This window comes from uncultured Kriegella sp. (assembly GCF_963975415.1).
GTDB lineage: Bacteria > Bacteroidota > Bacteroidia > Flavobacteriales > Flavobacteriaceae > Kriegella.
In genome coordinates this window covers 57672-115342 of record NZ_CAXBGN010000002.1, presented here as the reverse complement: position 1 = coordinate 115342, position 57671 = coordinate 57672, and the positions used below count along the sequence as shown (strand labels likewise).

The 57671-nt window shown below is 40.9% G+C and carries 43 protein-coding genes (2 of these 43 cut by a window edge); 16 read left to right on the top strand and 27 right to left on the bottom strand.

Annotation, left to right across the window (positions count from 1 at the left end; genetic code table 11):
• Positions 1 to 797 carry the 5' portion of a site-specific integrase gene (locus tag AACZ88_RS04300; RefSeq protein ID WP_339706724.1) on the bottom strand. It extends 418 nt beyond the left edge of the window, so 797 of the gene's 1215 nt are visible here — the first part of the coding sequence; it begins with the start codon at positions 795 to 797; the stop codon falls past the left edge of the window.
• 501 nt (positions 798 to 1298) lie between these two features.
• On the opposite strand from AACZ88_RS04300, the gene AACZ88_RS04295 reads away from it, so the two are divergent.
• Genes AACZ88_RS04295 through AACZ88_RS04285 form a run of 3 tightly spaced genes read left to right on the top strand, consistent with a single transcriptional unit; the run spans position 1299 to position 3703 of the window.
• On the top strand, positions 1299 to 2249 hold the full coding sequence (locus tag AACZ88_RS04295) for an SDR family oxidoreductase (RefSeq protein WP_339706721.1): 951 nt from the start codon (positions 1299 to 1301) through the stop codon (positions 2247 to 2249).
• A gap of 28 nt (positions 2250 to 2277) precedes the next feature.
• Positions 2278 to 2790, top strand: coding sequence for a hypothetical protein (locus tag AACZ88_RS04290; protein ID WP_339706718.1), 513 nt, complete (start codon positions 2278 to 2280; stop codon positions 2788 to 2790).
• A gap of 1 nt (position 2791) precedes the next feature.
• Positions 2792 to 3703, top strand: a complete 912-nt coding sequence (locus AACZ88_RS04285; RefSeq protein ID WP_339706716.1) for a helix-turn-helix transcriptional regulator — start codon at positions 2792 to 2794, stop codon at positions 3701 to 3703.
• Between the two features lie 198 nt (positions 3704 to 3901).
• On the opposite strand, the gene AACZ88_RS04280 is transcribed toward AACZ88_RS04285, so the two are convergent.
• From AACZ88_RS04280 to pelA, 3 genes are all read right to left on the bottom strand, one after another.
• Positions 3902 to 5200 (bottom strand): nucleoside hydrolase-like domain-containing protein, encoded by a 1299-nt coding sequence (locus AACZ88_RS04280; RefSeq protein WP_339706713.1) that lies wholly within the window; start codon positions 5198 to 5200, stop codon positions 3902 to 3904.
• A 60-nt stretch (positions 5201 to 5260) separates the two neighbouring features.
• Positions 5261 to 6685, bottom strand: a complete 1425-nt coding sequence (locus AACZ88_RS04275) for a nucleoside hydrolase-like domain-containing protein (protein ID WP_339706711.1) — start codon at positions 6683 to 6685, stop codon at positions 5261 to 5263.
• Positions 6686 to 6799: 114 nt separating this feature from the next.
• The gene (pelA, locus tag AACZ88_RS04270; RefSeq protein WP_339706709.1) at positions 6800 to 7915 is read right to left on the bottom strand and encodes a pectate lyase; all 1116 of its coding nucleotides are present in this window, start codon (positions 7913 to 7915) and stop codon (positions 6800 to 6802) included.
• Positions 7916 to 8075: 160 nt separating this feature from the next.
• Between pelA and AACZ88_RS04265 the strand changes: the two genes are divergently transcribed.
• The 3 genes from AACZ88_RS04265 to AACZ88_RS04255 all read left to right on the top strand — a co-directional run bounded on the left by AACZ88_RS04265 (position 8076) and on the right by AACZ88_RS04255 (position 11498).
• Entirely contained in the window at positions 8076 to 8927 is an 852-nt protein-coding gene (locus AACZ88_RS04265; protein ID WP_339706706.1) for a helix-turn-helix domain-containing protein, read from the top strand.
• Positions 8928 to 9472: 545 nt separating this feature from the next.
• Entirely contained in the window at positions 9473 to 10612 is a 1140-nt protein-coding gene (locus AACZ88_RS04260; protein WP_339706703.1) for a hypothetical protein, read from the top strand.
• Positions 10613 to 10916: 304 nt separating this feature from the next.
• Complete coding sequence (locus AACZ88_RS04255; RefSeq protein WP_339706700.1) at positions 10917 to 11498, top strand: peroxiredoxin family protein; 582 nt, start codon at positions 10917 to 10919, stop codon at positions 11496 to 11498.
• Between the two features lie 105 nt (positions 11499 to 11603).
• On the opposite strand, the gene AACZ88_RS04250 is transcribed toward AACZ88_RS04255, so the two are convergent.
• The 13 genes from AACZ88_RS04250 to AACZ88_RS04190 form a co-directional block, all read right to left on the bottom strand.
• A complete protein-coding gene (locus tag AACZ88_RS04250; RefSeq protein WP_339706697.1) occupies positions 11604 to 12689 on the bottom strand; it encodes an amidohydrolase family protein in 1086 nt (361 codons plus the stop codon).
• Between the two features lie 175 nt (positions 12690 to 12864).
• Entirely contained in the window at positions 12865 to 14133 is a 1269-nt protein-coding gene (locus tag AACZ88_RS04245; RefSeq protein WP_339706694.1) for a nucleoside permease, read from the bottom strand.
• Positions 14134 to 14190: 57 nt separating this feature from the next.
• Complete coding sequence (locus tag AACZ88_RS04240) at positions 14191 to 14805, bottom strand: DUF1080 domain-containing protein (RefSeq protein ID WP_339706691.1); 615 nt, start codon at positions 14803 to 14805, stop codon at positions 14191 to 14193.
• Between the two features lie 18 nt (positions 14806 to 14823).
• On the bottom strand, positions 14824 to 15597 hold the full coding sequence (locus tag AACZ88_RS04235) for a DUF1080 domain-containing protein (RefSeq protein WP_339706688.1): 774 nt from the start codon (positions 15595 to 15597) through the stop codon (positions 14824 to 14826).
• A 33-nt stretch (positions 15598 to 15630) separates the two neighbouring features.
• Positions 15631 to 16599 (bottom strand): sugar phosphate isomerase/epimerase family protein, encoded by a 969-nt coding sequence (locus tag AACZ88_RS04230; RefSeq protein ID WP_339706686.1) that lies wholly within the window; start codon positions 16597 to 16599, stop codon positions 15631 to 15633.
• Positions 16600 to 16636: 37 nt separating this feature from the next.
• Complete coding sequence (locus tag AACZ88_RS04225; RefSeq protein WP_339706683.1) at positions 16637 to 17947, bottom strand: Gfo/Idh/MocA family oxidoreductase; 1311 nt, start codon at positions 17945 to 17947, stop codon at positions 16637 to 16639.
• Positions 17948 to 17952: 5 nt separating this feature from the next.
• Complete coding sequence (locus AACZ88_RS04220) at positions 17953 to 19524, bottom strand: RagB/SusD family nutrient uptake outer membrane protein (RefSeq protein ID WP_339706680.1); 1572 nt, start codon at positions 19522 to 19524, stop codon at positions 17953 to 17955.
• 9 nt (positions 19525 to 19533) lie between these two features.
• Positions 19534 to 22944, bottom strand: a complete 3411-nt coding sequence (locus tag AACZ88_RS04215; protein ID WP_339706677.1) for a TonB-dependent receptor — start codon at positions 22942 to 22944, stop codon at positions 19534 to 19536.
• A gap of 162 nt (positions 22945 to 23106) precedes the next feature.
• On the bottom strand, positions 23107 to 24270 hold the full coding sequence (locus AACZ88_RS04210; RefSeq protein WP_339706674.1) for a FecR family protein: 1164 nt from the start codon (positions 24268 to 24270) through the stop codon (positions 23107 to 23109).
• 115 nt (positions 24271 to 24385) lie between these two features.
• Entirely contained in the window at positions 24386 to 24910 is a 525-nt protein-coding gene (locus AACZ88_RS04205) for a sigma-70 family RNA polymerase sigma factor (protein WP_339706671.1), read from the bottom strand.
• Positions 24911 to 25651: 741 nt separating this feature from the next.
• Entirely contained in the window at positions 25652 to 28255 is a 2604-nt protein-coding gene (locus AACZ88_RS04200) for a sodium/solute symporter (protein ID WP_339706668.1), read from the bottom strand.
• Between the two features lie 51 nt (positions 28256 to 28306).
• Positions 28307 to 29440, bottom strand: coding sequence for a sialidase family protein (locus AACZ88_RS04195; RefSeq protein ID WP_339706665.1), 1134 nt, complete (start codon positions 29438 to 29440; stop codon positions 28307 to 28309).
• A gap of 13 nt (positions 29441 to 29453) precedes the next feature.
• Positions 29454 to 30611, bottom strand: a complete 1158-nt coding sequence (locus AACZ88_RS04190) for an AGE family epimerase/isomerase (protein ID WP_339706662.1) — start codon at positions 30609 to 30611, stop codon at positions 29454 to 29456.
• Between the two features lie 181 nt (positions 30612 to 30792).
• Between AACZ88_RS04190 and AACZ88_RS04185 the strand changes: the two genes are divergently transcribed.
• Positions 30793 to 31521, top strand: a complete 729-nt coding sequence (locus tag AACZ88_RS04185) for an FCD domain-containing protein (protein WP_339706659.1) — start codon at positions 30793 to 30795, stop codon at positions 31519 to 31521.
• Positions 31522 to 31571: 50 nt separating this feature from the next.
• On the opposite strand, the gene AACZ88_RS04180 is transcribed toward AACZ88_RS04185, so the two are convergent.
• The 5 genes from AACZ88_RS04180 to AACZ88_RS04160 all read right to left on the bottom strand — a co-directional run bounded on the left by AACZ88_RS04180 (position 31572) and on the right by AACZ88_RS04160 (position 39452).
• Positions 31572 to 33083: a RagB/SusD family nutrient uptake outer membrane protein gene (locus tag AACZ88_RS04180; RefSeq protein ID WP_339706656.1), complete on the bottom strand. Its 1512-nt coding sequence runs from the start codon at positions 33081 to 33083 to the stop codon at positions 31572 to 31574.
• Between the two features lie 10 nt (positions 33084 to 33093).
• Positions 33094 to 36417, bottom strand: a complete 3324-nt coding sequence (locus AACZ88_RS04175) for a TonB-dependent receptor (protein ID WP_339706653.1) — start codon at positions 36415 to 36417, stop codon at positions 33094 to 33096.
• A gap of 131 nt (positions 36418 to 36548) precedes the next feature.
• A complete protein-coding gene (locus AACZ88_RS04170) occupies positions 36549 to 37466 on the bottom strand; it encodes a dihydrodipicolinate synthase family protein (protein ID WP_339706650.1) in 918 nt (305 codons plus the stop codon).
• A 143-nt stretch (positions 37467 to 37609) separates the two neighbouring features.
• Positions 37610 to 38329 (bottom strand): class I SAM-dependent methyltransferase, encoded by a 720-nt coding sequence (locus tag AACZ88_RS04165; RefSeq protein WP_339706647.1) that lies wholly within the window; start codon positions 38327 to 38329, stop codon positions 37610 to 37612.
• Between the two features lie 40 nt (positions 38330 to 38369).
• Positions 38370 to 39452 carry a phosphotriesterase gene (locus tag AACZ88_RS04160; RefSeq protein WP_339706644.1) on the bottom strand — a complete coding sequence of 361 codons (1083 nt, stop codon included), beginning with the start codon at positions 39450 to 39452 and terminating at the stop codon, positions 38370 to 38372.
• A 221-nt stretch (positions 39453 to 39673) separates the two neighbouring features.
• On the opposite strand from AACZ88_RS04160, the gene AACZ88_RS04155 reads away from it, so the two are divergent.
• Positions 39674 to 40867 carry an MFS transporter gene (locus AACZ88_RS04155; RefSeq protein ID WP_339706641.1) on the top strand — a complete coding sequence of 398 codons (1194 nt, stop codon included), beginning with the start codon at positions 39674 to 39676 and terminating at the stop codon, positions 40865 to 40867.
• Here the strand turns inward: AACZ88_RS04155 and AACZ88_RS04150 are convergent, their stop codons facing one another.
• From AACZ88_RS04150 to AACZ88_RS04130, 5 genes are all read right to left on the bottom strand, one after another.
• A complete protein-coding gene (locus AACZ88_RS04150; protein WP_339706638.1) occupies positions 40868 to 42121 on the bottom strand; it encodes a mechanosensitive ion channel domain-containing protein in 1254 nt (417 codons plus the stop codon).
• A 250-nt stretch (positions 42122 to 42371) separates the two neighbouring features.
• Positions 42372 to 43382 (bottom strand): aldo/keto reductase, encoded by a 1011-nt coding sequence (locus tag AACZ88_RS04145; RefSeq protein WP_339706635.1) that lies wholly within the window; start codon positions 43380 to 43382, stop codon positions 42372 to 42374.
• 4 nt (positions 43383 to 43386) lie between these two features.
• On the bottom strand, positions 43387 to 44706 hold the full coding sequence (locus tag AACZ88_RS04140; RefSeq protein ID WP_339706632.1) for a PQQ-dependent sugar dehydrogenase: 1320 nt from the start codon (positions 44704 to 44706) through the stop codon (positions 43387 to 43389).
• A gap of 25 nt (positions 44707 to 44731) precedes the next feature.
• The gene (locus tag AACZ88_RS04135) at positions 44732 to 45490 is read right to left on the bottom strand and encodes an NIPSNAP family protein (RefSeq protein ID WP_339706629.1); all 759 of its coding nucleotides are present in this window, start codon (positions 45488 to 45490) and stop codon (positions 44732 to 44734) included.
• 129 nt (positions 45491 to 45619) lie between these two features.
• Entirely contained in the window at positions 45620 to 46492 is an 873-nt protein-coding gene (locus AACZ88_RS04130) for an AraC family transcriptional regulator (RefSeq protein WP_339706626.1), read from the bottom strand.
• Positions 46493 to 46684: 192 nt separating this feature from the next.
• On the opposite strand from AACZ88_RS04130, the gene AACZ88_RS04125 reads away from it, so the two are divergent.
• The 8 genes from AACZ88_RS04125 to AACZ88_RS04090 all read left to right on the top strand — a co-directional run.
• Positions 46685 to 49906 (top strand): DUF1553 domain-containing protein, encoded by a 3222-nt coding sequence (locus tag AACZ88_RS04125; RefSeq protein ID WP_339706623.1) that lies wholly within the window; start codon positions 46685 to 46687, stop codon positions 49904 to 49906.
• A gap of 21 nt (positions 49907 to 49927) precedes the next feature.
• The gene (locus AACZ88_RS04120) at positions 49928 to 51439 is read left to right on the top strand and encodes a DUF1501 domain-containing protein (RefSeq protein WP_339706621.1); all 1512 of its coding nucleotides are present in this window, start codon (positions 49928 to 49930) and stop codon (positions 51437 to 51439) included.
• A 114-nt stretch (positions 51440 to 51553) separates the two neighbouring features.
• A complete protein-coding gene (locus AACZ88_RS04115) occupies positions 51554 to 53233 on the top strand; it encodes a sulfatase (RefSeq protein ID WP_339706619.1) in 1680 nt (559 codons plus the stop codon).
• 230 nt (positions 53234 to 53463) lie between these two features.
• Entirely contained in the window at positions 53464 to 54192 is a 729-nt protein-coding gene (locus AACZ88_RS04110; RefSeq protein WP_339706617.1) for a FadR/GntR family transcriptional regulator, read from the top strand.
• Entirely contained in the window at positions 54189 to 55196 is a 1008-nt protein-coding gene (locus AACZ88_RS04105; protein WP_339706615.1) for a sugar kinase, read from the top strand. The genes AACZ88_RS04110 and AACZ88_RS04105 overlap by 4 nt, the downstream gene beginning before the upstream one ends.
• Complete coding sequence (locus AACZ88_RS04100) at positions 55193 to 55819, top strand: bifunctional 4-hydroxy-2-oxoglutarate aldolase/2-dehydro-3-deoxy-phosphogluconate aldolase (protein WP_339706612.1); 627 nt, start codon at positions 55193 to 55195, stop codon at positions 55817 to 55819. Before AACZ88_RS04105 ends, AACZ88_RS04100 begins: the two co-directional genes overlap by 4 nt.
• A 4-nt stretch (positions 55820 to 55823) precedes the next feature.
• Positions 55824 to 56981, top strand: a complete 1158-nt coding sequence (dgoD, locus tag AACZ88_RS04095; protein ID WP_339706609.1) for a galactonate dehydratase — start codon at positions 55824 to 55826, stop codon at positions 56979 to 56981.
• A gap of 310 nt (positions 56982 to 57291) precedes the next feature.
• On the top strand, positions 57292 to 57671 hold the beginning of the coding sequence (locus AACZ88_RS04090) for a toll/interleukin-1 receptor domain-containing protein (protein WP_339706606.1). It continues 607 nt past the right edge of the window; only the first 380 of its 987 coding nucleotides appear in the window; the start codon lies at positions 57292 to 57294; the stop codon falls past the right edge of the window.

Sequence of the window (57671 nt, the reverse complement as noted above, 5' to 3'; positions counted from 1 at the left end):
TTTCCTACTTTCAAAAAAGCCATATCAATAAACGAGATACCGTTCATCAAATACGAACATAGAAAATAGTTGCGTGTATGGAATAATGGGCTGTCGGGTTCCAACTCCAAGTCAAGAATCCGTTTGATTTTATCCTTGCTTATTGCCCGTTTAGCCGTAGGTTGCGATTTTATCTTGTACTTTCTGAATGGATAACTATCTGCCGATACAATTTCCTGATGAATGGCTTTGTTGTAAATGGCCCTGATCGTACGCATATAGGTGGACAACCCATTTATGCTGTTTCCTTTTTTTAAATGAGCGGTCTCAAACTTTTTGAGATAGGCATAATTCACTTCCTCGAACCGTAGGCTCTTTTTCCTATGAAAATTCCTTAACGCGCCAAGAACACTTTTATAGGCTCTCGCATTGCCATATCGTTGGGCCTCTTCCATTTCATCAATGAGCTGTTTCGTATATTCGAAAAAGGAAATCTTTTTGGTCGTTTTGGTGAGGATGCGTTTCAAGTCGGTTATGCCTAGACTTTCCAACTGTTTATTTTCCTCTAACAAATTAATGTCGTCCCGTAGTTCGGTTTTCTTTTTGGTCAGCATATTGTTCAAACGAGGAACAGAGGATACACCCCTGTACGTTCTTTTGACTTCACGCTTCTTTTCATTCCAGTATTCTGGCGGAACGGCAAATCCTGTGGAAATAGCAATGGTCTTTCGATGATGGCTCAATCTGAAAATAATCGGGCACATACCATCTTTTCGTTTTCGTCTTGTATCGATTGAGAGGGTTATATTGGTCTTCATAAATTGAAGATACAAAAAATTTGCACTCAATTTGCACTCAAAATCGGGTATTATATGGTTTTATATGAATCCATATAATTTTTAAAATATTGATAATCAGTACTTTTAAATATATTTAAAAACATATAAAACCATAAATCCGTTGCCTTCTAAGCAGACGGTCGAAGGTTCGAATCCTTCCGCGATCACCTGAAAACCAAGACTTCAAAGATTAATTTCTTTGAAGTCTTTTTTGTTTAAGCTCAGAATATGGCTTTTGAAAACAGGACTTACACCTAAAAGTTTACATTGAATCGGTATCATTGAACAAATGCATTCTCTGTATGTAAGCACACCGCCAAATCGAACGGGTAATTCTCTAAAATATCTATGAAGACCAACCGGCAGCTGGATGAGTTTCTGAAAACCAAAAAGTATACAAGATTCGAAAATCCGTATAAGGAGTTAAGCTCTCCTCACACCTACCTTTGTCTTATTATTTGAAACAAAAAATAAGCAATAATGAATACAACTCAATTTGGTAAACAAGGATGGACCCCCGATCGAATCGGGTCGCTGAAAGGTAAAACCTACGTAATAACTGGTACCACGAGCGGTACTGGATTTGAAGCAGCAAGAATATTGCTGTCAAAAGGAGCAAAAGTGGTGATGCTTAATCGGAATACTAAAAAATCGGAAGACACCATCACCGCCCTGAAACAAGAGCTCGATAATGATATAGACGTGTCGAATATACAGATGGACTTGGCAGCGCAAGATTCTGTAAGAAAGGCAGCTGAAGAAGTTCTCAAAACAGTACCGCAAATCGATGCCTTGCTGTTGAACGCCGCAATTGCCCAAGTGCCCAAACAAACGTTCACCGTTGATGGTTTTGAAAGCCAAATGGGTGTGAACCATTATGGTAACTTTTTACTACAAGGACTGCTCTACCCAAGAATTGAAGAATCTAACGGACGTATAGTAACAGTAGGTAGTATGGGTTATAACTTAGGTATTAAAACCGTACAGTTTGACGATATGAATTGGGATAAGAACTACAGTCCCAATAGTGTATATAGCCAAAGCAAACTAGCACAGATAATGACCGTCTATGAACTACAGGATAGATTGAAAAAGGCCGGCAAGACCAATGTCAAAGCGTATGCCTGTCATCCCGGAGCTTCCAGAACGTCGCTGATCAAAACCAGCGGGGGCTTGATGACACGCTTCGTTTGGCAACTGATGAAATGGTCTCCATTCGTACAATCCGCTGAAAAAGGGGCATATCCTGAATTGATGTGTGCTACAGAACCTGACTTGGATCAAAGTGGTTTTTATGGTCCTACAGGCCGAAATTATTGGACCGGTCCGGTTGGCGAATGCAAATTAGAACCTCATGCGAAAGATAAGCCCGTGATGGAGCGATTGTGGGAAGTGTCGGAAAAAACCACTAATTTGAAGTGGAATATATAATTTGGAAATCCTTATAAAATATAATGACATGGATATATTAAAAGAAGCCACCGATTGGGCAAGAGCCGAACTTTTTTCAACTCCATTTTTCATTCTTTTCGGAGTTGTATTTATGTTCGCAAGCCTGGGGTTTTGGCAATTGGGAAAAACCGATATGGCCAAAGCCTATATCATTCCCACTTTAGTAGCAGGGGCATTACTGACAATCATCGGGCTCGGATTGTTTTTTACCAACAAATCAAGAATTCCACAATTTGAAACGGCTTACAATACGGATGCATCGGCTTTTGTGGCATCAGAAATTGAACGGGCCGAAAGCACCTTAAAGGAATATAAGACCATTGTTTTTACTGTTATTCCGTTAATCATCATAGCCTGTGCCCTCGTCATTTTATTTGTCAATACACCCATATGGCGAGCAAGCATGATTACTACCGTCGCCATGTTGGTGGTTATTTTGTTGATTGACGGCACGGCCCACGCCAGAATCGATACCTACCACAAACAATTATTATCCGTAGTAAACGAATCGAAAAATTAAAATGCAGCACTTTAAAACATTATCGGCTTACTTAGATTACCTAGAACTTCCGAGCCCTGAGCACCCCATGCTCAGTGTGTTTTCGGCTATTGGGCAAGGTTTTCTGCCATGCCCGAAAGAGAGTTCGCCCCCCATTACGAACGATTGCTATTCCATTAGCTTTAAGAAGTTTGTAAAAGGTGACTTAAATTACGGCCGTACGAAATATGATTTTACCAATGGCGCATTGTTTTTCATCGCGCCGAGACAAGTATTGCAATGGGATGAGAACGTAGTTTTTGAGCAAAAAGGTTTTTCGATAAACTTTCATGAAGATTTTCTAAAAGGGACGGAGTTGGCCCAGCAAATCAAGAAATATGGATTCTTTTCCTATACCGTTAACGAAGCCTTGCATCTTTCCCCAAGGGAAGAAAAGCAGATAGAATCGATTGTAGAGAATATTGAGATTGAATACCAGAACAATCAAGATGCCTTCAGCAAAGACATCATTATTTCGCAACTTAGCACGCTCTTAAAATATGCCAATCGATTTTATGAAAGACAGTTTTTGCACCGAAAGGAGCTTTCCAATGATTTATTGGAGCAATTTATTAAGTATCTTGAAGACTATTTTGAATCGGGACAATTACAGGAAAATGGTATTCCTAGCATAGAGCAAATTGCGAATCAACTGTCGGTTTCCCAACGGTACCTAAGCGATACGCTTAAAAAGGAAACAGGCAAAACTTCAACCGAACATTTGCAGTTGTACTTGATCGATGAAGCCAAGAATATCTTGTTGAACCCGAATAAAACCATTTCAGAAGTGGCCTATGAATTAGGTTTTGAATATCCGCCTTATTTTTCAAGACTATTTAAAAATAAGGAAGGTATAAGCCCCACTGCTTACAGGGAAAATTACAAATTGAATTAAGCTTTGGAAGCCTTTAAAATTTGACAATTAACTTAGAACAATTAAAGGTAAAGCTTAAAAAGAAAGATAATTATAATCATATCTACTAAGAATAATTCTTAGCCAACCATTGGCTTACCGCAATTAGTTGTAGATATTTTATATCGCCTTTATTTAGACTATTAAAGGTTTACACCTCATTGGAAGTATATAAAACTATCATGGCCCTTGTAACCAGGACCAACGTTTGGCCCAATCCAACAAAACAGCACTGCGCCATTTTAAGACGGTTCGGGCACCTTGCCATTCGTTGTCAAATAGTTCAGGATTGGTGGAGTCTGTGTACCAATTGGATCCTAACTGGTAATCACTCGCTGATTGCTCACGTGGCCAAATATTATTAACAACAAGTTGACCACTTTGTTTTGGGAAGCCCGGAACTTTTGAAGTAATTGAGTACTTTAAATTTTCAGCCTTTTTTGGAGCGTATCGTATTGCATATTTACCTTCACCAAGATAAAACCCTGGCCATTTTTGTTCGCCGACCCCTGCATGTACCGTCATTGTAAAACAGGTGGAATCTTTAGGGATACTAATTTTCGGGCCATCGAAACGGTACTCTATAATCGAATATATCGAAACGGTATCTTCAACTGTTGTTCTTCGGTTAAAAATATATCTTGGACTATGGCTGAATTTTTCAAAACTGCCTCCCCAACTATCTTTTAATGGATTATTCGGGTCCCCATTCATGGTGTAGAGTAGCGAAGGGGTATCTCCCATTTTTATATCTCCATTGTAATAGTTCTTAAAATCATTGCCCAAATATCCTAACTTCTTTATGTAGTGGTCGTAATACCTATTGCCTTTCAAACTGTCGGGTACATTACTGTTAGAGAAAAAACCTCTGTAGGAAGCATTCGCCTCTATGAACCAAAGATTGGGAAAATTTTTGGCAATGTAAGCATAACTGTTGGCGCTCCATTTTTTATTTGGTCCTCCGATCCAGTATACTTTTATTTTCTTTTGAATTTCGGGAGCATCATGTAATGCTTGGGCTAAATCTTCAAGACCTCCCCAAACAAGAACCCAAAGCGGCTGTTCGCTCTCTTTTTTTGCGCACGTAATAATCCATTCGGAACCTTCCGTTGCAGAGCCGTAACCGATATACGGAGCAGCGCCTTTTCTTCCCTGTTTGGTGATCGCTCGTAAGGAATCTGGAAAAGGGAATTGCGCACTATGCTCTTTCAACTTTGAATAATCTTTTTCATATAAAGCAATCATGTCTAGAATATTTTGTTTGGTACCAAAACCATAAGAAGGTGAAGAAACCAAGCCTTCGGTTTCAAATTGATCGCTATACATTAAAAAATGAATCATGGACTGATTATCATCGGGGTCTGTACCACCAATGTCGGTACTGATTAGAATACGAGGTTTTGCTTTGGTTTGTTGCGCATTGTTGGTTGCACAACCCATAATAATCAGGGAACACAGTATAGAAATCAGCTTATTCATTGTAGTTTATTTTCTTCCCAAAAAGTTGGAGAGAGGTCTCACAACTGGCCCAATCGGGTATCAAGGGACTACGGTTACGATTACGCGTTTATATCTCGATAACGAGGGTATGCCTTTGTCCGAAAGTTTCAATATGAAATGGATTGTTTCCTTTTTTTGAACTTCTGGGGCCTTAAGATTTACAATATGTAAATTTGCCGCACCGGGATCTATATCCATTTTATACGAACTTTCCTCAGGATAATGAAACCACAAGTAACTGAGACTGTCACCGTCAGGGTCTGTAGACTTAGATGCGTCTAAACTGAATCTCTCGCCCGACTTCACCATTAGCTGTTCAGAATGTGCCAAAACGGGAACAGGTGGATGGTTAGCTTTTTCATACGGCATGACGCTCCAATCCATTCGGGCGGCAAAATCATTTTGAAAATCATCCCTCCAGCGCCATAAAGTGACCTTGTTGCCTTTAAATGAAACAGTATCCCTTCTTATTGTACGACCATATTCCTTGGGTATGTATGGGGTGTAATTATCAGTGACATTGGTCCATATGGCCCTTGTTTCAGGGGCTATTGTTACAATAGAGCTTCCTTTTTTTGTTTTTGAGAAATCGGGCTTGTAAAGAGCATATCGACCGCCCCAGCTGCCCCATTCCGGGTGTTCAGGCTCATTAAGTCCATTAGGTATCAATGACAAGAAAGCGGGGGTGTCGCCTTCTACTCCATAGGCGACATCAGGATATTCGGCGCCCAGAGGGCCGTGGTTTTGTTGAATGTGTTGGGCTATCCAACCATTACTGATCGATGTATTATCTATTCCTTTTATAAAACTATTGATCCCTGCCCATGTAGCATTGGCATAGTAGTCTCCGGGGGTAACAATATAAAATAAGTCTGGAAAGTTATTCCGTATCCAAATACCGCTATCATCTTGATCCGAAATGGTATAAACTCGCAGCTTCGAGATGAGTCGTTTAGCCTCTTTTGCACTTCTTGTTTTTTTAATTTTATGCAGTGATTGGGCCAACGTATTTGCACCTCCCCAAACCGATATCCACAAGGGTCGCTCGTCTTTTTCCTCGAGAACTTTTATAATCCAGTCCGAACCCTCCGAATCTTTTCCATTGCCTACACCGAGCATTCCATAAACGGGAAGTCCGGTTTTAATGAGGGTTATCAATGCTTCCGGTTTTGGAAATCCGGTTTCATGTTTTAAAAGGTTGGGCTGCACTTCACCATATGCCCGTAAAACCCGTTCTATAGATTCGGGCGCAATTTTGTGCTGTTGCCAGCAAGAGGTGGTGGCAACGATACCTTTAATGTCAATTTGATTTGAATATAAGAGCAGCCTAACCAATGATTGTGTATCATCAGGGTCGGCTTCAATATCGGTTAAAATGACTACTCTATTTTTATTATTTACTTGAGCGAAGGTCGAGATTTGACATATCAGGCAAAATGAAATGAACCAAAGGGCTATCCTCATATAAAATATTTTGATTTTGTTCTAATTAGTATAGATGCCCAGATGAACCATGGTTTTTACTGGGATAAGATTTTGTTTTGCAATCATAAAGTTGTCTAATGTAGAATCTAGCGGTCAGTTCATCGATTTTTGATTCTTGGCCAGCCATTTCGGATATCTTTTTAACACCTTTTCAGGGGCATTTGTGTACCAACTGTATCCGTTTCGACGATCATCGCTTATTTCTGCTAGGGATTTTCTTTTAATACCATCACGACTGCAAAAGTATATTGTACTTGTTTCCAAATCATAAAAACGCCCCCATAATGTTGGTGCATTTTTATCTTCAACTACAATTCTGTTCTTTCGTCCATCTTTTTTCGTTTCCGTTTCTATTTTTATACCCTCTATGCGATTGTTTTCAAACCATTGCACCGCGCCATTTACAGATGCAACAATTTCTTTGGAAGGATTATCTATATCCATCAATAATTGTACGATGCCCACAGATTCAGACCCACTGAACGAAGGAAGTTCATAACTACGGGCTTTTGCGGGAGCGAGTGTTATTGAATCATGTTGGGCGCACCAGACAGCGGGTTTACCCTGGTATACGATTTGGGTATCAAGAAAACATTGAATACCCTTGTCAAATGCCCTTTTGGCCTTTGTAATTATATTAGGCCCCAGTTGAAGTGCTGCATATTCTTCGGTATCAGAACCAATCTCTTTTAAAAATTTCATGATATTGACCATGGCATAGTCGTTATAGGTGATATGGCCAGAATATGCTACACTTCCTTTCCGTACAGGAAAAAACTGTGGCCACCCACCGTTTGCATATTGAGTGACAAAAATGTAGTCCAAACCTTTTCTAAAAGCCTGTCTGTAGCGATCATCCTTGATTTTTGCATATACCTTGGCAAGAAATTTCAGCTCGGTAATGGTAGCGCCATTATCGAAAGTTGCACCTATTTTATTCTTGTTGTTTCGATAATCTGCTTTTTCCGATTCGGAAAAATGATGGTGGAAGTTTTTGTTTTTCTCCCAGCCGCCGATAGCCTTTTGACTGAGCAATACATTTTCGGCAACCAATTTTGCTTCGTTTGAACCATACCAATCCGAAGGCATTTTGTTCGCAACTTCCGACCATCTTTTATCAAGGTAATCGGTTGCTTTATCTTGAGCGGAACCCAAGGTTGTCAAAAAAGTCGTGGTAACTAAGGTCAAAGTAAGCGTAAAAAGCTTCATAATTTCAATTTTAAATTTTGCGCGGGCAAAAAACCTCCATACAACTGCTATAGCCAACCTGTAATTCAACGATATAATGACAATACTTCAAAAAGTAAAGATATGCTCGTAAAAACATCTATACTTCCTATATTTGGATAAATGCCTATCATTTTCCTATATGCTGAAACATTTCGATGAAAAAAGAGAAGATTTAACTCCGTACGGTCTTACGTGTGAAGTATGGCGTCCCAATGTTATGAGAAGACCAGACAGGCATAATGAGATAGAAATTAATTATTTGCCCGGTGGATCCATTACCTATCTTATCCATGATAGAAAGATACATGTCGCCAAAGGTGGGTTAGTAATTTTTTGGGCATTGCTTCCGCATCAAATTGTTGAGTATAATGGCGATTCACCTTATTTTGTAATTACCATACCATTTACATTGATATCGCAATGGAATATGCCCAAACCATTTTTGGATATACTTTTCAAAGGTCAGGTACAACTTTTTGAAACTGTTCAAAATACTCAGAAAACAAAAGACATGTTTCAACAATGGGCGTTAGATTTGGATAGCAAAAAAGACTATCTAAATGAGGTCTGTACCCTTGAAATACAAGCTTATTTAAAACGCCTGATGCAGCAACAGCCAAGGATCAATGCGTCAAAGCTCAAAATGGAAATGTCAACCATGAACCTCGTCGAGAAAATGGCTATTTTCATTGCACAAAATTTTACAAATCCAATTAAGGTGACCGATGTAGCATTTGCTGTAGGGATACACCCTGATTATGCCAATTCCATTTTTAAACAAACCTTTGACGAATCTTTATCGAGATACCTAATTCAGCAGCGGGTATTGTATGCGCAAAGAAAACTTTCCATAACAATAGACCCGATTACCTCTATTGCGTACGAAGCCGGTTTCAACTCCATTAGCCGATTTAATGCCAGTTTTCGGAAATTTGCAGGTATGACACCTAGGGCGTATCGAAAAATGTTCCAGACGAGCCCCATAAAGTAAACGTTCGTTGTAACTTCATTTTCTATCAGGATTTATTTATTCAGCTATATTTTATTCAAAAGAACAGTTTAGGAAGCCAGTTTCTTCAATGTTCGAGGTATACGGTAACATTAAACAAAAGTTTGGGGTTTAGTAAATAAGGTTTTCTTCAATAGGAAACAGTCCATGGGAAGGCCTTTTCGTATCACTTAGAAAATCGGGTCGTGTTAAAGTGACGATATATTCGAGGTGTTGAAGCATAAAAAAGATGTTTTTTAGGTCTTGATGTTTCGGTAGTTTGGGAAAGCTATGTTGTTAAAGTGCTTTAAAAACGGAGTCTAATTTTTTAATCCAATGAAAATACGTAGTAAGTTCATTCTGAAGGGGTAATGCGAAACGCCCCTGCGGTTTGTCTTTGTTATTTATGTTGGGTTCCCGTGAAACAATAACTTGCAATTATCGGCATGTTCTATGTACCTGATAGTACGGAAAAAAACAGGAAAGTCGGAGCTGTTTGAACATTAAGCTAGAAATGATTACTTTTCAAAAAAAATATAGGATCGACCATGATAAAAAAAACACCGCTTGCCGTATTGTCAATTATAACTTTTCTGGGGTTTTCATATAACGCAATGGCCCAAGAGGCGCATGATGACCATACACATCATTCGCATGAGCATGCCGGCATAGTTCATAATCACGAGCATGGCCCAATGCCATCTGATCACGTGGGTGGTCTGGCAAAACTGGTAACTGGCCAAGGAGAGTTTATTTTTTCCTTTGACCAAGAATTAACTGATGCCTTCCCCAAAGATGCCCATGAATTTGAACCAAAAATGCATGGTGGTTTTAACGAAGACCCAGAAACAGGAATCGTTTACACCGGAATTCCCGGGTATGGGCTTTGCTCGATCAGTCCTGATCTTAAAAAATGGAACATCATTGGTACTGATGAGCGCTTAAAGGATAATATTCACGGAATTGTTTTCTTTGTTCATAAGGGCGTAAAACACCTTGCCGTAGCACAAGAGGGGAAAAGGGTGCTCGTATTGACCTTAGATGGAACAATTGTAAGCGAAATCTTGAAGCCTACCGGAAACGAGTTCAAATTTGCCCCTGCCAATGAATTCTTTTCATCTGAGGATAGCAATTTTGGCGTAACGGATGTAACCTATCTGAAAGGTACACTATATGTCGCCCATGGTTACTCCGCAGGCGATTTCGTGATGACGATAAAAGAAAAAAATGGTGTTTGGAGTTGGGGGAAGCTTGCGTGGGGAGGAAAGGGAGATAATCCCGGTCAATTTCAGACAGCGCATGGGGTATATGCCCATGATAATCACATACTCGTGGCCAATCGTGCAGCAGGTCAGGTTGTGAAATTCACGAAAAAAGGCAAGTTCGTGGAAACCTTTAATGATATTCCCGAAGGAAGCCTGGTTTGTAACGTCTCCTATAAAACGGAGCATTTCTTCTTGAATGCATTGAGTGCAATCGGTGAACAGAAATCGGCCCCTATCTACGTTCATACTGGCGAAAAGCTAGTATCGACTGTAATTCCCGGAGATCTTGATATTCCGGTCTTAACCAATATCCATCAGGTATGGCCCCATTTTGTAGAAGGCCAAAATGGATCAAAGCAGTTATACTTGCTCGTTCATGGATGGAATAAAGGCAAATTTGCCGTCTTAAAGCTAGAGAAATAGGTACATTTTTTGTTCCCTGTATTTGGAAATTTTTGAACCGGTTTTTAATGGGCCTGAAGCGTAAAATATCGTCATATTCTTGGCGGATGACCATGGTATTGGCTACCACTTTTTTTTGATCTGGTTTTTATTTAGGGGTGTTTTCGGAAGGCATTTCATCTTTAAAATCTTAACGGATTAATAAATGATGTTCAAGTTTTAGTTCAAAGTCCTGAAATGCCACTGTTTTTTTGCCGTCCTCGGGAACGATGATTTTCTCACCATTAAATAGCAATTGATAAAATAATTTTTTAAAACATATTGAATGGGTGGTCTACAAGAATTTCAGAAATTGGTAATTGCCAATGCATCTCAAGTAAAAGGGCTTGCGGTAGGGGATAGGGCGCCTAATTTTATCCTGCCAAATGCTTTTGGTAAGCCAATATCACTTTATGATGTGTTGAAGAACGATATTGTTATTCTAAAATTCTACCGTGGTGAATGGTGTCCTATTTGCAATCTAGACCTTATGGCTGTGCAAAAGCACCTGCCCAAAATAACTGCTTTCGGTGCTAGACTTATCGCAATCAGTCCGCAAAAGCCGGAGAATGCACTGACCACTGTTCAGAAAAATAATTTGGGCTTTGAGGTGCTTAGCGACTCAAACCAAGAGGTGATCAATGCTTACAATTTACAGTTCGACCCGGGAGAAGATTATCACCAACGCCGTGATTTAAGCCTGTTAAATGGTGACGGTTCAAAAAATCTACCCGTTCCTGCTACCTTTATAATTAATAAAGCTGGAATTATTGAAGCCTGTCATGTCGAGGCAAATTACACAGAAAGGATGTCTCCTAAGCAAATCTTGAATGCGCTGAAAGAAATGACCGGCAAAACTTCTAATTAGGTTCGGCCTAAGTTTTGATTTCGAGAATTGAAGCCCGTGTGCACAGTCATGTATTGGTTTTTTGAGATTCATTTTCTCTTTCATGTTGACGAAATAGGAGCTTGATCATATATCTTCATCACTAAACATCCCTAACCAATTTTTAGCATTTTTTGAGAAGATTTTATCCACCGCTTCCTTCGGAAGCTTCAATCCGTTGAATTCTCCATTTACGCGCTCGCTTGTCATCTTATCATCCGTTACAAAAAAACGCCAATCTTGAAGCCATCTTTCATGGGTGTCCTTTTGCATTTCAGCAACTTCGTCTTCGCCATCATCAGCTTTATCGGTTGCATATAGAATGCGGTCTTGATAAGTTATAAAAAAATTACGCACTTTTTCACGTTCTTCGATTGTCTGGTAAAAAACCTGCCCCATTCTAGCCGCGAGATCCACGCACATGTTCGGAAATTTGTCCAAACGTTTTGCCAATTTGTCGGTGTCCCATTCTAAACTTCCCATGTGAGCACCCATAAATATAAGGTCGGGGTGTTTTTCAAGCATGCGGTCGCGGGCGGCAATCTGGTCTTCATATGAGGGTAGTTCGGGGTGTTTGTACATATGGTACTGCGGGTGTTCTTCAAAGTATTCCTTGTCATTGTTTACGGTCATCTCATCTAATGGGAGCCAACAGTTCTTAGGTTCCCCTAGGTGTCCTAATAGGGGTATTTCCCTTTTGGTCAAATAATTGAAAATAGTATCGAACTTCGGATTATCGATCATGATCAGTTCGTTGTTCTTATCTCGGAATTCCATGCCGATATTCTTCCAAACCTTAATGGCAATCGCTCCTTCTGAAAAACATTGCTCCAACCAGGTGATTGTATTTTTGGTAAAGTCAGGATTGTCCCAATCATCCATCGAAAAAGCGGTGGCTACTTCGATATTTTCAGGGTTTTTATTTTTTTGGTCCATGCAGTGGTCATATTGTTCTTTGACGAATTCATCGCCTTTGGAAAGATCGACGACAATATTCAGCAATCTGAAATTATCTTCTTTCGCTAGATCTACAAAATCGGTGCGGTCTGTCCATACGTGGGTGTGCACATCTATCTTTTCAACTTTCGAAAAGTCCTCATAGGTATAATATTCCCCGCCTTCTCCACAAGAAATAACGAGTACTGGAATAAGTAAGCTGCATAGTATTTTCATAGTCTTCAAAATTTAGAATATCTAGGTTGTTTCTATATCCTTCTAGATTCGTGCAGATGGTTTGTATTTTATTTTTTAATGGATTTTTTTCAAAGAAATGCTATGCCTCTGCATAGGATGCTTCCGAGTTATAATGGCCATCTGCTAAGGCCCAAAAGGTTTTTTGTAATGTTCGTCAATTTTTGATATGTTTTATGGTTATGGCCGGTTTATCGTGTTGTGGTTGTTCGTCTTTTTTGTCTTTACTTAACATTGATGCCGACTTTTCCTTAAAAAAGAACATAAAAAGTATCCCTACTGCTAAAGCAATTGTTCCTGGCACCATCCAAATAGATTGCCACATATAGTTCAGTGAACCGTTGATCGTTTGTTGAAAGTTTTCGGTTACCGAACCGGAAACGAACGAACCTACCAGCATACCGACACCATAAGTAGCAAATGTTATCAGACCTTGAGCGGAATTTCGAAAGGCACCTTTGGCTTTCTTATCTATGTAGATCTGGCCCGAGACAAAAAAGAAATCATAACAAATGCCATGAAGTATGATTCCTAAATAAATCATCCAAATTGCGGATTCGACATTTCCAAAGGAAAAAAATAAGTAGCGTGCGGCCCAAGCGAACATGCCTATCAGCATTACTTTTTTGATTCCAAATCGGCTAAGGGCCAATGGCATAAGAAGTAAAAATAGAAATTCCGATACTTGTCCTAAAGTCATTTTACCAGCTGCGTTCTCCATCCCTATGTCGTTAAGAAAAGGGTTGGCGAAGCTGTAGTAGAAGGCTAAGGGAATACAGATAATAACCGAACTGACAAAGAAAACGACAAAAGAGCTATTCTTAAACAGTACGAGGGCATCCAAACCCAAAATAGAAGCAACACTGGCCGTTTTTTTTGTTGGGGGCGTATTCGGCAAAAAGAAGCTTAGAACCCCTAAGACAAGAGAACATCCGGCTGCAATACGAAATGTCATATAGGAAGCCTCGAGTTCCATAAAACCGATCAAGAGTCCGGCAGCTATCCATCCCAATGTTCCAAATACCCGTATGCGCGGGAATTCTTTACCGGGATCTTCCATCTGTGAAAAAGATATCGCATTTGTCAATGACATGGTGGGCATATAGAGTAAAGTATATAAAAGGATCAGCCACCAGAAGTCTCCGAAATTTTTGACCGTACTAACATAATATAGCGTTGCGGCCCCTATGAGGTGTAAGACGGCCAAAACCTTTTGGGCAGAAAAAAAACGATCGGCAATAAGACCTACGAAAAACGGCGAAATAATGGCGGCAATGGAAAGGTTGGCATAAGCTGCACCCACCTGTAAGGCATCGGCTTTCAGATAGGTTAGGAGGTATGTGCCCATAGTTACGTACCAAGCCCCCCAGATAAAGTATTCCATTAGCATTAAAATGGATAAACGTAGCCTGACCGATTTTCTCATGGTAATGGTTTCTTAAGAATAGCATAAGAATAAAGTAAGTTTAACAAAGAACGGGTGCTATTCAATTTCTTGAATTTCAATGTTCTTCCACCTTACTTTGATTCCGCCCCCGCTGTGTATTTGAAGAGCAATGGATCCCCGACCCTCCCCAATTTTTTCATCCTTCAGTTTTACCATTTGTTTTCCGTTCAGCCATGTACTAATGATATCGTCTTTAGCTTCGATTTTCATGTGGTTCCAATTGCTTGGGTCTAGCTGTTTTTCATCAGCAGGGTCAGGTTTAATTACCCACCCCCTTCCACCTTGGGTAGATTCATAAATGCCCCCGGTGTGCTTGTTGGGTGGGGCAACCTCTACTTGCCAACCTCGTATGGTCGTACCATCTTCACCCCCTACGTGCGATCGTATGAACACACCGCTATTGCCATTGGCCTCTAATTTAAAATCAAGGTCTAGAATAAAGTTTTTATAGGGTTTGTTGGTAGAAAGGTAACCGTACTTCGCTTCAGGGCCACTTTCACAAACGAGTTCTTTGTTGTCAACATACCAGTATTCGGTACCGTGTTTGGTCCATCCCGATAAATCTTTGCCATTAAACAAACTTTTGCTTTCTTGAGCAAAGGCAAATCCGAAATACAATGAAAATGATAGAATGAAAATCAGCTGTTTCATAATGGGTGGTTTTATAAATTATTTGAGTTGAGGAGCTGTCTGTTCCGAAGAAGTTACACCAGGCGGCAGTTCGATAACCTTAAAATTTCGGAAATGAATCTCCGCTCCTTCTGATTCAAGGCATAAATAGCCTTTCTTTTGGGTAGATTTTGAGATGCCGTTGACAAATTTACCGTTAACCGAAAGTTTGATGACCCCGTCTATGGCAACGACGTCGTAGGTATTCCATATACCTTTTCCCAAGGCACGGTTTTCTATTGATTTGCTCCTTTCTCCTCTTGGATTATCGGGTATGGTCACAACACCGCCAACGCCCCATACTTCGCCATGGACATAAGCTATGGGCTGCTGGATACCATCCTTTGCGTTGATGTTGATCCAATCGAGTTCGAGCATTTGAATTTCGACCCCGTCGGGTAATTCTTTTCCTTCTTCGGGGTTGCCATTACTCCAGGCAAAAACACCAGAATTTCCGCCCGGTTCCATATGCCTCCACTCTACGTGAAGAATAAAATTTTCATATTGTTTTTCTGATCGTACGACTCCAATCGGGTGGCCTAAATTTACCAACACGCCTTCATTATTGACTGTCCAGCCTTTTTTGACGGTATTGACATTTATCCATTTGATCTTGGAGTCCTCTTCCGAACTAGTCTTTAAGGCGTTTTCCAGAGTAGTAGATGTACCGAACTCGAACTCGAAGGGCTCGTGCTGGGCGTTACAAAAATTGTGTGTAGCAATTATGAATAATATGAATACATTTAAAACAAGACTCTTTTTTAATTTTTTCATTTTCAGATAAGTTAATTAGATGAAAGTACTAGGTTAAACCTCAAATGCTTTCCGCAACATGGCATAGCTTTTTGGAACTGCGGTTTCGGCGTCTTCATTGCCTTCCATTTCCAATGAAACATAACCTGTGAAATTAGCATCGCGCATAATTCTGGCAATCCGATCATAGTCTAGGTCTAAATCATAATATTTGCCGCCACCATAATAGGTTTTTGCCTGAATAATATCGGCATATCCAATCAATCTTTCAAACTGTGGATATGGCTCTCCGACATAATTTCCAGTATCAAGGTTTAATCCCATTGCCGGTGAAGAAGCCAAGGTTTTGTATATCTCTTCGAGGTAATCGATATTCGATGAAAGTCCCCAATGGTTCTCTAGGCAAAGTGTAATCCCTTCTTTTTCAGCTTCCTTCAGGCACTCTTGCATGCTGTCAATTACCCATTTTATGGCATCTTGGTCGGTATAGCCCTCGATTGGTTTTTGAATACCAGTCTGATAATAGTCAGGAGCTCTTTTCCCTTTCCAGCTGCCCGTATTCATGCGTATGGCGGGTATGCCCATCTGTACGGCAAGTTTGATGCATTTTATGGTATGTTCTACATGCTCTTTTCGTTTGTTCGCATCGGGTTCTACAAAGTTTTGATGGATGGATAGAAATGGAAGTGCCAGCCCCCTTTCAAAAGCCATTCTTTTCAATTTGTTCATGTAGGGCACCGTTTCGTTCTCCATTTGGCGGTGAAGGATTTCTACCCCATCAAACCCAATTTGGGAAGCGTTTTCGATAACCTTTTCGATAGGATACTTTTTTGGTTTAAAATGCCAATAGGAGTAGGTAGATACGATGAGCCTTATGGGCCGATTATCATAGCTATGGTTCTTTTTTTTTTCATCCGTACCGGCCATAACTAACGAAGGGGCCATCGAAGCGGCGCTTAACAGCCCCGCATTTTTTAACCAGTTTCTTCTTGATGAGCGGACTTCACTTTTTATTTGAGGCATAGAAATTATTTTTTTTACGGTTATAGCTTAAACTTTTTTATCCTAGCACCTTAGTAATTCCGGGAACCGCAATTTCGGGTCCTTTAAATTCTAAATCCCAATTAAAATCATTAGGACCCAGGCTTCTGGTTGAATTCATGGCTTCATCCCAAGTTATGGTCTGGCCACTATAGGCGGCCATTCTGCTCATGATACCGAATAATGAACTGTTAGCGGCCATTTCACCGTCATTGATTCCTTTTCCTTCTCGAATTGAGTTGAAAAGGGCGTCATGTTCGGCTTGGTACATGTCGTTTCCTTCCCCTCGATAGCGCCAAGGGTTTTTACCCGTTATTTCGTGCCGGTTGCCGCCGTAATGAGCATTCCCTTCGGTACCCATTATATCAATGGAGTTTTGGGATGAACCCCCATTTTGCTGTCGTGTAAAGGCGTAACCCTTGACCCCGTTGTCATAGTCGTATTCTAGCGCGAAATGATCGTAAATATTACCATATTTTTTATCGGTTCTCCATTGTCTTCCCCCGGTCCCGGTAGCTTTTAAGGGCATCTTACCACCCATGGCCCAAGTCATCATATCGAGACTATGTACGAACATCTCTACAATAAAATCTCCAGAAAGCCAATTGTAATAATACCAGTTGCGCATATGGTATTGCATATCGTTCCAGTCCGGCTGTTTTTCTTTGTACCAGAGCTCCCCTCCGTTTCGGGTAACGGAAATCGATTTGATATCCCCTATTTCCCCGGCCAAGACTTTTCCGTAAAGCGCCTGCTTTGGAAGGTCATACCGAAAACAGAATCCCGATACGATCGATAGGTTCTTTTCTTTCGCCTTTTTGGTCGCTGCTAAAACCTTACGAACTCCGGGTGCATCGACAGCGACAGGCTTTTCATAAAAAACATGTTTGCCGGCATCAATAGCAGCGGCAAGGTGGTTCGGTCGAAACCCCGGAGGGCAAGCCAACACTACCACATCGACTCCCGAATCGATTAGTTTTTGGTATGCGTCGAACCCAATGAACTGCCTTTCTTTTTCTACCTGCACCTTTTGACCGTGCGTTTTTTTAAGCACCTCCAAAGAACTCTTTAGTCGGTCTTCGAAGATATCTGCCATAGCATATAGTACGGTGTCGGGGTCTGCCGATATCGCCTGGGCAGCGGCTCCTGTGCCACGGCCACCGCAACCCACAAGCCCAACTTTTAAAACGCTTTTGGAACTGGACACTAGAGGAGTAGCAAAACCCATGTTCAAAGTTGTTGCGCTGAACAAGGTAGCGGCTCCCGCTTTCTTTATAAAAGCTCGTCGATCTTCTGTTTCCTTTTGAGTAATAAAATTTTCCTTAGCCATAATTTCTAATTTGTATACCCCTGATTCTGGGTAATTACGTCGTTAATATCCATTTCTGCTTGGGGAACGGGCCAGCAATAGTCCCTATTTTCATTGAAAGTAGCAACCCTTCCATAGTCTAAAATCACCCATTGCCCTGATTCATTCTTGTAATGCATTCCTTGAACCAGTCCGGCTTTTACCTCACCGATTTGCCAACGATTAATATCAAATAAACGCAAACCCTCAAAGGCCAATTCCCGAGCTCGCTCATCCCTGACAATTTCTCTTAATTCCGCTTGAGACTTTCCTTCGGTAATTTCAGGCATGTCGACCGTTGGTCTTTGTCTGATTGCGTTTATTGCGGCGTATACCGAAGTATCTATCTCGTTCAATTCTATTTTAGACTCGGCATACATCAGTAAAACATCAGCGTAGCGCATCAAAATCATATTTATGTCGCCAAGATTTGAATTGGCGGCAAAAGATTCATAGTCTACCCACTTCTTTAAATTGTACCCATTAACCGTAGCAAATTCAGAACTATTTGTTTTATCGGGGGTAGTACTAGTTGGCCAAGAATTATAGGTGTCGGTTCCAATCGGTTGCCCTGTATAATAGACAATATAATTCCATCTTGGATCTATGTTCTCAAATGGGTCATCGGGATTTATAGGTCCTGTATATTCATACTTTTCAAAAAGACCGTTCATCGGCTCCACGCCAGAGCCTCCTCCCAAAGAAGCGGCGGAATATCCAAATGCATTGTACGTATTACCACCAACTGTGAACTGTCTGTCAAAAATCACTTCTTGCGAATTTTGTCCCACTACTTGAAACAATTCTTCATAATTTGGATAAAGTCCATAAATATTCAAATCCATTACTGCCTTGGCAGCGTCGCGTGCAACCGTAAAATTGCTATTTCTGATTGCCACTCTGGCTTTTAAGGTCAAGGCGGCTCCCTGAGTAACCCTGCCTACATCATCTGCCGAATAGCTTAAGGGCAAGGCATTTGAATTTATAATGTCATCAAGTTCATCGATAACATAGCTGACAATCTCTTCCTTGGAATTTGTAGGGCGTTGATCATTAATATCAAGAACCTCGGTTATTAAAGGCACATTGCACCATAAACTTGAAAGTTGCGTATAGTAATAAGCTCTAAGAAACCGGGCTTCTGCCGTTATTCTTGCAATCATATCTTGATCACCACCTACTACTTTATCGATATTTGCAATAACATCGTTAGCCTTTCGGATGCCTATATAATATCTATTCCAAATACCGGTAATGGTGCCGTTGGAAGGATCGATTTCACCAAAACGGACATCATTAAAGGTAGGAACATTTGAATAAGAGTGATAGCCAATATCAGTAACACCATCTAGTGCCATGACCATTTGAGTGCCATCCAATTCTGCGTATACCGCATTAACTGCCAATTCTGCATCTTCTACGGTAGACCAATAGGTGGTTTCCGAAACTGCGCCGGTCGGTTCTATGTCGAGACCTTCATCAAATCCTTCGCTACATCCTGATAAGAAGGCTACAGCAGCGAAGAATAATATGCCTTTTATATTATTATATCTTTTCATAATTTTTTTTTAAAATACGATGTTTAAACCTAAACTCATAGTCTTCGTTTGTGGAAAGAACTGACTTCTACCTCTAGGGGTTTCCGGATCAAAAAGTTTCTGGGCGGAAAAAGTCATCATATTTTCTCCGGAAACATAAATTCTGAAGTTTGAAAAAACATCCTGATCTATAGTATATCCTATTTGGAAATTTTTTAGTCTGATGTACTTGGTGTCTATCAACCAGAAACTCGATTTTACAATATCCCAATTGTTGCCAGCTCTCGCTATCGGCCACGTTCCATTAGGATTTGTAACTGGGTCATAAGCGTTATCTGTCATTTCTTTAGGTATAAAGTTCTGATAAGCGGGTCCTTCTACCAATGCACCATCCAACGTATGATATTGTTTTCCCACACCTTGCCAAAACATAGAAAAGTCAAAGCCTTTATAGGAAGCATTGGCCCTAATACCAAATTCATATCTCGGATCTTCATTTCCGATAATAATCTGGTCTCCTCCAGGAGCGAGGGATTGCGATATGACCCCGTCATTATTCACATCTTTGTAAATAATGTTACCTATTCCTGCAAGGGAACTTAAACGTGCGGGATACTGATCCAAATCGGCTTGGGTACGGTAAAGACCTGGTGAGTCTAACCCTCTTAACGTGTTAATGGAGTAACCCTCTTGCCATACCGTAAAGCCATCAGGGAAGTAAGGACCTGCCCCGTTCAAATCTTCGATTTTATTGATTACATCGGTAAAGTTTGCACCTATTGAGTAATTGAAGCCATTTTCCTTATATGCCCCATGGTAAGTTAAGCTAAGTTCGTAACCGTTGTTCGAGACCGCCGCTGCATTTTGAACAGGAGCCTCAACCCCAATTGTGCTGGAAATTGGTAATTGCAGTAAAATATCATCTGTATATTTCCAGAAATACTCTGCTACAAATTCCAATCTATCTTGCATAAAAGAGACATCAAGACCGATATTTGTAATTGTTGCCGTTTCCCAAGTAATATCTGGATTTCCGGCCTGGGTTACCGCTGATCCGGAAACGGGGGTGCCGCCAAATTGATAACCTTCGTTCAGGTTATATGTATTTCTAAATTTATTGAGTCCGATATTCTGATTTCCCAATTGGCCCCAAGACCCTCTTAATTTAAGATTACTAAGGAACGTGCCATCGGAAAATTTTTCCATAAACGGCTCATTGGAGATGTTCCAACCGGCAGAAACCGAAGGAAAGAAGCCATATCTATTGCCGTCTCCAAACCTTGACGAACCGTCAATTCTTAAATTAGCTTGTATCAGATACCGATCATCAAACGAATAATTTAGCCTGCCAAAAAAGGAACGAAGGCGCCATTCTTCCCGATAACCACTTATCTGCTGATTATCGGCTCCTCCCGCATTCAAATCTCTAAGGTCATTGTTGAAGAAACCTTGCCTGGTAGCCGAAACGTTTTTGTAATTGTAGTGAATCTCCTCATACCCCAATAGCGCTCCAAGGTCGTGAGAACCAAAACTCTTGTTGTAATCCAAATATAATCTTTGGCTCAATTCCTTTTCAGTAATGGTGGCTTCGGTCAAACTATTTGTTGCAAACCACCCCGATACCGTAACAGGCTCACCGGTAAGATAATTTTTCATGCCGGCTAGACTATTCATAAAAGTAGACGTGCCCTGATAATTCGATTTATAGGTGACATTTCCTTTAAGGGTCAGTGCATCATTGAAGACATAATCAAATCCTCCTTGTGCCACGATATCGTTCTGAGTTCTGACCGTTTCGCCCTCAGATGCCATCGCAGCTGCATTCCATTGTCCGGAAATCAAGTCATACGTGCCATCGGGATATTCCATTACTACGTTTCTATTCATATGAAGAAGTGCTTGAACAATCTGTTGTCCCGCTACTCCCGAAGAATTTATGGCATGTCCTGGCCCGGTAAAATCTCCGTTTCTGTACATAAGCCCCACCTTAAAGGTCAGCTTATCATTAGCATACAAATCTGCATTGACAAGCATGGTAGTTCTTTTGTTATTGAAGTTCTTAATGACACCATCGGTATCGTTATAATTCAAGGAAGCAAAGATTTTTCCAATATCACCTCCACTAGATATTGAGAAACTTTGCTGGTTCATTAGCGCACCATTTCTAAAGATTCCCTCTTCCCAATTGGCAAAAGGATATTGTAAAGGGTTGGTGCCGGCAAGTACATTTGCAATATATTCTTCGGAATACGTGGGATTGGCCCCTGCATTTACTTGTGCGGTATTTTCCAACCTCATCCATGCTTCATCATCTGCCTTCTCTGGAAAAAAGCTAGGCTGCTGAAAACCAAATAAAGTGTTGTACGACAGTGTAACCCCAGTCGAAGCTCCTCGCTTTGTGGTCACAAGAATGACTCCATTTGCGGCTCGGGATCCGTAAATAGCGGCAGAAGCAGCATCTTTCAAAACTGAAATTGATTCTATATTCTGGGGTTCGACAGTGCCAAGGGCCTGTTCGATACCATCTACCAAGACCAATGGGTTGGAATTGTTGAGTGTACCTACACCCCGAATTCGTATTTTCGTGTCTTCTACTCCTGGTGCTCCCCCTGAGTTAAAGACTGTCAAACCTGGTACTTGACCTTGCAAGGCATTTGCAGTGCTCGTAACCGGGCGTTGTGTAATTTCATCGGTTGGGATTGTACTAATTGCCCCGGTAACCTTTGCGCGGCTTTGGGTACCGTAACCTACAACTACCACTTCATCCAGCCCCGCTGCATCTTCGTCCAAACTAATAATTATACTCGATTGTCCGTCGACGTTAACTTCTTTGGTCATGAACCCAAGATAAGACACGACCAAGACCGCATCATCGCCCACTTCAAGGGAAAAATTGCCATCAAAATCGGTCTGGGTGCCATTGATGGTTCCTTTTTCAACGATGTTAGCCCCGGGTAACGGTACGTCGTTCGAATCGGTTACCATCCCCGAAATAGCTTGCTGAACTACTTCGAGATCTGTATTTGACGTTTCATCTTTAATTGATGACGCGTCTTTACCCGATTTAGATGGCAATTCGGTATCGTTAAGCTTGAGAATTACCTGCTTTTTGCGCAGCGTGTAATATATGGCAGTACCCTCGAACAATATGTCCAATACTTCCGTTACTGGTTTTTCGGTAACTTTTACCGAAACCAGCCTTTCGGAGTCGATTTTTTTATTGTTGTAAAAGAATTTTAGGTCTGTAAGGGATTCGATCCTTTCCAGTACTTTTTTCATTTCTACCCTTTCAAGATTTAGGGTCAACTTGTCTTTTTGGGAATAAACATTCGCTTCAACATAGAAGACGGAAATTATCAGAAGAAGCGCGGTTAATTTCAAAGACAGCCTAAGATTTAGCGAACAAGGCTTCGAAAAGCCCTTTCTTTCACTTTTTTCCATATTTTTGTGTAGTTTTATTGGTTGACCAATACGCGTCGATTATCATGAATCGGGAAATGGTGCAACATTTTCCGATTTTTTTGTTCTTTGACGGTCGACAAATTTTTGTTCGTTCGATTTAATATTAAATAGGGGTGTCACTCCATAGGCAGTTGTTTTATATTAGTTTATATTCAGTTCATTTATAATAATAGCGTTGCCCTCGAATTTATAATCGAAGGGAGTTTCTTCAGAAAATAGTTGTAAGGCCTCTTCGATGGTTTCTACATCGAAAGTAGCGGTAAATACTTCCTTGTTCAGGGTTTCATAGTTATTATCAATGGTTACTTTGTAATGACGTTCTAATTTTGGCACTATATTTTTAAAAGACATCTCTTTTAATACCAGCTTCCCATTGACCCAACCTGTATAGATATTAGTATCGACTTGTTCAACTTCTATTTTTTCATGAAATTTATCCCAAGCGGCTTTGTGCCCTGGCTCAAGCACATTGGCGTTTTTGGGATCATAATCATCTTGTGAGTTGTAAAGACTGACCGAACCTTCGACCAAAACGGTGTTTATGTCACGATCTTCAGGATATGCAGAAATATTAAACTTGGTGCCCAATACCCTGACATCCATAGTGCCATTGGTGACTATAAAGGGATGGGCGCTGTCTTTGGCTACATCAAAATAGCCTTCACCAATTAAAAAGACTTGACGTTTGCGGTGTTCGATAAAATTCACTGGATATTTCAGCGATGAGCCCGCATTTAGATGGACAATCGTGCTATCTGATAAGATAACACTGAACCTTTTGCCGTAAGGCACCGTAAGCGTATTGTAGACCAATTTTGTAGATTTGGGATGGTCTGAATAATCGATTTGATTTCCGATTTGTCTGCCCAGCACCCGACCTCTCGAATCAACAATGTTCTGCTGGCTCTCAGACGATATGGTGCGTATCTCTCCGTTCTCTAGTTTAAGGGTAATAGCATCCGTAGTTTTAGCGGCTTCATTATCGAAAAAGTTGAAATAATGGTATCCATAGCCTAATCCGATGAGTCCAATGCAAATTGCTGCATATTTGAGCACCGATTTGAACCGAGAAGCTTGGCGTCTCTTAAACCTGATTTTCTTAACTCTTTTTTGAACTTGCTGCCATTGCTTGTTATCATCAATATCTTTGATGGTATGAATTTCCTTGAGATTGCTCGCTTTTTGTAAGCGAAAATATAGTGACTTGTTTTCTTCGGATTCTTTTAGCCATTGGTCAAGATATCGCTGCTCTTGGCTAGAGAGGCTACCAGCTAATTTTTTTGCTATAATCTTTGCTATATCCATAGCTCGTTGTGTAAGCTTAAGGGCCGTTTGGGAGACCTGTTCGAATATAAGTGTCGAAAAAGTAAAATAGGGTGATGTCTAGGATGCTAAAAATTTAAATTAATTTCAAAGGGAGTTAAATATTCTCAAAGAATAGCAAGAATATATATGTATTTTTCAAGTTTTTTCTTAAAATACTATAAGCCTTTTTCATTTGTGTTTTTACCGTGTTTATCGAGATTCCCAATGAAATTGCCGCAGTTTGGTATTTTTGGCCATCTAGGGCACAAATTATGAACACATTTTTACACTGCGTGGGCAATTTTGCAATTGCACTATGAAGTTTTGGTCCTAAGTCAAGCTCTGATCTACTGTCTTCCTCCGAAGAAACTATAGTAATCCCATTAGTGTCGTCTATCGGAATGAATTTTCTGGAAAGTCTTACTTGTTGAAGGCTTGAATATTTGACCGATTTCCAGATATACCCTTTAAGATTGGTTATTTGATGGGAGTCTTCATTGGCCATTATCTTGACAAAAACATCTTGAACTATATCTTCCGCAAACGCTATAGAAGATACATAACTATAAGAGAGCAGACAAAACTCTCTATAGTGTTTCTTAAAGACAAGCTCAATATTTTGTTGCAGATTTTTGGTCATTCTGTTTCCTGCAATTATGTAGTTCTAATATTGGAATATCAACACTTCTTCATTAGAACAAGATTTTGTTGTTGCGTTATAATATCAATGTATCATTATTATATACTTAAGGATATCAGCATGTTATAAATTTAAGAGGTTTAGCTGCTAAATTCCAAATCAGGGCTTCGAAATCTATCGATTTCCTATAAAAATAGTGAGATTAATACTAATAAGGGATTAAATTGAATGAAATATAAAACATGAGTGCTTTTAAGGTGTAATTCGTTTTTGCTGGCTAAGGCTACAGGGTCCTCCGAAGGTCTGAAAAATCGGAAGAAAATATAAAGTTGAAAGAATGGCGGAATTTTTTTGAAAGCTTTTGTTTGAACTGTCGGTAAACAAATCAAGTCTTTACGTCCCGTGGTTAATTTCTAAATAGGGCGGTTTAATCCAACCTTGCTCGATGTTATTATGGAAATTGTTGAAATTTCGTATTTTTTAAAGGAGAACAATTGTATTGGGAATGTTTCGAGCAAAATCCCATTGAGAGTTAAAATTGTCAGATTCGCTATTTTAACGGCCTAGTGCAAGATTCTATGATAAAATCAAGGAATGCCATTTTTTTAAATGTTCTTTCGGAAAGCAGGTAAACTGTTGAACGTGTTTTAATGATTAAAACTCTTCCCTGCATTGTGTGTAAATCATTGAAAATAAATTAAGAATCTTGATAAAAATATTCTAGCGAAGGAGTTATATCAGTTATTTTTTATCCTTAATAATCAGACTAAAGACATACCCAAGAGCAAAACAGGAAACTACTCCGAAAAAAGCGTACATCAAAAAGCTGATATTGGTAAAGACACTGATATACCAAATTAATAAAGCACTGGCTGCCAGTCCGACTAAGGTTCCCTTGGCATTGGCTTTTTTGGTCAACATGCCTAAAAGGAACATACCTCCGAGCCCTCCGGTAAACAAACCGAGAAATTTGTAGAATTCATCCCAAAGGGATTTGATATTGGAGTTGGCCATCCAGAGCGCCAATAATACCCCGGCAATTCCAGTTAGTATGGTGGCGACCCTAGCAATTTTCAACAATTCATGATCTGGTGTTTTTGGTTTAAAATGTTGATGGAAATCATTGCAATAGGCGGTTGAAACGGAATTCAAGCTACTGCTGATGCTTGACATGGCAGCCGAAAAAATACCGGCGACCAATAGACCGGAAACCCCAATGGGCAATTCCCTCACAATATACCACGGAAAGATAGAATCATTATTTGAAATCGCAGGAGATAGCGCATTGGGCATTTCTGAATAGAAAATGAACAACAAAGTTCCAAGACCGAAAAAGATGACGGTTGCCGGCAGAGTTAAAACTGCATTGGTGTACAAGGTCTTTTGCGAGTTTTTCAGGTCGGTGCTGGTCAGGTAACGTTGTACGATGGTTTGATCTGTGCCCTGCGTAACCATTGCCGAAGCAAGACCTCCGATGAATACGACCCAAAAGGTTGATTCGGTAAAATCGAGATTCATATTTGCGATGTTAAACTTATCATTTTTGGCAGCGTAGGTAATCATATTGGTAAAAGAAGTTTCTGTATGAAGTATTATCCAGGTTACCGCTAAGATGCTGCCCCCTAAAAGAACGATGACTTGCATCACATCTGTCCAAATTACGGCTTCAATGCCTCCGAAGGTCGTATAGAGAATGCATAGTAGTCCCATAATCAGAATGCTGATTTCAACAGGTATGCCGGTAACAATTGAAATGGCCAAAGAAGGTAATAATAATACAATACCTATTCTTCCCAATTGGAATAAAATAAATGACAAGCTTCCAAAGGCACGAGCCATATAGTTGAAACGATTTTCCAAATATTCATAGGCTGTTCGAATCTTTAGTTTATTGAAAAATGGAATGAATATGAAAGCGATAACGGGGGTTATCAGAATGGCTGTAATGTTTAGAAAGAAGAAAGACCAATCGGTTACAAATGCCTTGGCAGGAATTGCCATAAACGTAATCGCACTTAAAAGCGTGCCAAAAACACTCAATCCCGAGGCCCACCAAGGAATACGGCCGCCACCTACAAAATAATCCTCGGTCGATTTTTGTTTTCGGGCAAAATAGACCCCGATCATTAGGGAAATCGAAAGATAGAGCACCAAAACCGTATAGTTGATAGCACCAAAAGGTTCGGTGGCTTGAGCTATTTTGTATTTACTGACTTTTGGTGTTCTTATGCCGGGAGAAACTTCTCCGGAAACTATTACAAATTCATCGTCTTTTTTAAACGATAGAGCGGTAACAGGGATTTTGTTCGTTAACGTGTCATATACAAACCATTTTTTGGTTATAGTATTGTAGCTCAATATTTCTTTGGAAAATCCTTGATGGGTGTTCAGAATTTCATTTCTTTTTTCTTCTAATTTCTGTACTAGGGAATCGTTTTTCTCCCTTTTCAATTGCAAGGCTAAATTTTCCAGTTGATTAAAAAGTACTTCATCTGAACCGCCGTAGACCATTAAATGCATAGACCCCATGCTTTCGGCCGATGCGGCCATCAAAACCCGTGGCTTCCCGTTTATAATTAGTTTGCCCTCATTTTGCCATAGTCCTTCTTTCAGGTTATAGGATAGGTAATCGGTCAGGGGTTCCGATTTTTTTCCGGTAATTTGATTGCGCCCACCAATCACAAAAATTTTTCTGGAGTCTTTGGTTTCTTGTACGATAATGGAATGCACCGCTCGCGGAGCACCGGGAAAATCGGTTAATTTTTCCCATTCTTTTTTATCATTCAAAGACATTCTGTAAAAGGAGTTTACACTTCTTTCAGAATTTTTACCTCCGACAACATAGATATAGCCATCTTCTACGACCGCCGCAGAATAAGCCAAGGGTTCGGGGAGCGAAGGGTAATCGATAATTTCCGTAGTATCGGTGGAAGGACTGTAACGCAGTAAATAAACTTGGTCGCTGGTTCGGTTTTCGTTCTCGCCACCTACTACCAGAATACCATCGGGAACCGATACGGAAGCACTGTAGGCAAGCTTCGAAGGCAAGGTCTGATGTGATAATTGCCATTTGCCATCATTTAGAATGTATAATTTGTTACTATAGATTTTTTTGCCCCCTTTCCATGGTAAGCCATTCGGGAAGTTGGCGCCGCCACCAACGATAATGGTTTCGTTGTGAACTCCGCCGACCATGCCCGCATAGCCGAAAGCAACCGAATCTTGATTTCTTTTTGGTATTTCGGGAAGTTCGGTTGTATGAAGTTTAGGAGCTTGTTGGCCAAAACCTAGCGAAACGAATAGAATAATTACGGCAATCGTTTTTCTAATTTCTTTTCTATTCATTTACGCAGTATTCAGTGCTGTATTTTTGGTCTTAATGTGGCGTAACAGCGACTATTTTCTTTTCTTAGGTTTCTTGTAACTGTCTTTTTTGTCGGTCAACCATTTTAGTGACAAGCTTGCAAACTCGTTTTTTGTGTATTCATCTTTTTCAAAAAATACGCCGATATCTCCGTTTTTTAAGACGGTCAACGATGAGTAGGCCGAAGGACCTTTATAAATTGTTTTGCCATCGGTCCATGTTTTTCCCTCATCATAGCTAACACGAATCGTCAGATTGGTGCGTCCTTTTGTTGTTTTGGCATTGGAAAATAACAATCGATTCTTTTTAAAGCCATCTTCAATGGCGGTATATCTAATGATACTGGCATTGCAACTTGGGTCGATAAGGGTCGGGTCTGGTTTGGTGACCCAAGTTTTTCCCTCGTCCGTCGATGTGTGAATATAGCGTAGCCCTTTTTTGTTTGCACGAGAATTGATCATCCAACTTCCATCGGCCAATTCGACGATTTTTGATTCATCGGCGGGAGATATTGGGGTGTCGATTAGAAACCAGGTCTTGCCATGGTCATCACTTCCGAATACATGCATACCGCTAGTCAAGTTGGCCATACAGTGCAAGAGCTTTCCCGTACTGGTCTGAATGCCCCTGCCAGAGGTTATGAACTTAAAGTCTTTATGCCATTCGGGTTTGGCAATTTGCGATGTAATGTCTTTTGGTTCGCTCCAAGTTTTTCCATTGTCGGAACTTTTCATCACATGCAGGTAGTAGATGTCCTTTTCTGTATTTAAGTTCATAAAATTATAGAACAAGAAAATTTCTTTGGTAATTTCGTCAACGATCATAGACGGATCGGATGCGGACTGACCTATAGGAAAATCAATGACCGTCTCGATCGGTCCCCAGGTTTTTCCGTTATTGTCGCTTCTGCGGATAACGATGTTTATATCATCACTACCCCTAAGGTCGTTACATGAAGGAACCCTTTCATCGATTGCAGCAATAAGATCGCCATTGGGCGCTGTAACAAGGGCAGGTATTCGGTAACAGGATACCGAATCGTTCATAGATGTATTGAATAGATCCTGATGACTTTTTATTCCCTCTGCCATTTGATATGTAGGGTCTTGAGCGTTTACGGATAAAGCGAAAAACACTATTAAGATGAACAGCGTATTTTTTTTCATTGGTATTTATTTATTATTTAGCTTCTATTTTTTCAAATGATTTCCAACATTGGTACATCGCTCTCGGAACATGGAAACATCCTTTCCATTTTCCGCCTTTTAGCGTAGACGAAGGTTCTCCTTGGCGATTTAGGTACCCAAACCATTCGCCATGTTCGGGATCTGGAAAATGGGACCATGTATAGTCGTGAACTTTTTGATACCAAGTTGCGATTGTCTTTGTCGGATGGTGTTCATGGGCTTTTGCCAATGCGACCAATGTTTCTAAATGTACCCACCACAATTTTTGATCGTGTTCTAACTGTTGGGGCGGATGTCCTTGCGCATCCATAAAATAAAAGATACCGCCAAATTCTTTGTCCCAACCGTATTCCAGTATGCGGATTATGGTGTCTGTCGCCTTTTGAATAAGGTTTTGATTATTTTTCCGTACTCCGATATCGATCATAAACCACATGGCTTCGATACCGTGTCCTGGGTTGATTAGCCTTCCATCAAAACTGTCGTGTAGCGAACCATCTTGCATGACATTCTCATAGATCAGACCAGAATCGTTATCCAAGAAGACGCCCATAACTTCATTTACGCTGAAATCGAGTGTTTGTTCTATTTCTTCGGGTTTGAGAATAGCTGAAAGTTCCAACACCAGATTTGACAAAATCATGGGGAGAGCAAAATTCTTAAGGGTCCGTACGCCCGTACTTTTCTCATAAATTCCTTTAGGATTGTCTTTTCGTCGCAGAATGTTGTTATAGGTAGTCTTTGCGATTTTGCTGAACCGTTCGTCTCCTGAGGCTTTGGCATATTGGGCAAAAGCCATGGCGGCAAAGCAATCGGAGAAAATGTTATAGGGCTGTACCAGAGGTTTTCCTTCTTTTGTCAGGGCGAAATAGAAATTCCCTTCTGAATCTCTTGCATTGTTTTTTAGGAAATCGGCCCCTGATGTTGCAATTTGTAGCCAAGATTCTTTTTGCTCCACTTCATTGTAGAGCATCGAAAACATCCATACTTGTCTTGCTTGAAGCCATGTAAACTTATCGGTATCGAATATCTTTCCTGTTTGGTCTAAGCAGGTGAAATAACCACCATGTACGGAATCTAAAGAGTAGCGCTCCCAAAAAGGAAGTATATCGTTCAGTAACGAATTCTTATATGTTTCTGCGTACTTCATCTAATATGTATAACATAATACAAAAATAAGCAAAATTATCTTAACTTCGCTTGTGACAAAGACATAAATATAGCATATTGGTCCTTCCAAATTGTAAAACGCCAGAATGCTTATCATTTAATTAAGTAGTAGTATTTTTGTTGCTGAGGTAGTTGAATTAGTCGATGTTAAATACGAACGTATGAAGAAATTCAAAAAGTTGGAACCTGTAGACACCGGTTCCCTCGTGGACAAGGTAGAAATACGTTTGTTGGCGTTTTTTAAAGAGAATAACCTTAAAGCGGGAGATGCCATACCCAAAGAGCTTGAATTTGCTGAATCTTTAGGTGTTAGCAGAACCGTTGTGCGAGAAGCGCTTCTCCGTTTACGTACACTGGGGTTGGTAGAGTCAAGGAAACATCGGGGCATGATCTTGAAACAACCCGACATTATCAACAATTTTGAGCGTATTATGGACCCTACCCTTTTAGGGGAAGATACTTTAAAGCAGCTCTTTGAACTGCGCTTGATTTTAGAAATGGGAATGGCTGATTTTCTCTTTGAGCACAAGTCTACTCAAGATATGGAAGAGCTGGAGGAAATCGTTGCCGCTGAAGAAGCTATTGGGGCAGGGAAAATATGGTTCTCTCTGGATAAGGAGATTGCATTTCATGGCAAACTATACGAAATGTCAAACAATACCACATTATTAAAATTTCAGAACTTATTGTTGCCTGTTTTTGATTATGTCTATCTGAAAGAAACAAAGAATACAGGCATTGATGACTATCATTATTCAACAGGTAAATTCGTAACCCATCGCATGTTATTTGAAAATCTGAAAGTGGGCACTCCGGAAACCTTTAGAAATGCCATGCGCCGGCATTTGGAACCGCATTTTGATCATGCTTTCAAAAACGGTGCTAAATAAGAAAGCCTTGTAAAAAACAAGGCCTTTCCTCAACTAACTCAGAACTCCATTTAATTATAGCCGGAGGTTTGTTCTAATGCCGGGTTTCGACCTATCATATCAGTAGTGATGGGCAATACTAGTTTATATGCTTCACTAGATGACAGAAATTCTATGTTGTCAAATACAAAACTGTTACCTGCTCTTCTTAAATCCCACCATCTTTTACCTTCACCGACAAATTCTTTATAGCGTTCGTCTAGTATGGCATTTGTGTTTTCTGTTTGTGAACTATTGACATAACCGTGGGTGGCTTCCTCGAAATTGGAGCCATAAGCCCGTTGGCGAATTTGGTTTATTTCACCCGAGGGGTCCTCTCCAAGAAGGTTTTTTGTCTCTGCCAAAAGTAATAGAACATCAGCAAACCGGTAGATAGGTACATCATTTTCAAATATCCTTTCGGTGCCATCAACTTGACCTAAAAATTTGTTGAATATAGAACCAAAATATGCGGACTCGGTGTAATTGGAATACCCGGTTCCACCGTTGTCATCGGAATATAATAGAATGAACGTGGCATCTTTACGAGAATCGTCATTATCATCCAATAGTGCTATAGTTTTCCCTGACTGCCCATATCTATTAGCTCCTGCAATAACAAAGTCAATCATAGCGTTTCCGCTATCATCAAATTGTGGATTGATTTCCGTGCTTCGGCCTGTCAAGTTATTGTAGAAATTTGAGGCCTCATCACGTTTATATTGTAATGCAAAAATAAATTCGCTGTTCGCTTCATTTTCAACTCCCCATAAATCAGCAATGTTGCTCTCTAAACTTATTCCAAGCGATGCAATTTGTTGTAAGGCCGCTTTTGCCTCGTTAAAATCCGCAGCGCCTCCATCTAGTAAATTGCCCGACCAAATAAAGACATCCCCTTTTAATGCCAAGGTTGCCGCTTTAGACCAAAAGTTTCGATTGCTCTCCCAAAAGCTACCATCATCACCAAAATTATCTAGTGATGCCTGAATATCAGCCTTGATTTGATTCATTACCTCGGTTTGCGATGATCTTGGTTTGGTTAAGGTTGTCGGGTCAATGGTTCCTACTGGTTCTAAAATAATTGGCACTTCTCCCCAAGTTTTTAGAAGTGTGTAGTAATAGAAAGCTCTCAAGCCATAGGCTTGGGCAATAAGATGTTTTTTCTCATCCTCATTAATAAAACTGACGCTGGGGGCATTTGCCAAGAAATCATTGATTCGGTGTATTCTTGTGTATAGGTTTGCCCATCCGCCAAAGGGCGCTGTCGCCACTGTAATATCAGACCGAATTAGGGTTTCGTTATTGGGTGACTCGAAGGTAATCCCGCCCCAGATATCACTTCTGATTTCGCCCAGCAGCCATAGGTCTTGAGCCGATGATCTTAAATTTGCGTATAGTCCAGTGTGGGCGGTTCTCACCCCTTCTTCGGTATCCCAGAAACCGGCAGTTGTCAATTCACTGGGGCTTTCTAGTTCAAGTTCACTTTCACATGCTCCCAAGGTTATTGCGATGGCAATCACTACTATATAGATATAATTTTTCATCTTGTAAAATTTAAAAAGTTAAGTTTAATCCAATGGTAATGGTTTTAGGAACCGGAAATGCCCCGTATTGCACGCCGCCAACCTCTGGTGTTTCACCCGCATAGCTTTTGAAGTAATGTAAGTTGCTACCTGTTACATAAATATTTAATCTTTTTATGGCGTCATTAAAATATTCAGAGGGTACATCGTAGCTCAAGGTTATTTCTCTAAGGGCTAAATAATCGCCTTTTTCCCAAAATTGGTCATTCCCGGCGTTTAGGAGACTTGAGCTATCACCCGAACTAGCGCCTTCATTGCCTCTCCATACATTCTTTGTTCCATTCACAAATACAAAGCGGGGCCAATCGGTATCGGTATTGTTAGGAGTCCAAGAATCTAGAACTTCTGTGGGTTGATTCAGATTTCCTTGCGTTTGTGCGTATCCCTTATTTCTAATATGGTTCCAAATCAAATGTCCTGTGGCAAAATCTGTTTTAACGAATAGATTAAGGTTCTTGTATTTTAAACTCGTCGTTAGGCCTCCAAGAAAATCAGGTGTGGTACGGCCAATGACCTTTCTGTCAAGGCTATTGATGATTCCATCGTTATTCTGGTCTACCCATTTGACATCTCCTGCGAAGTGTTTGAATTTGTCTCCAGGTAAGAAGTCGTCCTGAATATTGTTATCGGCATCGGCCTCTGTTTGATTGACATAAATATGGTCTTGTTCATAAGCGATAACAAGATCGTTGCCAACTCGTTGCCCTTCTTGTAAACCTCCAACCCATTCTTCCTGTCCCGTTTTTGAATTCCAGATCAATTGTCCGTCTTGTCGATTTAAGTCGTTGGCATTCTCAGGAAGTTTGGTGACATAGTTTTTATTGGAGGTGATGGTTGCTCCTACATTCCAAGAGAGATTTTCATTTCTAATAATATCTCCATTGACTTGAAGTTCAAAACCTTTGTTCCTGATAGTCCCGTTATTGGTCAATATGCTGCCAAAGCCCGTGTAAAAGGGTAGTGTGAGGTTAGCTAGTTTATCTTTTATGTCTCTAGAATATACGTCTGTTATAAACGTCAGTCGCTCACTAAAGAAAGAAATGTCTAGACCTGCATTGAATGTCGTTGACTTTTCCCATTGAAGATCTAAAGTAGGTAAGGCTGAGTTGGCATAACCGGTCTGACCGTTGTACACTCCCTGACTTCCATAGGCGCCGAAGACACCATAGTTACTCAAAACACCTTGATTGCCGTTAACACCATAGCTAATTCTTGGTTTTACCCTGGAAATGATTTTATTAATAGGAGAATCAATAAAGAAACTCTCGTTATGCAGGTTCCAACCGAAGGATACACCGGGGAAAAAGTCGAATTTATTGTTTCCAAGTCTAGATGAGCCATCATTTCTAAAGGTAAAACCGAGCAGATATCTATTGTCGTAGTCATAGAGCAGCCTGCCGAAAGCGGAGCTAATAACATATTCCGTTTCAAAACTAGAGGGGATGCCACTGGCTTCTGCTCCTGCATTTAGGGTTTCGATTAAATCTGTGGGTGAATTTCTTGTTCCGGCAAAAGTTTCGTAATAATTATCCTTAAAGTACTCGGCGCCGATCAAGGCGTTGAAATTGTGGTCACCAAAAGTTTTGGTGTAATTTAGGGTACCTGTCAATTGGTTTCTTAAAGTTCTTTCCAAACCTACGGAAGCTTCACGAGCGGTGCGCAATGGACCCGAAGTACTACCTACTCGATAGGCCCTGTCGAAACTTTCATTATGGTTGTTTATCGCAAAATGACTTCCATTGGCAGAGAGTATCAGATTTTCTATAATATTCCAGTCGATACCCACGGAAGCCGATAGACGTTGCTCTAAATTTTTTCTGATGAATTTATCCTGATAATATAGAGGGTTACCAAAACCTTGGTTTTGTCCAACAGCATAAATGGTTGAAAAAGTGCCATCGGCATTGTTGTCATAGGTTCTAGATGTAGGTGCTTGACTTTGAAATCTTCTAAATACGGTGTCATCACCACCTAAAGGACTAAGACTTAAGTTAGAATGGGAGTAAAGGATGTTGGAATTTACCTTTATCTTTTTCGATATGCTATATGATCCTGAAAATTTACCGGAGTACCTTTTAAATCCGGAACCTAAGATTAATCCGTCATTATCTAAAAGACCAAGGCCTAAATAATAGGTGCCTTTCTCATTGCCCCCATCGAAGGATAAATAGTGATCTTTTGAGACACTATTTTGATAAATGCGATCGCCTACGGTTTGATTATCGTAGAACAGAATGGTTTGCCCGGGGTCTAGGATGTCAAGAATGGAGTTCCAACCGGGCTGGTTCAATAGGTAATTATTTTCGGGGGTCAAAAGTTGCGTGGTAAAGGGGGAGTCTGTAGTGTTTCCCCCAGTGCCCATGCTGTTGGCCCCGTCTAAAAAGGCACCAAAAGAGGTGGGATTGTTGATGGCCTCCCTGTACCAAGCAATAGATTGCCTATTGTAGTTTATGAAATCGGCGGCACCGAGATATTGTTGGTCGTTTCTTTCCTCATTCATGCTATATTTATACCTATAGTTAATAGAGGTTTTGCCGACTTTACCTGATTTGGTCGTTACCAGAATAACTCCATTGGCGGATCTGGCACCGTAAATAGCAGTTGCGGCCGCATCCTTTAGTACCTCAATAGATTCGATATCGTCGGCGTTTAAGGCGTAAAAAGAGCTAGGGATGCCGTCAACTAGGATTAATGGTGATCCGGTTCCATCGAAATTGGTCCCTCCTCTTAAAACGATTTGCGGTGTTGCTCCCGGCTGCCCAGTTGTATTGGTTACCCGTAGCCCGGCTATCGTGCCCTGTAATGCGGTAGCCGCATTAGCTCTTGTGGAGCTCTCTAATATTTGGGTATCTAGTTTGGAAACAGATGTTGTCAATGTGGCTCTGGTCTGTGTGCCGTAGCCTGTAACCACAACTTCGTCAAGCATAGCCGTATTTTCAACCAGAATGATATTGATATTGGTTTCATCGGAAACAGTATGTTCCTGTGTGTTGAAGCCCAGATAGCTGAATAGTAAAACATCGCCGATACGGCTGATTATTGAGTAATTACCATCAAAATCGGTTTGTGTGCCCGTTGTTGTGCCTTTGATGACAATACTAGCCCCGGACAAGGGTACTCCTTGAGCATCTGCCACCGTACCTGTAATTTGTTGCTCTTGGGAGAATGTATTTTGGCTAAAAAAGAACACTGAGAATACGAATAAGAGCGTAGCTGTTCTTTGTATAATGTTGATACGCAATCCTGCATTCGGAGGACGTTTATCAACCCTGTAGTTTTTTTCAGATAATTTCATATCCTGCTGGTTTGAATTAATATTAAATAATAAATCTGCTGCAAGATAGTATAAAAAGTATTATGTTATACATAATGCAAATCAAAACATAAGTTTTTAACATTCAACGACGTTTTTCTCTTTAGGTGTGGTTAAGAGTTCATAGGGAAATGTAAACCGAGGTAGGGTAGCATTTCTTTCTGGTCTAGTGCACGAAGCACAGTATTTAACTGTTCTTTGGTTAACGTATGATGTGGGTATCTGCTTGGCCCCATATTAAGACCGAACAAGCGCATAAAGCTCTTTCCTCCGCCATTGAAGCCGCCTATTCTGTCAATAGTTTCGACGAAGAATACTGCCTTTTCTTGGAGTAGCCCGGCTTTCTCGGTATCTCCATTTCGGTAAGAAGAAATGAGTTCATAGTAGAGGGGTGCCAAGTGGTTATAGGTACTGCCTACCCAACCACTTGTGCCAAGGGGAAGACTTTTGATAAGCTTTTCGTCAACTCCAAAAAGTATGTTTTGAGATCCGTTATCAAAGTTCAGGCATTTTGTGAAATCAACTGAGTTGAAATCAGAATACTTGATTCCAGCAAAATTGGGGATTGTTTGATGTGCCATCTTTAAAAAATTGATCATCGGAAAATCGGCACCTGTTAAAACAGGTATGTGATAGTAATAGAAAGGTATATTGGCGGCCTTCTTTGCAATTTCGCTACAATAAAACAGTAGACTTTCTAAGGTTTTGGGTTTGAAATACGATGGGGGGAGGGCACATGTGGCATCTACCAGGTCTTTTGAATGATCCGCCAATTCTTGGGCCTCCCTTAAGTTAGTATGACCCACATGATTCGTTAGAAAGAAATCTTCAGGTTTGTTCTTCGACCAAGCTTCGATGAGCTGCTTACGTTCCTTTGTACTCAGTGAAACAAAATCACCGGTTGAACCGTTTACAAAGGCGCCTGCCACTTTTTTTGATTTTAAAAATTGAGCGTATTGACCAATTATCTTCAAATTGAGGGTGCCATCGTGTTGCATTGGCGCATAAGTGGCAGCTACTAGATTTTTCATTTAAATATGTATTATGTATAACATATACAAATGTATCGTTTTATTTTTATTCTTCTGTTTTTTGTGGGAGAATTTCTAAAACTCTTAAGAATCGGTTCTTTGATATTGGTTGACTACACGTTTTGTCGAAATAGCTATGAAAATCATTTCTTGATAAAAACCAAACAATGTTGCCAAGGCAGGTTGTTAATATTACGTTCTAGGTGCATGCCGCCCGCCCGCATTTCGGCAACTGCTTGCTTTTCGGTCATTTTATGTACTTTTTTGATGGGTACTTGGTCGTCTTCACCGCGGTACTCGATTAAGAAGAGCTTCCCATCGGGGCGCAAGGCGTTTTTAATCGAAGCTATCATTTCAAAAGGATAGTCAAACTCGTGGTATACGTCTACTAAGAGGACTTTGTCAATTGAATTCTTTGGAAGGTTTATGCTTTTATCGCCTCCCTTAACTATAGTTACATTTTTGATTTTGCCTTTTTCTTTTTTTCTGCGAAGCTCCGCTAGCATTTCATCTTGAATGTCAACGGCATAAATTAGTCCCTTTCTGGCCATTGAGGACATTTTGAATACATGGTAGCCCGATCCGGCCCCAATGTCGGCAATATCATCGGCTACATCAATATCCATATTTAGAAGCAATTTACTGGTGTTTTCCTCTCCTTCCCGTTCGGGGCGATCCAGCCATTCCATACCTTGAAACCCCATGACATTGGCAATTTCCCGTCCCATATACCATTTTCCAATCCCATTCGGATCCCCCTTTTTAAAAGTATATTCGGAATCTGAGACCGTTTCTTGTCCAGTACATTGATATGCCGTCAGTATACCGGTGAACAATAACAGTAGGATAATCTCTTTTTTCATGTTTTTTTGTAAATTTTAATGCACAATACGACCTATTGATCTAGAGGAATCTTCTGATTTTAATGGCATAGGCGCTTTTCGGATTCTCCCTTAGCAATAAATCGATGTCTTTTTTCGTAAAACCATTTTCTTTAAGTCGCGGAATTAACTTTGCGAATAAATCGGTATAGCCTCTGTAATCGCCACCGTTCTTTTGTCCCACGTTATACCATCCGGCATCGTGTGAAATGAGGATATGGTTCAATATTCCGTACGCTTTAAGCTCTGAAAGTGTTTTTACATACCAGCCAATACTTCCGGGGTCATTGGCGTTAGTAGTGGGCCGGTCATGTATGTTGTCTAATGAAACCCATGCGCCCTGACCAGCTGCTTCCAGATAGCCCGCCACCGAGCCGTTTTGCGCATGTGTCCAGACGAATGCTTTCGGCGATACACCCATTTCTTTTAATACCTTGATTTGGGCCATGGCAGGGGCATCTTCCCCTGTGTGCGAAACAATGGTCATACCGGTTTCCAAATGGGTAAGCGCGGCTGCCTTTATCAAATTAGTGTGTATTTCAGAAAGCTTTTCTTTATTTTCGACTGCCATTTTTATAAAGCCCGGCCTGATGCCCGAGCCATCGATTCCGTGTTGAAACTCGTCAATCCAATGCGCTGCCATTTCTTTAGGAGAGTTGTTTCTAATGCTTTTAGGAATGTATTTGTTGTTTCCCGACCCATAATAACCGGTATTGGTAAGTATGTTGATGCCCGTACTATCAGATAATCTTTTTAAAATATAGGGGTCACGACCGAGATAGGCAGGTGTACAGTCTAAGAAGGAAGTGACGCCATGTTCTTTAAGCGCCTTCAGATAAGGCAATGCACGTTCTACTATGGTATCCTTGTTCCAACGATGGTAGCCCGTGCTATCCGCTCCGATCCAATCGACCATTATATGTTCATGGATAAGGACAAGACCTATTTCTTCAGGGGGGATAGCTCCATTTACCGTTATAACCTGTGCTCTTGCCAGAGAGGGAAAAGCGGAAATTAAAAAAATCAAAAATAGGGTCGGGAACTGAAGAAACATTGCTGTGCGTTCCTGTAATACTGATTTATATGGTATTGGCTGCTTCTTCATGAACAAGTTTAAAGTTACTATTTTTTCTTAGGAAGTTGTCTCCTGGTTTTAGAGGAGCTTTAAAGTGGTTGTCAGCGTTTTTAGGTGTTCGATAAATTAAACATATTTCCGGGCAGCCCTAAAAAAAGGTTCTCCCCCAATTAATGATTAAGACCATTTCTTGTCTGGCTTTGTTTACTTTCGTTGTTCTTTAGTGGAAATGTTCAAAACGGCGAATCGTTATGCCCAAATCAAAATCAGGAAACAAAGGTCAACGTTCCATCAATGTTTTATTACTTGCAGGAATACTATGTATAGCATTCAATTTGCGACCTGCACTGGCCGGTGTTGGACCGTTGATCAGTGATATTCGGGAAGCAACCGGTCTTTCAAACGCTATGTTAGGCCTTTTGACCACCTTGCCCCTTATGGCGTTTGGTGTTTTTTCAACTTTAACGCCTTTGTTCACCCGTAGGTTCGGTATTGGTGGCACGTTGTTCGGAGCAATGCTTTTGTTGGTAACGGGTATTGTAATTCGTTCGTTGGGGGGGGTGTATATGCTATATTTAGGGACACTTTTGTTTGGTATTGCGATTGCCTTTGGGAACGTACTATTGCCCAGTCTGACCAAACGCAATTTTGCTGCGAATTCGGGCTTGGTAACAAGTTTGTACTCCAGCCTTATGGCCGCTGGGGCTTCCTTGGCCGCTGGTATTAGCGTTCCCTTGGCACATGAGTATAAATTAGGTTGGCGCTTTTCCCTTGGGGTATGGGCAATTGTTGCCACCGTTGCATTGATGATCTGGTTGCCTCAGCTCAGCAGGTTAAAAAAAGCCAATCAAAAACGCAACTATCTTGAGGCTATGAAGACCCTTGGTCAATCGAGATTGGCATGGAATGTCGCGCTCTTTATGGGATTACAGTCTTTGACATTCTACGTCGTATTGGCATGGCTTCCGGCTATTTTACAGAGTCGGGGGTTCGATGCCGAATTCTCAGGCTGGATGCTTTCCCTATCACAGGCAACGGGTATTTTAGGGTCTTTGACCATTCCTATTTTTGCAGGAAGACAAAGAGACCAACGGGCCGTCGTTTTGTTTTTGGTTATAATAGAGATTATAGGTTTGGCTGGACTCTTATTTCCACAAATTGGCTGGGTTCCGTTATGGGTATCACTTATTGGCCTGGTGTTAGGGGGAACGTTTGGGTTGGCGCTTCTCTTTATTGTGCTTAGGTCCCAAGATGCGGACACTGCCACTGAACTGTCAGGAATGGCACAATCTATCGGTTATATTATTGCGGCAACAGGACCCCTAATTTTTGGTAGTATTTTTGACTTTACCGGAAGTTGGGCGTATTCACTGGTCTTTCTTTTTATTATTGCATTTTTGAAACTCTACATGGGGTTGGGGGCTGGAAAGCACGGCAAGGTATAACTATTTTACGGTGGTCGTAGACAACGAAACCGGCAATTCAAAAACCTCAAGGCTAAAATACGGTAGTGCCGCCAAAAGATGGTCAAAAATATCGGCCATGACATATTCATAGTTCTCCCAACGCTTATCGGCGCTAAATGCATAAATCTCCAAGGGGACGCCCTGTGTCGTAGGCGGTAGTTGCCGTGTCATCAACGTCATTCCTTTGTTAATGGCAGAATGGTTTTCTAGGTAAGTTTCCACATATTTTCGAAACACCCCAATATTGGTGAGGTTACGACCATTTATTAGCAAATTCTTATCTATTCCGTTTTCATTATTGTAACTGGTTATATTTTCACTTCTGGTGATGATATACGGTGTAATACGCTGAATTTTTTTTAATGATTCGATATCCTCATCGTTTAAAAACCGTATGCTTTTTTGGCTAATAATCAGCGCCCTTTTAATACGCCTTCCCCCTGACTCTTGCATGCCCCGCCAGTTTTGAAATGAATCGGAAATCAAGGCATAGGTAGGAATGGTAGTTATGGTCTTATCAAAATTCTGCACTTTTACCGTTGCCAAGGTTATCTCGCTAACATCGCCGTCGGCCCCGTATTTGTCGAAAGTTATCCAATCACCGATACGAACCATATCATTGATACTGACCTGAATGCTGGCTACCAATCCGAGAATGGAATCTTTGAATATCAATAATATAATGGCGGATGCGGCACCAAGTGCAGTGAAAAACCTCCAGATGGTCGTATCGGTTACAATGGCGAAAATTGTCAACATGCCAAAAATCCAAGCAAAAATCATAAATACTTGAATATAGCTGTCCATGGGTTTGTCTTTAAACCTCGGGCGAGTCTTAAGGTAATCGTTGATACTTCTAAAAATGCTTTTGACCACAAAAAGCGTCAGAACCACAAATAAAATATGAAGTAACTTAAGTACGATGCGCTCGCCAAAATCGAAGTCTGAAAAAGCAATGGGAACAAGCTCAAACAATACCAAAAATGGAAGAATATGGGCTAGATACCTTGGTACTTTATTGGCTACTAGAAAGTTGTCGAAATTATTCTTCGATTTTCTGGCCAATCGTACCGATACGGACCGAAGCACTTTCCAAACAATATAATCGAGCACTCCTGCTAGAATCAAAGCCCCGACAAGTAAAAGTAGTGTATTGAGATAAGCGGCAAAATCTTCGCTTATCCCAGTCTTCAACAAATAGTCATAAAGAAAGCGGTGCAAACCATTTTTCATAATAAGGTGCATTTTAGTATTTGCCATGGCAAAATTAAGACATGAAAAAGGATTTTGATCAAGCTATTTGTTGGAAAGTATTGATTTGTTGAAATACAGGCTTTCACAATACCGTAAAGGATGTGTCAAGAAGAACTGATTGCTAAAAAGTGGGGCTTAATAACTCCTATCACTTTTTGATGAAGCCAGCGGACAAACTTTGCGCGAAAGGGCTGCCTCTGGCAGCCCTTTCGCGCAAAGTTTGAAACCTTTAGTGGTTTTTCTCGGGTAGCTTCTTATTTATTTTTTCAAGTTCATCATTGATGAAAGCAATTTCTTCGGATGTAAGATTTAAATCTGCAGCTGCGGCATTCTGAACCGATTGTTCCGCATTTCGGGCTCCTGCAAGGGCAATGGTGATTCCGGGGCGTTCAATTGTCCATTTTAAGACTAGCTGTGCCAGAGTTGCTCCCTTTTCTTCGGCAAGCGGTTTTATTTTGTCAAGAAACGCATTGGTTTTGGAGATGCTTTCATCGGTAAAAAAAGGATTGCTTGCACGATGATCCCCTTCCTCGAACTGCTGGCCAGTTTTCATTTTTCCGGTTAGCAGTCCTCGTTGCAATGGGCTATAGGCTAAAATTGACTTATTGTTAGCGATACAGTGCGGAACAATTTCCTCTTCTATTCCGTTGTCGACCATACTGAACGGTACTTGGTTCGAAGCCAATTTGACATATTTTTCGGCTTTTTTCATTTGAGCTACACTATAATTACAGACCCCTGCATAGCGCACTTTTCCTTCTTTGATTAGTTCGGCGACCGTCTCGAAGGTTTCCTGAATGGGCGTGGTCGTATCCGGCCAGTGAATCTGATAGAGGTCAATATAGTCGGTGCCGAGTCTTTTGAGGCTGTCTTCAACCTCTTTTTTTATGCTATCCCTTCCGGCATACTGGTAAATATCTATTTTATTACCATCGTTATCTTCACTGTTGAATTTGAAATTTCCCTTGGCCAAATCCCATCGCAAACCAAATTTTGTTAGGATCTGTACTTTGTCGCGCGGTAAACCCTTAATTGCTTCACCGACCACTTCTTCGCTCGTACCCTGCCCATAAATGGGGGCTGTGTCAATTGAGGTTACGCCTTGGTCATACGCTTTACGAATGGCTTTGATAGCATCGTTGGTGTCATTTCCACCCCACATCCAACCACCTGCAGCCCATGCGCCAAAAGTTATTGCCGAAACCGTTAAATCTGTTTCTCCTAATTTTCTGTATTCCATTATTTTATTTTTTGGTATAAACTATTCTAAATATGGTGCCCCCTGCGTCATCGGAAACATATAAAGAGCCATCGGGTCCCTGTGCCAAACCAGTGGGACGGTGCGCCGCATCGTTCGGCGATTTTATGTTTTCGGCACCTGCAAATCCATCGGCAAAAACTTCCCAATCGCCACTGGGTTTGCCGTCTTTAAATGGAACGAAGGCGACCATATAACCTGCCTGTGGTTCCGGGGCGCGGTTCCAAGAGCCTCTAAAAGCTATGAAAGCACCGTTTTTGTATTTTTCAGGAAACATGTTTCCTGTGTAAAATAGTACGGCGTTTGGGGCCAAGTGGCCCGGGAAGGCAATAACTGGGTCAATGGTGTTTTCTCCACCCGTTTTTTTGCCGTCACCACCATATTCGGGGGCCAGAATCTTTTTCTGTTGTATTTGATCGTAATAAATATAGGGCCAACCCGCATCGTCTCCCTCATTTAGCATGTATAAGGTTTCGGCAGGCAATAGGGCCGAGGTTTCCGCGTCGTATAAATCAGGGAATAAAGTATGAAGCATATCCCTGCCATGCTGCGCTACAAATAAATGATCGTTGCTTTTGTTCCAATCAAGACCGACTATATTGCGAAGACCTGTTGCAAATCGGGTGCCCTCACCATACGATTGTTTTAGTTTATCGGTCCTGAACTGCCAAATTCCCGCGGCGGAATCAAGAATGGGGCAGGGCATCATGGCAGGGGAACCTATCTTTCTGTCTACTTCTTGACAGGCATTGGATGGCGCTCCAATATTCACGTAAATGTTGCCTTTGGGGTCGAGGGTAAATGATTTTGTGGCATGGGATCCCCCGGCTAGCAATCCGGTGACAATTGTTTCAGGTGATTTCGTATCGGTTACTTTTCCACCGGCATCCAGCTTGTACCGAAATATTTCTTCGTCTGACGAAGCGTATAGGTAATCGTTGTCAAGATATATGCCCGTACCGCCATAATCGGCAAAGCCTTGTTTGGTTTCGGCGACGCCGTCACCATCTGTATCTTCTAAATACCATATGCCGTTTCCATCTACGAGTTCCCTTAGTTTGGCATAGATGCCTCCGTTGGCATTGACCGCAATATGGCGGGGGTTTCCTAAGGAATCAGCCACTTTTATTACCCCAAATCCATCAGGAAGGGTAAGACCTGCATTATCTGGACTGATTTTTAGACTTGGGGATTTGCTCTGATTTTTACGTTCTTCCTTACAGGCCCAAACAAGGAGTAGCGCTAAAAAGCAATAACTAAAAATGCTTTTTAAATTAGTCGGTTTTTTAAAAAGGGCAGCCATCATAGATGATTTTAGGGTTCGTAAAAAATTATAAAGGAGTCAAAAATATTTTTCGAATGTTCGATACGGTGTTTGCGTATTCTTCTTTAACTTTCATGGTTTCCCAATCGGAATTTGAACTAAAGCGCTTCCAATTGGCATCATGCTCATCCATATCTTTGAAGTTAAGCATGTATGTGAGACAAGGCCTATACGGCCCAACAATCATTTCCCCAAAAAATACGGGATGTAATCCTGTTTTTAGGAATATGTCGATTTCGCCATCATTAAACATTTTGATTTTTCGTCGAACGGCATCTTCGCTGTAGCCCTCATAAGTTCGCAGTTCAAATAGGGAAGCCCCGTCAATGGGGTCCATCATTTGCGGCATTCCGTCAAATGCCAGAAGCAAAGAAGATGTAAACCTGTTGTACAGGGTTTTTTCAGGAGGCAGGGAGTTATACTCGGCAGCGGCAGTGACATATTTCTCATCACTATTCAAATTTTGGGATCTCAGGTAAACTTCACTGTTGGGATAGGCGATAAGCCCGTAAATTTTGGTCGGGCCGGAATTTCCCAATTCCCGGAATAATTTGAAAGTAGTTGCACCCATTCGAATCATGGAAGGGGCCAATACCTCGTTTAAATAGCTTAGCAGAACCTTCTGATCCGCACCAAATTTCATTTCATAGGTTCTGATTTCATAAAGTTCTTTTTCTTTTGCGGCTGGTAGGGGCTGATTTGCTAGACCGGTCAATGGCAAGGTTCCTGCAGCCATTGCAGAAAACATGAATTTTCTTCTCTTCATTGGGTTGTTTTAGTGTGATGATGTAATCAATAAATTACTAAAATAAGTAATGGTTTATTAGAAAACAGTTTTTTTTGAATAGAAAATTAGTCGATACGAATTCGCATCTAAAGGTGTTCTTTATTTTTTTTACCCATTTTTAAGTTGTTCCCTTCGAAAGCCACCTGGAGATTTTCCGGCATGTTTTTTAAAGACCCGCGAAAAGTATGAAAGGTTTTCAAAGCCTACTTTAGAAGCAATCTGCTTTAACGAATTGTTGGTGGTCAACAACAGTAATTGTGCGCGTTCAATACGCTTGGCCTGAATATAAGGGTTTGGTCGAATGCCGACTTTTTCATTGAACATTCTTGAGAAATAGTCCGTACTCAAATTACTATAGTCCGCTAATTGTTTTACATCGATTCTTAAATGCAGGTTTTCACCGATGTAGTTGAGAATATCACCTATCTCCCGCCGCGTTTCGGCACCGCTATCCGATATTTTACTATGTCTAACGAATCGGGAAAATAGGAGGCTTAATATAGCATGGGTTTCCAGGTAATCTTGTGCCGTTAAATCGTTGTTGCTTTGCTCAAAGCGATCTAAGGTAGGCCGGTTGTCATAGGCCTGTGGATCGTTGTTTGTTAATGATCGCCCGGGATTTAACTCCAAAAGTCTTTTGAAATAATATAGATCCATTTCTTGGGCAGCTACCTCGTATTGATAGTGACATAGATTGTAGACAGAGGGGCCATTGCCCATTCCCTCGAAACAGCTGATATAATATTGTTCGTGGTACGTGTCACATTTATATCGGCTGTACGTGTAACTTGGTATCAAATACAAGTAACCCGGCTTAAGATAAAATTCTTGGTTGCTATGGAATACCTTGGCATTTCCCTTTGCAATATAGTATATGCGAGTAAATGGACTGAATACATTGTCGAAGTCCCACTCCTTACCTAGTTGGGCGTATCCTATATTCAAAAGGCTAAGCTGTAAAGAGCGCAATAGCTGATTCATTTATATCGGATTTGTACTAAATTGTATATTGTATACTCTATAAATATCCCTTAATATGCTACAAGTTAACATAATTTCAGATTTAACAGAACCTCTTAAGGTCGGAAATGTACATTCTATAGTCTGATTCGTAAAATGTTTTTTGTGAGTACAAACCCTATCTTTGATTGATTTGTCAATTACCATTGATTTATGCAACAACTTAAGTATTATTTGGGATTTTTTTCGTGGGTTTTCTTTTTATCGTGTGGCGGTCCAGAATTACCGGAAAATGTGGCTATGGAATATGAAAACCTTCCCAAAAGTATTGATTTTAACCAACATATTAAGCCGATTTTATCGGATAAGTGTTTTATCTGCCATGGCCCCGATAAGGCCAAGATAAAAGCGGGGCTTCAATTGCATATTCCTGAGAAAGCCTATGCCGAATTGCCTGACTCCCCGGGTAAATATGCTATTGTTCCAGGCAATCTCAGTAAAAGCCAAACCGTTACGCGCATACTTACCGATGATCCAGAGTTGATTATGCCTGATCCTGAATCACATTTGACCCTTAGTGATAGGGAAAAGGCGTTGTTGGTGAAATGGATTGAAGATGGTGCAGAGTACAAAGACCATTGGGCGTTTTTAGCACCCCAAAAACAACCGGTACCAGAGGTAGTCCAGAAGGATAAAGTGGGCAATGCTATTGATAGTTTTGTATTGGCAAAATTGGAACAGGAAGGCTTAGAGCCCACTGAAAAAGCCGATAAGGAAACATTGCTTCGAAGAGTGTCTTTTGATCTCACGGGACTGCCACCCACAATAAGTGAAATTGATTCTTTTTTAGCGGATGAAACAGCCGATGCATATGAAAAACAAGTAGACCGATTATTGGCTTCCCCACATTATGGAGAACAGATGGCCCTTGGGTGGATGGATCTTTCTCGCTATGCCGATACGCACGGCTATAGTGTGGATCGATATAGAGATATGTCGCCATGGCGTGATTGGGTAATTGAGACCTTCAATAAAAATATGCCTTACGATACTTTCGTTACCTGGCAGTTGGCCGGTGATCTTATGGAGAATCCGACGAGGGAAATGAAATTGGCAACGGCTTTTAACCGAATACATCCTCAGAATATGGAGGGAGGCATCGTCAATGAAGAGTTTTTGATAGAGTATGCGGTTGATAGGGCTAGTACGGTCGGACAGGCATTTATGGGACTCACTGTGGCCTGTGCCCGATGCCATGATCATAAGTATGATCCTATATCACATAAGAATTTTTATGAAATGACAAGCTTCTTCAATAATTTGAACGAATCTGGACAAATTTCATGGAATAGTGCCATGCCCGTTCCGACCATGTTGTTGACAACCGAGGAAGAAGATCAGATGATCGTCTACATGAACGGATTGCTAAAGGAAGCTGAAAAGGAAGTGAAAAATATCGAAAAAGAGGTAGTATATGCCGACTTTGAACGGTGGTTGGAAAATAAGGGCCATAAAAAAGCACTGAACATTAAACCAAAGGACCAACTTGTAGCCTACTATACTTTGGACGGAGGAAATCTAACGGATAGATTACATCCCCAAAACAAAGGAGCGATGAAGCGGGAATCCCGTGAGGGACAGGAAATAAATTTGGTAAAAGGGAAAAGTGGCGACGGGATAATGTTTGATGGTGATAGCTGGTTAGACCTTAAAAAAACGGGAGTATATGGCCGTAGTGATAAATTCAGTATAAACCTATGGGTTAATATTCCCAAGAATTTAAAAAACGGTAATGTATTTCATAAGGGTGATGGGGCTATCTTATACAATTGGAGGGGGTATCATTTAAAAATAGTCGATGATAAATTGGAAATTATGTTGGCGCATACCGCCCCTGATAATTCCATTACAGAACTGACCAAGGATGGATTTCCGAGAGATGAGTGGCTAAGTCTTGCTATGACCTATGATGGTTCTAGCAAGGCCGACGGTCTTAAGCTCTATGTAAATGGCAAGGAGGCTGAAACAATTGTCAAGTCTGATAACCTGTTTAAGGATATTCTCTTTGGAAGGTCGCCTGAGCCCGGACTACAGTTAGGTGCACGCTATCGGGGCAAGGGGATAAAAGGGGCAGTTGTCGATGAGATTAAGGTATTCGAAAAAGAACTTTCGGCATTAGAGGTTATGCAATTGGCCGAAAATAAAGAAGTAAATGCCATAGCCGATAAAGTCGCAACTACACTTTCTAAACAAGAAAGGGAAATGTTGGAGCGTTTTTATCTAGGTACTGTGACCAATAAATTGGATCGCCCAAATGAGAAGCTGGCCGACTTGCGTAAGGCCTATGTTGATAGTGTCGAAAATATAAAGGAAATCATGGTTATGAAGGAAACCTCAGAGCCGGTTCAAGCATATCTTTTGGATCGTGGGGTGTACGATGCCAGGGCCGAAGAAGTTTTTCCTGATACTCCGGAGGCTATTCTACCTATGCCCGAAAAGTATCCGAAGAACCGTTTGGGATTTGCCAAATGGTTATTCTTAAAAGAACATCCATTGACGGCAAGAGTAGCCGTGAATCGCTTTTGGCAGCACTATTTTGGAAAAGGTCTTGTCAAAACTAGTGAAGACTTTGGTAATCAAGGGGAAATGCCTAGTCATCCGGCCTTGTTAGATTGGTTGGCGATTTATTTTAGGGAGTCGGGATGGGACATGAAGGCCCTTCAAAAAATGATCGTAATGTCAAATACTTATCGACAAAGTTCGGTGGCAGATACTGTATTGGCGGATAGGGATGTCGAAAACGTACTTTTGGCAAGAGGTCCTTCGAAACGGCTGAGTGGTGAAATGCTACGAGACAATGCCTTGGTCGCTTCAGGCCTTCTTAATGATACGATTGGAGGGGAGAGTGTAAAGCCGTACCAGCCAAATGGCCTATGGAAAGTAAACGGCTCGCAATACAAAGAGGATCAGGGTGATAAACTCTATCGCAGAAGCATGTATACGGTTTGGAAGCGTTCAGTTCCTCACCCCACATTGGCAACTTTTGACGCTCCCGACCGATCGATTTGTACTATTCGTAGACAAGAGACCAATACACCATTACAGGCTTTGGTGCTGCTCAATGATCCTACCTACATCGAGGCTGCTCGGGTACTTGGTAAGAGTATGTTAAGCCATCAAGACCCGATCAAAGGCATTTCTAGAATATTCAGGCAATTGACGGGAAGAAAAATAAAGAAGGAAGAATTAACGGCTTTACTCGATTTGAGAAAGGAGGAGTACGAAGCATTTAAAAATTATCCGGAGAAAACGAAAGGGTGGCTCAATACGGGGGAGTTCCGTATTTCTTCCGGTGATGACGGTGCTTTGGTGGCCGCAAATGCGGTGGTGGCAAGTACCATTATGAATGCCGATGCTACAATAACCAAAAGATAGTGTCCAATTAAATTATAGTTTATGTGCCATAATCATGACATTTTAAAATCGAACAATAAAGACCTACAACAGGTAGAAAAGCAGTGGGACAGGCGTAATTTTCTAACCAAGACCTCCATGGGTTTGGGAGCGTTGGCCCTCGGCTCATTGCTTAATACTGAAAACGTATTTGGGGCGGTGACTAAAAGTTCAAGTGCCGATACGATTTTAAAGGCTTATAATAGGAACAGATTGGGACTCCCGCATTACATGCCCAAAGCAAAGCGGATTGTTTATCTCTTTCAAAGTGGCGGTCCATCGCAATTGGAAATGTTCGATTATAAGCCAAAATTGAAGGATATGTTCGGTAAAGACCTGCCACCTTCGGTTCGACAGGGACAACGATTAACAGGTATGAGTGCGGATCAAACGGTGTTTCCAATCGCACCTTCCATAATGAATTTCAAGCAATACGGAGAATCAAGGGCATGGGTGAGTGAATTAATGCCCTATACGGCGGAAGTGGTCGATGACCTTTGTTTTATCAAATCTATGCAGACCGATGCCATTAACCATGACCCTGCCATTACTTTTATGCAAACGGGAAACCAATTGCCCGGTCGCCCTTCCATAGGGGCGTGGTTAGGTTATGGCTTAGGTTCAGACAATGAAAACTTACCCACTTTTATCACCTTGATTACCAAAAATATGGGAGGTCAACCTCTGTATTCCCGCCTTTGGGGCAATGGATTTTTACCTACAGAACACCAAGGGGTGCAATTCCGTTCTGGCAAAGACCCAGTTTTATATTTGAGTGACCCTGAGAATTATGACGGCAACGACCGCAGAAAAATGTTGGATTATCTCGGAAAACTCAATAGTATACAGCACGATGCCTACGGAGACCCCGAGATCAATGCACGTATGGCTCAATATGAAATGGCCTTTCGCATGCAGACTTCGGTTCCCGAGGTTACTGATGTTTCTGACGAACCGGATTATATTTTTGATATGTACGGCGAAGACAGTCGAGACCCCGGTACGTATGCTGCCAACTGTCTAATGGCTAGAAAACTTCTTGAGAAAGATGTAAAGTTTGTGCAATTATACCATCAAGGTTGGGATCAACATGCGGGCTGCCCCGGAGGGGTCAGGGCTCAATGCAAAAGAACCGATCAGGCCAATGCAGCACTTATCAAAGATTTGAAACAGCGAGGCATGTTAGAAGATACTTTGGTGATTTGGGGAGGGGAATTCGGTCGTACCGTATATTCCCAAGGTCAGTTGACCAGTTCGGATTACGGCAGAGATCATCACCCTAAAGCGTTTACGATGTGGATGGCCGGTGCAGGGGTAAAACCAGGATTCACCTATGGTGAGACCGACGATTTTAGCTATAATGTGACCCAAGATCCGGTTCATGTCCATGATTTCCATGCCACGCTGTTACATCTTTTTGGTATCGACCACGAGCGCTTGATTTTTAAGCACCAAGGAAGACGGTATCGTCTGACCGATGTTCATGGCCATGTAGTGAAAGACCTATTGACCTAATTAAATCCATTGCGAAAAACCATACCATAAAAAGGTACATTAATTAATGGAAATATAAGATATGCGTGTTTTCATACTATATATTTACAATTAACAACCAACAAATTCTTCATTATGACTTCTTATAAAAACGGAACACTTTATTGTCTATTGGTTCTATTGGCTTTTTCCTCCTGCAAAGAGGAACAGGAAAATGTAGAGGATAAGCCAAATATCATTTATATTATGTCTGACGACCATACCACTCAAGGTTTTGGTATTTATGGAAGTCGTTTGGCCGACCTAAATCCTACTCCGGTTTTGGATCAAATTGCAAAAGAGGGTATGATTTTCGAAAATTGTTTTGTCCACAATGCCATTTGTACGCCTAGTCGCGCCGCAATTATGACAGGCCAAAATTCGCAGGCAAACGGGGTGCTCGATTTAGAAGGCATATTGCCCGTCGAAAAACAATATTTACCCCAAGAGTTGAAGAAACTGGGCTACCAGACTGCCATTATTGGTAAATGGCATTTGCATGAAGAGCCTGCTTCGTTTGATTATTATCATGTTCTGCCTGGACAAGGGAAATATTTTAACCCTGAGTTTAGGGTTCAAGGCGAAAAACCTTGGCCAAATAATATGGTCAAAACTACCGGGCATTCCTCTGATATGATAATGGATGCAACGTTGGACTATTTAAAAAATAAAAGGAACCCGAATAAGCCTTTCTTTCTAATGCATCATTTTAAGGCGCCCCACGATGATTTTGAAAATGCTCCCAGATACGAAGATTATTTAGAAGATACTTTTATACCTGAACCTGAAAGTTTATATGATAATGGAAATAATGGGTCGATTGCCACTCGGGGGAAAAATGATTCGTTGACAAGAATAATCGGATCGTCGGTTTCGCACCGAAATGTGATTAGAAATCAAGCCATGAATATATACACTAAGGATACAACGATTTATCGAAAATACAGGGAAGCGAAAGATATTCGACCAGAGGAATATGTGAAATGGAAAATGTCTTCTGAAGAAAAAGATTATACCAGTAAGGTATATCAAGATTATATCAAGAAGTACTTACGTTGTGTCAAAGGCGTCGATGACAACGTCAAGCGATTGCTTGATTATCTAGAGGCCGAAGATCTTCTGGAAAATACAATTATTGTTTATACCGGAGATCAAGGTTTCATGCTGGGCGAACATGATTATATCGATAAAAGATGGATGTACGATGAGTCGATGCGAATGCCCTTTTTTGTACGATATCCAAAAAAGATAAAAGCGGGGAGCCGTACCGATGCGATTATCAACAATACCGATTTTGCCCCCACACTTATAGAATTGGCAGGTGGCAGTACGCCTGATTATATGCAAGGAAATAGTTTTAAATCTATATTGGAAACTGGGGAAGAGCCTGCCGATTGGCAAAAGGAAACATATTATCGGTATTGGATGCATATGGCGCACAAACATCAAAATCCTGCTCATTTTGGAATCCGGACCAAAGACTATAAATTGATATTTTTCTACGGTAGGTATTATGTCGATACCGATAATCCCAATTCCGAATGGAACAAAAAGAGTTGGGGCAACGATTTTGCCACACATACACCGGCCGCATGGGAATTTTATGATTTAAAGAAAGACCCTAAAGAAATGAACAATGCTTATGGTGATGTGGCATACGAAGAGGTTATCTCCGATTTAAAGAAGCGGTTGATAAAACTTCGAGACGACCTTAATGAAACCGATGCCAAGTACCCTCATATTCAGAAGGTGATTGATGCACATTGGCAAGATTAGGTTTTCGATAAGTTGTCTTGTTACATGGGTTTTCTATAGCTATTTATGATGAGGTTGGGCTTATAGATGATTTGAGGCCTGTAGGCCCATGGGATGTGGCAGAACGTTATTTAGGTAGCAGATTTAAGCCATAGGATTCCGTGTCTGTTCGCCTATATTATAGCAACTTTCGAAGTTGATATTTGTATGATGTCTGATAAATTATATATTTGTATTTATATATTTTTTGCATGTTTTCAAAATTAGGTCAACGAAAGTCACTTACCGAACAAGTTGAAGAGGAACTGACCAAGGCAATACGCTCAGGTAAGTACCTGACAGGTCAAAAAATTCCTACCGAAAGTGAACTCTGTGAAATATTCAATGTTAGTAGAACGGCGGTTCGTGAAGCGGTGAAAAAAATGAGTGCCCGTGGCATTATTGAAGTGCGAAAAGGTAGTGGGGCTTATGTTTCTGAAGTAAGTGTACAAAATGCTTCAGAAATATTAAATATGTTTTTTGAGCTATCATCAAATAAAGATCTTATTCTGCAAACTATTGATGCCAGACAGATCGTTGAGCCCATATTGGCGGCGAGGGCGGCTAAAAATCGGAGCGATCACCATATTGATTTGCTTAAAAAAAATATGGAGAATATGCGCAGTTGTGCGCTAGATGCTACCAAAAGAGAGGCAGAGTTAGATAATGATTTTCACAATAAGCTGCTGTCAATAACAGGTAACGAAGTGTTGGAGCTATTGCTCGGACCTATTTTCAGTCTGATGCCAAAATTTAAAGCCAGTGTCTTTGCCAAACCTACAAGTGGTAATCTTTTAAAAGCTAAAAATAGCATGCTTGAACATCATGAAAATATACTTAGGGCAATTGTTCTGAAGGATGAGGTAGGGGCATCAGAAGCCATGAAAAATCACTTGTTGGAAACACGGGCAAACTATGTTCAATCAATAAAGCAACTATGAGTTTTGTAACCTTTGGGGAAATTATGCTACGACTAACTCCAGCTCAGCTTGGAGATAAAATATATGCCGCAAGAACTTTTGGGGTAAATTATGCAGGGTCTGAAGCTAGCGTAGCCAGTTCATTGGGCGTTTTGGGCAATGATGCTAGCTTTGTCACTAAACTCCCGGAAAATCAATTGGGTGATGCTGCAATTGCATCCTTGCGCGCTTTTGGCATTGATACGAATCATATACTTCGGGGTGGAAATAGAATAGGAACTTATTTTATTGAAATAGGTTCGTCGATACGACCTTCTAGTGTGATTTATGACCGGGCAAATTCTGCCATAAGTGAAATCAAAAGGGGAGAATTGAATTGGGCCGAAATATTGGCTAATAAAAAATGGCTTTTTCTTTCGGGAATCACCCCAGTGCTTTCAAAGCAATGTGCTGAGGAAACAATAAATGCTGCCAAAATCGCAAGAAAGTTAGGGGTCAAGGTTGGTTTCGATATGAACTATAGAAGATCGCTCTGGCAAAAAGCCTCTGATGCCCGTCGAATTTTTGACGAAATATTGCAGCATACAGACCTTTTGTTTGGCAATACGGGGGTTTTAAATGATGTATATGGAATGCACGTTTCAGGTGATACAGCATTAGATAAGACGCTGAATGCCGCTGAAATGGCTGCTGAAACATTTGAAGTCGATCAACTCGCCTTTACGGTAAGAGAGCATTCGTCAGCTAGTATGAACAAAGTTTCAGGTGTTTTTAGGTCGGGTGGGGCGTCGGTTGTCTCCCACACCTATGAAGTAGCGATTACAGATCGTTTTGGAACCGGAGATGCTTTTGCGGCAGCCTGTCTGCATAGCTTGAATCAAGGTTGGGGTCTTAAAAAAACAATCAATTTTGCTACAGCGGCCTTTGCTTTAAAGCATACCATACCTGGGGATCAACATACCAGTACTGAAAAAGAAATTAGTTCTATAATGGAAGGGAATACTTCCGGACATGTATTGCGATGAAAAGAAATGAAATAACAGCGATTATCGAACAAGAAAAGATTGTTGCCATCGTTCGTTTGCAAAAGCAAGATGAAGTAAAAAATGTGCTAAAAGGGCTTGTTTTAGGCGGAGTTAAAGTATTGGAAATTACGTCGAACACCCCGGGTTTTTTAGAGGAGATTTCAAAAGGCAGGGAATTGTATGGTGAGGCACTTATCGGTGCAGGCACCGTGACCAATACAAAAATAGCTGCTGATGCCATTAAGGCGGGAGCCCAATTTTTAGTGACACCCAATACCAATTCAGCCGTTATAAAATTGGCGCATGAAAATGATATTCCTGTTTTAATGGGAGCTTTGACGCCCACGGAAGTGTGCGTTGCCGTGGAAAACGGTGCAGATATTGTAAAGCTTTTTCCGGCGGGCACTATGGGGTTTGATTATTTTAAAGCCATTCGTGGACCGTTGTCGAATACTAAATTTTTTGTTGTCGGCGGCATTGATTTAGCAAATGCCCGCGACTGGATGGCCGCTGGAGCTTCTGGCTTGGGAATTGGAAGCGTATTGACAAAATCGGGTACCGCAACTGAAGATGTTGAAGCCATTCGACATACCGCTCAACAATTTGTAGAACGAATTAAATAAAACAATGGACGACCTAAAAATTGAGAAAATTGAGCTATTTAAAGTACCACCCAGATGGTTGTTCCTTAAAATAACGACCAAAAACGGTATTGTAGGCTGGGGAGAGCCTGTTGTCGAGGGTAAGGCCGATACCGTTGCAGCTTGTGTAAAGGAATTAGAACAATATATTATCGGAAGAAATGCCAATGATATTGAGGATATTTGGCAAATCTTATACCGTGGTGGCTTTTACCGTGGGGGACCTATTCTAATGAGTGCCATATCTGGAATCGATCAGGCGCTATGGGATATTAAAGGGAAGTTCTTAAATGTTCCCGTATTCGAATTGTTGGGAGGGGCCGTACGTAATAAAATGAAAATGTACTGCTGGATCGGAGGCGATAATCCCGATGTGGTTCTAGAGCAGGCGCACGAAAAAGTAAAGGCTGGTTATCAAGCGGTGAAAATGAATGCCACAGGGGGAATGCGGTGGGTTTCTTCCTTAAAGGACATTAAAACGGTTGCACTCAACATTAAACTATTGCGGGAGGAATTTGGCTATGATTTGGACGTCGGGCTCGATTTTCATGGTAGAGTCCATAAACCGATGGTAAAAAAGTTGATCGATGAACTGGCACCCTACGAACCTATGTTTATAGAAGAGCCTGTGCTGTCGGAGAATAATGATGCTTTAAAACATATTTATCAGTACACCAATATTCCTATTGCTACGGGCGAGCGTATGTTCTCGCGATGGGATTTTAAAGAAATCTTGCATCAGGGTGTAGTTGATATCATTCAGCCAGACCTTAGTCATGCAGGAGGGATCTCGGAAGTAAGACGTATTGCAACTATGGCAGAGGCTTATGATGTAACGCTTGCCCCCCATTGCCCCTTAGGCCCCATTTCATTAGCTTCCGCACTGCATATCGATTTTGTGTCGGCAAATGCTATTATTCAAGAAAGTAGCCTTGGTATTCATTACAATCAAGGATATGATATCTTGGATTACGTACGGAACCCTGAGATTTTCAACGTCAAAGATGGGCATATTGATTTAATCCAAAAACCAGGACTCGGTGTAGAAATTAACGAAGAAAAGTTGGTGGAAGGACAGAAAATTGGCCATAATTGGGCGAATCCTATATGGCGCAACGAAGATGGAAACTTTGCAGAGTGGTAATCAGTAATTCTGTAAAATTCGTGGCTTTTATAGGTAGAGTTCAATTGTGAATTATACTGCTTTTCGAGTAAATGACACATAATTAATTGACAGTTATAGTTCAAATACGCTACTTTTAGCTATCAAATTATTTTTTTAATTTAGATTGAGCACAATAAAACTCGGTTTTTAGGCTAGGTCTTAATGTTTGGTCAACTTTTTTTTGGTCAAGACTTTACGCAATTCCCCATTTTAGTGCTCTGGCTTTATTTAGTTCTAAAAAAATAAGGTGTAAAAATGGCATGTTAAATCAGGGCATTACCTAAGAAATATGAAAATATTTGTCACATATAGTAGATCATCGCAACGGGAAGTAGCATCATTGGTTAGAGACTTGGAAGAACTAGGCCATGAGGTTTGGTTTGACAGGGATATAAGTGGAGGACAAAGTTGGTGGAACAATATTTTAAGTCAGATCAGGGATTGTGAAATTTATGTATTCGCCATAGCTAAAGATGCGATTGATTCTACCGCATGTATACGTGAATTAAAGTATGCCGAGGCATTGGGCAAGGCGCCATTACCCGTCTTGATTAAGAATGATGTGTCGCTGGCCTTGGCACCAAGATACATATCCAACGTACAGTATGCCGACTATACAAAATCTGACCAAAAGAATGCTATTATTGACTTGATCAAGTCATTGAACGG

Bases quoted from the DNA above. Each gene is read 5' to 3' on its own strand.
- AACZ88_RS04295 (WP_339706721.1), top strand. From the start codon at position 1,299: ATGAATACAACTCAATTTGGTAAACAAGGATGGACCCCCGATCGAATC.
- AACZ88_RS04290 (WP_339706718.1), top strand. From the start codon at position 2,278: ATGGATATATTAAAAGAAGCCACCGATTGGGCAAGAGCCGAACTTTTT.
- AACZ88_RS04285 (WP_339706716.1), top strand. From the start codon at position 2,792: ATGCAGCACTTTAAAACATTATCGGCTTACTTAGATTACCTAGAACTT.
- AACZ88_RS04280 (WP_339706713.1), bottom strand. From the start codon at position 5,200: ATGAATAAGCTGATTTCTATACTGTGTTCCCTGATTATTATGGGTTGT.
- AACZ88_RS04275 (WP_339706711.1), bottom strand. From the start codon at position 6,685: ATGAGGATAGCCCTTTGGTTCATTTCATTTTGCCTGATATGTCAAATC.
- pelA (WP_339706709.1), bottom strand. From the start codon at position 7,915: ATGAAGCTTTTTACGCTTACTTTGACCTTAGTTACCACGACTTTTTTG.
- AACZ88_RS04265 (WP_339706706.1), top strand. From the start codon at position 8,076: ATGCTGAAACATTTCGATGAAAAAAGAGAAGATTTAACTCCGTACGGT.
- AACZ88_RS04260 (WP_339706703.1), top strand. From the start codon at position 9,473: ATGATAAAAAAAACACCGCTTGCCGTATTGTCAATTATAACTTTTCTG.
- AACZ88_RS04255 (WP_339706700.1), top strand. From the start codon at position 10,917: ATGGGTGGTCTACAAGAATTTCAGAAATTGGTAATTGCCAATGCATCT.
- AACZ88_RS04250 (WP_339706697.1), bottom strand. From the start codon at position 12,689: ATGAAAATACTATGCAGCTTACTTATTCCAGTACTCGTTATTTCTTGT.
- AACZ88_RS04245 (WP_339706694.1), bottom strand. From the start codon at position 14,133: ATGAGAAAATCGGTCAGGCTACGTTTATCCATTTTAATGCTAATGGAA.
- AACZ88_RS04240 (WP_339706691.1), bottom strand. From the start codon at position 14,805: ATGAAACAGCTGATTTTCATTCTATCATTTTCATTGTATTTCGGATTT.
- AACZ88_RS04235 (WP_339706688.1), bottom strand. From the start codon at position 15,597: ATGAAAAAATTAAAAAAGAGTCTTGTTTTAAATGTATTCATATTATTC.
- AACZ88_RS04230 (WP_339706686.1), bottom strand. From the start codon at position 16,599: ATGCCTCAAATAAAAAGTGAAGTCCGCTCATCAAGAAGAAACTGGTTA.
- AACZ88_RS04225 (WP_339706683.1), bottom strand. From the start codon at position 17,947: ATGGCTAAGGAAAATTTTATTACTCAAAAGGAAACAGAAGATCGACGA.
- AACZ88_RS04220 (WP_339706680.1), bottom strand. From the start codon at position 19,524: ATGAAAAGATATAATAATATAAAAGGCATATTATTCTTCGCTGCTGTA.
- AACZ88_RS04215 (WP_339706677.1), bottom strand. From the start codon at position 22,944: ATGGAAAAAAGTGAAAGAAAGGGCTTTTCGAAGCCTTGTTCGCTAAAT.
- AACZ88_RS04210 (WP_339706674.1), bottom strand. From the start codon at position 24,270: ATGGATATAGCAAAGATTATAGCAAAAAAATTAGCTGGTAGCCTCTCT.
- AACZ88_RS04205 (WP_339706671.1), bottom strand. From the start codon at position 24,910: ATGACCAAAAATCTGCAACAAAATATTGAGCTTGTCTTTAAGAAACAC.
- AACZ88_RS04200 (WP_339706668.1), bottom strand. From the start codon at position 28,255: ATGAATAGAAAAGAAATTAGAAAAACGATTGCCGTAATTATTCTATTC.
- AACZ88_RS04195 (WP_339706665.1), bottom strand. From the start codon at position 29,440: ATGAAAAAAAATACGCTGTTCATCTTAATAGTGTTTTTCGCTTTATCC.
- AACZ88_RS04190 (WP_339706662.1), bottom strand. From the start codon at position 30,611: ATGAAGTACGCAGAAACATATAAGAATTCGTTACTGAACGATATACTT.
- AACZ88_RS04185 (WP_339706659.1), top strand. From the start codon at position 30,793: ATGAAGAAATTCAAAAAGTTGGAACCTGTAGACACCGGTTCCCTCGTG.
- AACZ88_RS04180 (WP_339706656.1), bottom strand. From the start codon at position 33,083: ATGAAAAATTATATCTATATAGTAGTGATTGCCATCGCAATAACCTTG.
- AACZ88_RS04175 (WP_339706653.1), bottom strand. From the start codon at position 36,417: ATGAAATTATCTGAAAAAAACTACAGGGTTGATAAACGTCCTCCGAAT.
- AACZ88_RS04170 (WP_339706650.1), bottom strand. From the start codon at position 37,466: ATGAAAAATCTAGTAGCTGCCACTTATGCGCCAATGCAACACGATGGC.
- AACZ88_RS04165 (WP_339706647.1), bottom strand. From the start codon at position 38,329: ATGAAAAAAGAGATTATCCTACTGTTATTGTTCACCGGTATACTGACG.
- AACZ88_RS04160 (WP_339706644.1), bottom strand. From the start codon at position 39,452: ATGAAGAAGCAGCCAATACCATATAAATCAGTATTACAGGAACGCACA.
- AACZ88_RS04155 (WP_339706641.1), top strand. From the start codon at position 39,674: ATGCCCAAATCAAAATCAGGAAACAAAGGTCAACGTTCCATCAATGTT.
- AACZ88_RS04150 (WP_339706638.1), bottom strand. From the start codon at position 42,121: ATGAAAAATGGTTTGCACCGCTTTCTTTATGACTATTTGTTGAAGACT.
- AACZ88_RS04145 (WP_339706635.1), bottom strand. From the start codon at position 43,382: ATGGAATACAGAAAATTAGGAGAAACAGATTTAACGGTTTCGGCAATA.
- AACZ88_RS04140 (WP_339706632.1), bottom strand. From the start codon at position 44,706: ATGATGGCTGCCCTTTTTAAAAAACCGACTAATTTAAAAAGCATTTTT.
- AACZ88_RS04135 (WP_339706629.1), bottom strand. From the start codon at position 45,490: ATGAAGAGAAGAAAATTCATGTTTTCTGCAATGGCTGCAGGAACCTTG.
- AACZ88_RS04130 (WP_339706626.1), bottom strand. From the start codon at position 46,492: ATGAATCAGCTATTGCGCTCTTTACAGCTTAGCCTTTTGAATATAGGA.
- AACZ88_RS04125 (WP_339706623.1), top strand. From the start codon at position 46,685: ATGCAACAACTTAAGTATTATTTGGGATTTTTTTCGTGGGTTTTCTTT.
- AACZ88_RS04120 (WP_339706621.1), top strand. From the start codon at position 49,928: ATGTGCCATAATCATGACATTTTAAAATCGAACAATAAAGACCTACAA.
- AACZ88_RS04115 (WP_339706619.1), top strand. From the start codon at position 51,554: ATGACTTCTTATAAAAACGGAACACTTTATTGTCTATTGGTTCTATTG.
- AACZ88_RS04110 (WP_339706617.1), top strand. From the start codon at position 53,464: ATGTTTTCAAAATTAGGTCAACGAAAGTCACTTACCGAACAAGTTGAA.
- AACZ88_RS04105 (WP_339706615.1), top strand. From the start codon at position 54,189: ATGAGTTTTGTAACCTTTGGGGAAATTATGCTACGACTAACTCCAGCT.
- AACZ88_RS04100 (WP_339706612.1), top strand. From the start codon at position 55,193: ATGAAAAGAAATGAAATAACAGCGATTATCGAACAAGAAAAGATTGTT.
- dgoD (WP_339706609.1), top strand. From the start codon at position 55,824: ATGGACGACCTAAAAATTGAGAAAATTGAGCTATTTAAAGTACCACCC.